The sequence below is a fragment of the Rhodanobacter sp. MP7CTX1 genome (genome assembly GCF_014205795.1).
Lineage (GTDB): Bacteria > Pseudomonadota > Gammaproteobacteria > Xanthomonadales > Rhodanobacteraceae > Rhodanobacter.
The window spans coordinates 1-57671 of the sequence record NZ_JACHCN010000007.1; the positions used below are offsets into that span (position 1 = coordinate 1).

52 protein-coding genes and 1 pseudogene (1 of these 53 running past the window's edge) are annotated in these 57671 nt (G+C 61.9%); 40 read left to right on the plus strand and 13 right to left on the minus strand.

The features are described 5' to 3' along the window. Window positions 1-161: 161 nt before the first annotated feature. On the minus strand, window positions 162-1196 hold the full coding sequence (locus HDE77_RS10435; protein ID WP_184417273.1) for an agmatine deiminase family protein: 1035 nt from the start codon (window positions 1194-1196) through the stop codon (window positions 162-164). 140 nt (window positions 1197-1336) lie between these two features. Further along, the gene (locus tag HDE77_RS10440) at window positions 1337-1687 is read right to left on the minus strand and encodes a hypothetical protein (protein ID WP_184417274.1); all 351 of its coding nucleotides are present in this window, start codon (window positions 1685-1687) and stop codon (window positions 1337-1339) included. Window positions 1688-1924: 237 nt separating this feature from the next. Between HDE77_RS10440 and HDE77_RS10445 the strand changes: the two genes are divergently transcribed. The 13 genes and pseudogenes from HDE77_RS10445 to zipA all read left to right on the plus strand — a co-directional run bounded on the left by HDE77_RS10445 (window position 1925) and on the right by zipA (window position 16183). Further along, entirely contained in the window at window positions 1925-3856 is a 1932-nt protein-coding gene (locus tag HDE77_RS10445; protein ID WP_184417275.1) for an ATP-binding cassette domain-containing protein, read from the plus strand. Between the two features lie 8 nt (window positions 3857-3864). After that, window positions 3865-4788 carry a phosphoglycerate mutase gene (locus HDE77_RS10450; RefSeq protein ID WP_184417276.1) on the plus strand — a complete coding sequence of 308 codons (924 nt, stop codon included), beginning with the start codon at window positions 3865-3867 and terminating at the stop codon, window positions 4786-4788. Next, on the plus strand, window positions 4785-6578 hold the full coding sequence (gene recJ, locus HDE77_RS10455; RefSeq protein WP_184417277.1) for a single-stranded-DNA-specific exonuclease RecJ: 1794 nt from the start codon (window positions 4785-4787) through the stop codon (window positions 6576-6578). Before HDE77_RS10450 ends, recJ begins: the two co-directional genes overlap by 4 nt. A gap of 178 nt (window positions 6579-6756) precedes the next feature. Then, window positions 6757-7128 (plus strand): STAS/SEC14 domain-containing protein, encoded by a 372-nt coding sequence (locus HDE77_RS10460; protein WP_184417278.1) that lies wholly within the window; start codon window positions 6757-6759, stop codon window positions 7126-7128. Between the two features lie 65 nt (window positions 7129-7193). Next, window positions 7194-7322 (plus strand): hypothetical protein, encoded by a 129-nt coding sequence (locus HDE77_RS20505; RefSeq protein ID WP_255482649.1) that lies wholly within the window; start codon window positions 7194-7196, stop codon window positions 7320-7322. A 97-nt stretch (window positions 7323-7419) separates the two neighbouring features. After that, complete coding sequence (locus tag HDE77_RS10465) at window positions 7420-7770, plus strand: hypothetical protein (protein ID WP_184417279.1); 351 nt, start codon at window positions 7420-7422, stop codon at window positions 7768-7770. After that, window positions 7661-8008: pseudogene (locus HDE77_RS10470) on the plus strand (asparagine synthase-related protein); the annotation flags it as partial. The gene HDE77_RS10465 and the pseudogene HDE77_RS10470, both read left to right, overlap by 110 nt. Window positions 8009-8079: 71 nt before the next feature. After that, a protein-coding gene (gene prfB, locus HDE77_RS10475; RefSeq protein WP_184417280.1) for a peptide chain release factor 2 occupies window positions 8080-9205 on the plus strand; the annotation gives its coding sequence in 2 pieces (ribosomal slippage) (window positions 8080-8154 and window positions 8156-9205; 1125 coding nt in all). A 188-nt stretch (window positions 9206-9393) separates the two neighbouring features. After that, entirely contained in the window at window positions 9394-10932 is a 1539-nt protein-coding gene (gene lysS / locus HDE77_RS10480; protein WP_184417281.1) for a lysine--tRNA ligase, read from the plus strand. Window positions 10933-10935: 3 nt separating this feature from the next. After that, complete coding sequence (locus tag HDE77_RS10485) at window positions 10936-11241, plus strand: YciI family protein (protein ID WP_184417282.1); 306 nt, start codon at window positions 10936-10938, stop codon at window positions 11239-11241. Between the two features lie 23 nt (window positions 11242-11264). Next, entirely contained in the window at window positions 11265-11513 is a 249-nt protein-coding gene (locus HDE77_RS10490) for a BolA family protein (protein WP_184417434.1), read from the plus strand. A 151-nt stretch (window positions 11514-11664) separates the two neighbouring features. Next, a complete protein-coding gene (smc, locus tag HDE77_RS10495; RefSeq protein WP_184417283.1) occupies window positions 11665-15174 on the plus strand; it encodes a chromosome segregation protein SMC in 3510 nt (1169 codons plus the stop codon). A 13-nt stretch (window positions 15175-15187) separates the two neighbouring features. Then, window positions 15188-16183, plus strand: coding sequence for a cell division protein ZipA (gene zipA / locus HDE77_RS10500; RefSeq protein ID WP_184417284.1), 996 nt, complete (start codon window positions 15188-15190; stop codon window positions 16181-16183). A gap of 57 nt (window positions 16184-16240) precedes the next feature. On the opposite strand, the gene HDE77_RS10505 is transcribed toward zipA, so the two are convergent. Beyond that, window positions 16241-17071, minus strand: coding sequence for a universal stress protein (locus tag HDE77_RS10505; RefSeq protein WP_184417285.1), 831 nt, complete (start codon window positions 17069-17071; stop codon window positions 16241-16243). Between the two features lie 384 nt (window positions 17072-17455). On the opposite strand from HDE77_RS10505, the gene HDE77_RS10510 reads away from it, so the two are divergent. The 25 genes from HDE77_RS10510 (at window position 17456) to HDE77_RS10630 (ending at window position 46726) form a co-directional block, all read left to right on the plus strand. Further along, window positions 17456-18466 (plus strand): sigma-54 dependent transcriptional regulator, encoded by a 1011-nt coding sequence (locus HDE77_RS10510; RefSeq protein ID WP_184417286.1) that lies wholly within the window; start codon window positions 17456-17458, stop codon window positions 18464-18466. A 214-nt stretch (window positions 18467-18680) separates the two neighbouring features. Beyond that, window positions 18681-18947 carry a hypothetical protein gene (locus HDE77_RS10515; RefSeq protein ID WP_184417287.1) on the plus strand — a complete coding sequence of 89 codons (267 nt, stop codon included), beginning with the start codon at window positions 18681-18683 and terminating at the stop codon, window positions 18945-18947. Window positions 18948-18977: 30 nt separating this feature from the next. Beyond that, the gene (locus HDE77_RS10520; protein ID WP_184417288.1) at window positions 18978-20609 is read left to right on the plus strand and encodes a phage tail sheath C-terminal domain-containing protein; all 1632 of its coding nucleotides are present in this window, start codon (window positions 18978-18980) and stop codon (window positions 20607-20609) included. 10 nt (window positions 20610-20619) lie between these two features. Beyond that, window positions 20620-21147, plus strand: a complete 528-nt coding sequence (locus HDE77_RS10525) for a phage tail protein (RefSeq protein ID WP_184417289.1) — start codon at window positions 20620-20622, stop codon at window positions 21145-21147. A 3-nt stretch (window positions 21148-21150) separates the two neighbouring features. Continuing rightward, a complete protein-coding gene (locus HDE77_RS10530) occupies window positions 21151-21897 on the plus strand; it encodes a hypothetical protein (protein WP_184417290.1) in 747 nt (248 codons plus the stop codon). Then, the gene (locus HDE77_RS10535; RefSeq protein ID WP_184417291.1) at window positions 21894-22649 is read left to right on the plus strand and encodes a hypothetical protein; all 756 of its coding nucleotides are present in this window, start codon (window positions 21894-21896) and stop codon (window positions 22647-22649) included. The genes HDE77_RS10530 and HDE77_RS10535 overlap by 4 nt, the downstream gene beginning before the upstream one ends. Beyond that, window positions 22646-23890: a DUF4255 domain-containing protein gene (locus tag HDE77_RS10540; protein WP_184417292.1), complete on the plus strand. Its 1245-nt coding sequence runs from the start codon at window positions 22646-22648 to the stop codon at window positions 23888-23890. Before HDE77_RS10535 ends, HDE77_RS10540 begins: the two co-directional genes overlap by 4 nt. Next, window positions 23887-26118, plus strand: a complete 2232-nt coding sequence (locus tag HDE77_RS10545; RefSeq protein ID WP_184417293.1) for an ATP-binding protein — start codon at window positions 23887-23889, stop codon at window positions 26116-26118. Before HDE77_RS10540 ends, HDE77_RS10545 begins: the two co-directional genes overlap by 4 nt. Further along, entirely contained in the window at window positions 26115-26420 is a 306-nt protein-coding gene (locus HDE77_RS10550) for a hypothetical protein (protein ID WP_184417294.1), read from the plus strand. Before HDE77_RS10545 ends, HDE77_RS10550 begins: the two co-directional genes overlap by 4 nt. A gap of 187 nt (window positions 26421-26607) precedes the next feature. After that, window positions 26608-28563, plus strand: coding sequence for a DUF4157 domain-containing protein (locus tag HDE77_RS10555; RefSeq protein WP_255482650.1), 1956 nt, complete (start codon window positions 26608-26610; stop codon window positions 28561-28563). A 273-nt stretch (window positions 28564-28836) separates the two neighbouring features. Further along, complete coding sequence (locus HDE77_RS10560; RefSeq protein WP_255482651.1) at window positions 28837-30807, plus strand: DUF4157 domain-containing protein; 1971 nt, start codon at window positions 28837-28839, stop codon at window positions 30805-30807. 191 nt (window positions 30808-30998) lie between these two features. After that, a complete protein-coding gene (locus HDE77_RS10565; protein ID WP_184417296.1) occupies window positions 30999-31217 on the plus strand; it encodes a hypothetical protein in 219 nt (72 codons plus the stop codon). A gap of 2 nt (window positions 31218-31219) precedes the next feature. After that, complete coding sequence (locus HDE77_RS10570; RefSeq protein ID WP_184417297.1) at window positions 31220-31975, plus strand: CHAP domain-containing protein; 756 nt, start codon at window positions 31220-31222, stop codon at window positions 31973-31975. 164 nt (window positions 31976-32139) lie between these two features. Continuing rightward, window positions 32140-32916 carry a hypothetical protein gene (locus HDE77_RS10575; protein ID WP_184417298.1) on the plus strand — a complete coding sequence of 259 codons (777 nt, stop codon included), beginning with the start codon at window positions 32140-32142 and terminating at the stop codon, window positions 32914-32916. Further along, the gene (locus HDE77_RS10580; protein ID WP_184417299.1) at window positions 32913-33572 is read left to right on the plus strand and encodes a hypothetical protein; all 660 of its coding nucleotides are present in this window, start codon (window positions 32913-32915) and stop codon (window positions 33570-33572) included. The genes HDE77_RS10575 and HDE77_RS10580 overlap by 4 nt, the downstream gene beginning before the upstream one ends. Further along, window positions 33572-33892, plus strand: a complete 321-nt coding sequence (locus tag HDE77_RS10585; protein WP_184417300.1) for a LysM domain-containing protein — start codon at window positions 33572-33574, stop codon at window positions 33890-33892. The genes HDE77_RS10580 and HDE77_RS10585 overlap by 1 nt, the downstream gene beginning before the upstream one ends. Further along, window positions 33885-35021: a hypothetical protein gene (locus HDE77_RS10590; protein WP_184417301.1), complete on the plus strand. Its 1137-nt coding sequence runs from the start codon at window positions 33885-33887 to the stop codon at window positions 35019-35021. The genes HDE77_RS10585 and HDE77_RS10590 overlap by 8 nt, the downstream gene beginning before the upstream one ends. Further along, entirely contained in the window at window positions 35018-35524 is a 507-nt protein-coding gene (locus HDE77_RS10595; RefSeq protein WP_184417302.1) for a phage baseplate assembly protein V, read from the plus strand. Before HDE77_RS10590 ends, HDE77_RS10595 begins: the two co-directional genes overlap by 4 nt. A gap of 9 nt (window positions 35525-35533) precedes the next feature. After that, window positions 35534-35857 (plus strand): hypothetical protein, encoded by a 324-nt coding sequence (locus tag HDE77_RS10600; protein ID WP_184417303.1) that lies wholly within the window; start codon window positions 35534-35536, stop codon window positions 35855-35857. A 7-nt stretch (window positions 35858-35864) separates the two neighbouring features. Further along, the gene (locus HDE77_RS10605; RefSeq protein WP_221444225.1) at window positions 35865-36236 is read left to right on the plus strand and encodes a GPW/gp25 family protein; all 372 of its coding nucleotides are present in this window, start codon (window positions 35865-35867) and stop codon (window positions 36234-36236) included. Beyond that, on the plus strand, window positions 36233-39163 hold the full coding sequence (locus tag HDE77_RS20510) for a putative baseplate assembly protein (RefSeq protein ID WP_255482652.1): 2931 nt from the start codon (window positions 36233-36235) through the stop codon (window positions 39161-39163). Before HDE77_RS10605 ends, HDE77_RS20510 begins: the two co-directional genes overlap by 4 nt. Window positions 39164-39252: 89 nt before the next feature. Continuing rightward, window positions 39253-42297, plus strand: coding sequence for a putative baseplate assembly protein (locus HDE77_RS10615; protein ID WP_255482653.1), 3045 nt, complete (start codon window positions 39253-39255; stop codon window positions 42295-42297). Continuing rightward, window positions 42294-44537 (plus strand): hypothetical protein, encoded by a 2244-nt coding sequence (locus tag HDE77_RS10620; protein WP_184417305.1) that lies wholly within the window; start codon window positions 42294-42296, stop codon window positions 44535-44537. Before HDE77_RS10615 ends, HDE77_RS10620 begins: the two co-directional genes overlap by 4 nt. A 10-nt stretch (window positions 44538-44547) precedes the next feature. Next, window positions 44548-46272 carry a DUF6519 domain-containing protein gene (locus HDE77_RS10625; RefSeq protein WP_184417306.1) on the plus strand — a complete coding sequence of 575 codons (1725 nt, stop codon included), beginning with the start codon at window positions 44548-44550 and terminating at the stop codon, window positions 46270-46272. A gap of 88 nt (window positions 46273-46360) precedes the next feature. Further along, the gene (locus HDE77_RS10630; RefSeq protein WP_184417307.1) at window positions 46361-46726 is read left to right on the plus strand and encodes a hypothetical protein; all 366 of its coding nucleotides are present in this window, start codon (window positions 46361-46363) and stop codon (window positions 46724-46726) included. Between the two features lie 319 nt (window positions 46727-47045). On the opposite strand, the gene HDE77_RS10635 is transcribed toward HDE77_RS10630, so the two are convergent. From HDE77_RS10635 to HDE77_RS10675, 8 genes are all read right to left on the minus strand, one after another. Next, complete coding sequence (locus tag HDE77_RS10635; protein ID WP_184417438.1) at window positions 47046-47471, minus strand: organic hydroperoxide resistance protein; 426 nt, start codon at window positions 47469-47471, stop codon at window positions 47046-47048. Window positions 47472-47555: 84 nt separating this feature from the next. Beyond that, window positions 47556-48830, minus strand: a complete 1275-nt coding sequence (locus HDE77_RS10640) for an MFS transporter (RefSeq protein WP_184417308.1) — start codon at window positions 48828-48830, stop codon at window positions 47556-47558. Between the two features lie 128 nt (window positions 48831-48958). After that, window positions 48959-49195 (minus strand): 4-oxalocrotonate tautomerase family protein, encoded by a 237-nt coding sequence (locus tag HDE77_RS10645; RefSeq protein ID WP_184417309.1) that lies wholly within the window; start codon window positions 49193-49195, stop codon window positions 48959-48961. 53 nt (window positions 49196-49248) lie between these two features. Beyond that, on the minus strand, window positions 49249-49959 hold the full coding sequence (locus HDE77_RS10650) for an SDR family NAD(P)-dependent oxidoreductase (protein ID WP_184417310.1): 711 nt from the start codon (window positions 49957-49959) through the stop codon (window positions 49249-49251). A 373-nt stretch (window positions 49960-50332) separates the two neighbouring features. Next, the gene (locus HDE77_RS10655) at window positions 50333-50761 is read right to left on the minus strand and encodes a VOC family protein (RefSeq protein WP_184417311.1); all 429 of its coding nucleotides are present in this window, start codon (window positions 50759-50761) and stop codon (window positions 50333-50335) included. Between the two features lie 359 nt (window positions 50762-51120). Further along, window positions 51121-51315: a tautomerase family protein gene (locus tag HDE77_RS10665; RefSeq protein WP_184417313.1), complete on the minus strand. Its 195-nt coding sequence runs from the start codon at window positions 51313-51315 to the stop codon at window positions 51121-51123. Window positions 51316-51479: 164 nt separating this feature from the next. Further along, window positions 51480-52340: an oxidoreductase gene (locus tag HDE77_RS10670; protein ID WP_184417314.1), complete on the minus strand. Its 861-nt coding sequence runs from the start codon at window positions 52338-52340 to the stop codon at window positions 51480-51482. A gap of 265 nt (window positions 52341-52605) precedes the next feature. Next, window positions 52606-53304, minus strand: a complete 699-nt coding sequence (locus HDE77_RS10675; protein ID WP_184417315.1) for a hypothetical protein — start codon at window positions 53302-53304, stop codon at window positions 52606-52608. A gap of 393 nt (window positions 53305-53697) precedes the next feature. On the opposite strand from HDE77_RS10675, the gene HDE77_RS10680 reads away from it, so the two are divergent. After that, a complete protein-coding gene (locus HDE77_RS10680) occupies window positions 53698-55074 on the plus strand; it encodes an FAD-containing oxidoreductase (RefSeq protein WP_184417316.1) in 1377 nt (458 codons plus the stop codon). Window positions 55075-55150: 76 nt separating this feature from the next. After that, the gene (locus tag HDE77_RS10685) at window positions 55151-55792 is read left to right on the plus strand and encodes an HD domain-containing protein (protein WP_184417317.1); all 642 of its coding nucleotides are present in this window, start codon (window positions 55151-55153) and stop codon (window positions 55790-55792) included. Between the two features lie 69 nt (window positions 55793-55861). Here HDE77_RS10685 and HDE77_RS10690 read toward each other — a convergent pair whose 3' ends face one another. Both HDE77_RS10690 and HDE77_RS10695 read right to left on the minus strand, forming a co-directional pair. Then, window positions 55862-56863, minus strand: coding sequence for a zinc-dependent alcohol dehydrogenase family protein (locus tag HDE77_RS10690; protein ID WP_255482654.1), 1002 nt, complete (start codon window positions 56861-56863; stop codon window positions 55862-55864). Between the two features lie 85 nt (window positions 56864-56948). After that, a protein-coding gene (locus HDE77_RS10695) for an alpha/beta hydrolase (RefSeq protein WP_255482665.1) crosses the window boundary here: on the minus strand, window positions 56949-57671 show its 3' portion. 156 nt of this gene lie beyond the right edge of the window; 723 of the gene's 879 nt are visible here — the last part of the coding sequence; the start codon falls outside the window, past its right edge; its stop codon occupies window positions 56949-56951.

A 57671-nucleotide genomic window follows, 5' to 3' on the forward strand; every position in this document is an offset into this window, starting at 1 on the left:
GTCTGTGCCTACGGCCAGATGCGGCTAAGGTCCCTCCACCCCGGCAAGCCCTTTCTGACTCGCCGCCGTCAAACATACAAGCGACTTCAGTCGCGGTGCTTTTGGCTTGAGATCAAAAGCATCGCGACTGAAGTCGCTCCCACAAGTGGCTTAAACCGGTCTCAGGCCAGGCCGGCGGGCAGCTGCATGGTGATGCAATGCAGGCTGCCGTTCTGCCAGATCAGGGGGCGGCAGGGGACTTGCACGACTTCCCGGTCCGGGTGTGCGGTGCCGATAATCCGGGCGGCTTCGTCGTCGGCCTTGTCGCCATAGGCCGGTACCAGCACGGCACCGTTGACGATCAAATAGTTCGCGTATGAGGCGGCGAGGCGCCGGCCCTGGTCGAGGATGGGTTTCGCCCAGGGCAACGGATACAGCTGATAGGGCCGGCCATCGACGGTACGCAGCGCTGCCAGCTCCTGGCCCATGCGCTGCAGCTCATCGTGATGCGGATCGCTGACATCGTCGCAGGCCTGGAACACGATGCGCTCACCCGGTGCGAAGCGCGCCAGCGTGTCGATATGGGCGTCGGTGTCGTCGCCTTCGAGATAACCATAGTCCAGCCACAGCACACGTGAGGCGTGCAGGCTGTCGCGCAGGATGCGGCTCATCTCTTCACGTGACTGCTCGGGATGGCGCTGGACGAGGCAACGCCAAGTGGTGAGTACAGTGCCTTCGCCGTCGCTCTCGATGCCGCCGCCTTCCAGCGCCCAGTCGATGCGCTGATGGTCGGCGTGGCCAAACACGCCGGCTTCGACCAGCCCGGCAATCAGGGCATCATCCTGTTCGGCACCGAACTTGCCGCCCCAGCCGGTGAAGCGGAAATCGGTCAGCTGGAACTGGTTGTCGCCGGCCTTCAGCGTGATCGGGCCGGAGTCGCGCAGCCAGGTGTCGTCATACGGCAATTCGACGAAGCGGACTTTCGCCAGATCGACGGCGGCCTTGCTCAGCTGGGCCTCTGCATGCACCCGCAGCGCGCTGTCGGCTACCACGATGATCAGGCGCTGGAAACGCGTGACGGCAGCAGCCAGGGCCACATAGGTGGTCTCCACTTCGGCCAGGCGTTCGGCCCAGTCGGTGTCGGCGTGTGGCCAGGCGATCAGCACCGCGGCCTGCGGTTCCCATTCCGCCGGCAGGCGTAGAGAGTGGACGGTCATGGAATATCTCGGGGGGCACGAGGGCGCCAGGTCGGGCGCAGAACGGCGAATTGTACGACGAGGTTTTCGTTCCGCACACAAAAACGCGGCCTGTGTCGCCACAGGCCGCGCGGTCGGAAAATCGATTCAGCTCAAACCGGTCAGTTGACGGCTGTCGGATTCGTGTTGTTGCCAGCCGGCGTGTTGAGCACGGAGTGAATCACATGACTGTGCTCGAAATACACAATGAATGTGGAGTACTCCCAACGGTTGATCTGCGGATGCTTCGCCGTATCACCGCCAGCCGGCGACAATTTGCGCAAGGGTGCGCCGTAGGTTTTTTCGACCGCGGCCATGCTCTCGCCACGGCTGGGCAGGTTCATGCTGTTTTCTTCCTGCACGCGATGCACCAGCAGGGTGTCTCCGGTCGCGCTAGCCACCTGCGGCGCGACAAAACCAGCGGTAGCGACCAACATGACGATGATCGGCAAACTGCTTGTGAACTTAACCATGGCTCCCCTCTCCAGACAAGGCTGTGTGCGGTGTCGTTGTAGCAGAAGCACCCATGCTACGCCACAACGCGGCAAGCAGAGTGTCGATTACGTGGCGCCGGTTTACACCGATTGCGACGGAATGGACATTCGGCCTGACCCGGGCGCAACCATCCGGCTCATCGAGAATACCGCGATGACGGCTATCATGGGGGGCTGCGGGCGGCTGTTCGCCCGGTTTGGACACTTTTCCTCGTAATGATTGCTTTCAGACACTTTGCGTTGCGCCGTGGCACACGCCTGCTGCTTTCCGATATCGACCTGGTGATTCAGAGCGGCTGGCGCCTTGGCGTGATCGGCCGTAACGGCTGCGGAAAATCCAGCCTGTTTGCCGCCTTGCAGGGCAAGCTGGAGGGTGATGCCGGCGAGCTGGATATGCCGTCCAAGCTGCGGCTGGCCTCGGTGGCGCAGGAAACCCCGGCGCTGCCGGATGCCGCGATCGACTACGTGCTGGGCGGCGACGAAGAGCTTGCCGCCGTGCTGCTGGAAGAAAACGACGCCGATGCACGCGGCGATACCGAGGCGATGGCCCGCGCACATCACCGCATCGAGGAGTTGCACGGCTACGATGCCCGCGCCCGCGCCGGTCGGTTGCTGCACGGGCTGGGGTTTTCGCCCGAAACGCATGAGCGTGCAGTACACGAGTTCTCCGGCGGCTGGCGCGTGCGCTTGAACCTGGCGCGTGCCTTGATGGCGCCGTCCGAACTGCTGCTGCTGGATGAGCCCACCAACCATCTCGATCTGGATGCGGTGCTGTGGCTGGAAGAGTGGCTGCGTCGCTATCAGGGCACCTTGCTGATCATTTCGCACGATCGCGAGTTCCTCGATGGCGTGATCACGCACACCATGCACCTCAATGACGGCAAGGCGAAGATGTACACCGGCAACTACAGCGCGTTCGAGCGCCAACGTGCCGAGCATCTGCGTCAGCAACAGATTTCGCACGAGCGCGAGCAGGCCGAGCGGGCGCACCTGCAGTCCTTCGTCGATCGATTCAAGGCCAAGGCCAGCAAGGCCAAGCAGGCACAGTCGCGCATGAAGCGGCTGGAAAAGATGGCCGGTACCGAGGCGGTGCGCGCCGAGCGGCCCTTTAGTTTCCAGTTCCCGGTGCCGGGGCGTCTGCCCGATTCCATGCTGCAGCTGGAAGACATCACGGCCGGCTATCCGACGGACGGTGGTGAACCCAACATCATTCTGCGCGACGTTCGCTTCAGTCTCGAAGCGGGCGATCGGATCGGTCTACTTGGTCCCAATGGTGCCGGTAAATCCACCTTGGTGAAGACCCTGGTGGGGGAACTTGAACCGCTGGCCGGCATCCGCAAGTCGCACAAGGACCTGAAGATCGGCTACTTCGCCCAGCACACGGTGGAAAGCCTGCGCGAAGGCACCAGCCCGCTCGATCATTTGCAGGACAAGGCGCCGGGCGTGGCCATCCAGGTCATGCGCGATTTTCTCGGCACCTGGAATTTTGCCGGTGACCGCGCATTCGAATCGGTGGATGGTTTCTCCGGCGGCGAGCGGGCGCGGCTCGCGCTGGCGCTGATCGCCTGGGACAAGCCGAACCTGCTGCTGCTCGACGAACCGACCAACCATTTGGACCTCGACATGCGCGAGGCGCTGGCCGATGCCTTGGCCGACTTCGACGGTGCTCTGGTGCTGGTATCGCATGACCGCCATCTGCTCGGCATGGTCTGCGATAGTTTCTGGCGTGTGGCCGACGGTGTGGTGGAAAGTTTCGACGGCGACCTCGACGACTACGCGAAATGGCTGCGGACGCGCGGTGCGGCGAACAAGAAAGCCGCCAAGGCTGGGTCGGCCGCGGCGAAGCCCGCATTCAAGCCGCCGGTCAAGGTCGAGCCGGAAGTATCGCCTGAGGAACGCCGCCGCAATGCCGCCGCCCAGCGCGAGAACGAGAAAACCTCGCGCCAGCGAGTGAAACGGATCGAAACGCGCACCGCCACCATCGACGCCGAACTGGCAGCGCTGGAGGCCCAGCTGGCTGATCCAGCCACGTACAACGGGCCCACCCAGGAAATGATGCGGCTGGGGCAACGCCAGACCGAGCTGCGCCGCGAGAAAGAAGCGCTGGATGCAGAGTGGCTGGAATTGTACGAACGACTGGAAGCGTAGAGACAGCCATGAGCACCAAGCCGGAGCGATCGCTGCAACTGTGGCTGCCTGCGCTGGCGCATTTTGAAGCTGACCATCCGCTGCGTCAGTTGCTGGCTCGTGCCGATCGGCTTGCCTCGGGTACCGCCGGTTATCTGGCTGGATTGGGTGATTATTTCCAGGGTGTCGACGCGAATCTGCCGGCGGCCGCGCTCACTCGCGAATACATCGCCGCAGACGCTACCGGCTTCACCTGGCTGTCGGCCGATCCCGCCTGGGTGCAGCCGGATATGAACGGTGTGCGATTGCTGGCTTGTGGTCAGCTGCAGTTGGAGATGGCTGATGCCCATGCGTTGGCCGAACCGCTGCGGCCGGTATTCGACGAAGCTGGCCTGCAACTGGAAATTTCCACACCGGATCGCTGGCATCTGCGACTGCCGCTGAACAGTCCACTGCCGATCTTCGCTGCACCCGAACAGGCGTTGGGCGAGGATCTGTCGCAGCATCTGCCGCAGGGCGCGGAAGGGCGCAGGTGGCGCGTCCTGCTGAACGAAATCCAGGTGCTGCTGCATCAGCATCCGCTGAATGCCGAACGGCGGGCACGTGGTCTGGCGCCGATCAACAGTCTGTGGCTGTGGGGCGGTGGTAGCTTGCCCGACCGTGTCCACAGTGATCTGAGCGGTGTGGTCAGCGATGATCTGCTGCTGAGCGCTTTGGCCAAGCGCGCCGGTGTCACGCTGCAAGCGCGGACTCCTGAAGCGATCAACGCTGCGGTGGCAGGTTGGCTGATCGATCTGCAGGATCTTCCTGCCAGCGACATCGAATTTCGCTGGTGGCCGACGTTGAACGCGTTGCTGGCTCGACAATCGGTCGGCCTGCATTTCGCCAGCGGTGAGCGATGGCTGCGCAAGCCGTGGCATCGCTGGCGCTTCTGGCGTGAGGCGGGCCGTTGACTACGCCGCCATCGAGCACGCTGCAGTTGCGCAGGCGCGATTCCAGGGGCACACCCAGTGGCTGGCCCGACTCGGTGCATCCGGTGCTGCAGCAGGTGTACGCCGCGCGCGGCGTACTCGGTCCGGCGCAGATCGAACATCGGCTGGCGCGCATGTTGTCGCCGCAGACGTTGGGTGGAATGGCGCAGGCCGTCGCGCTGCTGATCGAAGCGATTCGAGATGACTGGACGATCCTCGTCGCCGGCGACTACGACTGTGATGGTGCTACCGGCACCGCCGTGGCCGTGCGTGGGTTGCGACTACTCGGAGCCAAGCGAGTCAGTTATGCGATACCCAATCGCTTCGTCCACGGCTACGGGCTCAGCCCGGCATTCGTCGAATCGATGCAGCCGAAGCCGCAGTTGATCGTCACTGTCGACAACGGTGTCGCCAGTGTGGCGGGCGTGGCTGCCGCCAAGGCGCACGGCATCCGCGTCATCGTTACCGACCATCACCTGCCTGGCGAGCAGTTGCCGGCATGCGATGCGATGGTCAACCCCAATCTGGTCGATCTTGAAAGCTGCGGGCATGCAAGCCCACCTTGCGATCTTTGCGCGTACGATGCGCGCTTGAATAAAGCGTTTCCCAGCAAGGCGCTGGCCGGCGTGGGCGTGATGTTCTACCTGCTGCTGGCGCTGCGCGCACAGTTGCGCGAGCAAGCTGCTTTTGCCAGCGGCAGCGAGCCGGATCTGTCTGTGCTGCTCGACCTGGTGGCGTTGGGCACGGTGGCCGATCTCGTCCCGCTGGATTTCAACAATCGCGTGCTGGTCGAAGCTGGGCTGCAACGTATCCGCAGCGGTCGTGCCTGTGCCGGCATCATTGCGCTGGTCGAAGCCGGCAAGCGCAGTGTGGCGACGTTATGCGCCAGCGATCTCGGCTACGCGGTCGGCCCACGTTTGAACGCGGCCGGACGGCTGGAAGACATGCGCCTGGGTGTCGAATGCCTGCTCACCGACGACGCGATGCGGGCACGCGGCTATGCCGGTGAGCTCAACGCGATCAACCTGGAACGCCGCGATATGCAAGCCTCGATGGTGGCCGAGGCGGAGTTGATCGTAGCCGGAGCGGCGTATACCGATGCCGTAGGCGTGGCGCTGTACGAGCCGTCCTGGCATGCCGGCATCGTGGGTCTGGTCGCGTCCAAGGTGAAGGATCGCCTGCATCGTCCGGTGATCGCGTTTGCACCGGCTAGCGAGGACAACCCCGACGACCTGCGCGGATCGGCGCGCTCGATCTCGGGTTTCCATATCCGCGATGCGCTGGCCACGATAGACGCGCGACAGCCCGGATTGATCGAGCGCTTTGGTGGCCATGCGATGGCAGCAGGACTGAGCCTGAAAACCCGTGACTATCCGCGTTTTGCCGCGGCGTTCGACGCGATCGCGCGCGAACTGATCGACGCAGAAAGATTGCAGGCGGTGCTCTACACCGACGGCGAGCTGCCACCGGGTGCCGCGTCGCTGGCACTGGCCCGGCAGCTGCGCCACGCCGGGCCGTGGGGGCAGGCGTTTCCCGAGCCACTGTTCGACAACCTGTTCGAGTGCACCAGCTGGAAGGTGATGGCCGAGCGCCATCTGCGTCTGCAACTGCGCGATCCGCGCGATGGCTCATTGCACGATGCGGTGATGTTCAACGCGTATCACGGTCAACCGCCGCCGCCCCGATTACGCGCCGTCTACGAACTGGGCATCAACGACTGGCAAGGACGTGAAAGCCCGCGCCTGCTGCTGCGGCACATCGAGCCGACCTGAGCCATCCCTTGTGGGAGCGACTTCAGTCGCGATGCTCTTGGCGGGTCTGGAGCAAAAGCTATCGCGACTGAAGTCGCTCCCACAGGTTTGAGGCTAGCTGCGCTTATGGGTGAGCTCGCATAGTGTTCACAGCGTCAGATTCAGACTGTGGCTCCACCTGTCCGCAAAGGAGATTGCCATGATCGAACAGATCGAAGGATTGCCAGCCGGCACGTTGGGTTTTCGTGCCCACGGCCAGGTCACCGCCGCTGACTACGAACGTGTGATCGTGCCGGATGTCGAGGCGGCATTTGCGCTCAATCGGAAGTTGCGTGTGCTCTATATCACCGCCGCGGATTTCACCGGGTTCGATCCCGGTGCCATGTGGGACGACGCCAAGATGGGCATGCGCCATTTCAGCGGCTGGGATCGGGTGGCGCTGGTGAGCGACGTGCCATGGTTGCGCGCGACCACCTCGGCGATGAGCTTCATGATCCCCGCTGAGATCCGGCTGTTCCATCTGAGTGAACAGGACGAAGCGAAGCGCTGGATCACCGAATCAGCGGCCTGACGGCGCATCCTTCCGGGCTACTTGCGGATGGACGTCCAATCTGTTCTAGTCGGCGCATGCATCCCATGATTGCCAGCTCACAGACCGTTACCGCGCTTTCCGCGCGGAGCCTTGTGCTGGCTGGCAATAACCTGGCTGGTAACAATAACAATCGCGCGAACAATAACGCCAACTTCTGGCGGGCCTACGCGTAGCTTCAAGTTTCCGAAACACGCGAAGAAGGCCCGCCCAGTGCGGGCCTTCTTCGTTTCTGCGTCACCGCTTTTTTATTCAACGACGAGGGGACAGGCCATGTGTTCGATTTTCGGGATATTCGATCTTCTGCCAGGCGACGACCTGGCCGCGTTGCGCCGACAGGCGCTGGAGCTGTCGCAACGCCAGCGTCATCGCGGGCCGGACTGGAGCGGCGTGTTCGTCGATGCCGGGGTGATCCTGGTGCACGAGCGGCTGGCCATCGTCGACCCGGCCAGCGGCGCGCAGCCGCTGCGCTCGCGCGATGGCGAACTGGCGCTGGCGGTAAACGGCGAGATCTATACCCGACGCCATCCTGTGGCGGCAGAAGGAGCAGTTCAGCGACGGTGTCGGCTATGGCTGGATCGATGGGCTGAAGGCGCATGCGGAGCAGGCGATCAGCGATCGTGAATTTTCCGCGGCTGCCGCGCGCTACCCGTTCAACACACCGGCGACCAAGGAGGCCTACCTGTACCGGCGCATCTTCGAAGAGCATTTTCCGGGCGAGGCCTGCGCGGCCACCGTGCCGGGCGGTAAGTCGATTGCCTGCTCTTCACCGGCCGCGCTGGCCTGGGATCCGGCGTTTGCGAACGCCGCCGACCCCTCCGGCCGGGCGGTGCGCGGGGTGCACAGCCACGCATTGACTTGACCTGTTTGCTATCCTGTATAGCTATTTACCGACGGTGCCTTGCGCCGCCCGCAACTTCAACTGGCTGAACCATGATCGAAATCAATCCGATCCTTGCGCAGATCGCGGACCTCAGGGGCCGCGTCGAGTCGCTTAGGGGGTATCTTTGACTACGCTACAAAAAGCGAACGTCTGGAAGAAGTAGGCCGCGAACTGGAAAGCCCCACCATCTGGGACGATCCGCCGCGCGCGCAGGAGCTGGGCCGTGAACGCGCCCGCCTGCATACCATCGTCAATGGCATCGAAACGCTGACCGCCGGGCTCACTGACGCTGGCGATCTGCTGGAAATGGCCGTCGCCGATGGCGATGAGGACACCGTCAACTCGGTGATCAGCGATCTGGCCAAGCTCGAAGCGCAGGTGGGCAAGCTGGAATTCCAGCGCATGTTCTCCGGCAAGATGGACGCCACCAACGCGTTCGTCGACATCCAGGCCGGTGCGGGCGGTACCGAGGCGCAGGACTGGGCGGAAATGTTGTTGCGCATGTACCTGCGCTGGTGCGAATCGCGCGGCTGGAAGACCGAGCTGATGGAAGTCAGCGGCGGCGAAGTGGCCGGGATCAAATCCGCCACATTCCGCGTCGAGGGCGACTACGCCTACGGCTGGCTGAAGACCGAGATCGGCGTGCACCGTTTGGTGCGCAAGAGCCCGTTCGATTCGGACAATCGCCGGCATACCAGCTTCACGTCGGTATTCGTGTCGCCGGAAGTCGATGACGACATCGATATCGAGATCAATCCGGCCGACCTGCGAACGGATGTATACCGTTCGTCCGGCGCCGGTGGCCAGCACGTCAACAAGACCGAATCCGCCGTACGCATCACGCACATCCCGACCAATACCGTCGTGGCCTGCCAGACTGGCCGCAGCCAGCACCAGAACCGCGATACCGCGATGAAGATGCTGGCAGCCAAGCTGTATGAGCTGGAAGTGCAGAAGCGCAATGTCGAGCGGGACGCACTGGAAGCGACCAAGTCCGACATTGGCTGGGGCAGCCAGATCCGCAATTACGTGCTTGATCAGAGCCGCATCAAGGATCTGCGCACCGGTATTGAACGCACGGATACACAGAAGGTGCTGGACGGTGATCTGGATGAATTCATTGAAGCCAGTTTGAAATCGGGCCTCGAAGCGGGTTCGAAACGCATCGACGCCTGATGAGCAACATCGCCACCTAAGCAAGATCGTCATCCCTGCGAACCCCGGAAAAAGGGGCGAGGGCAGGGATCCAGGCCCCTCTAGTCTGAGAACACTGGGTTCCTGCTTCCGCAGGAATGACGGGAAGGGGATTTGGCGCAGCCTGATCTGCGCGAGCTTTGCAACGCCACCGCTAACCGGAAATACGCATGACCAGTGATAACGCCACGCCCGCCATCGACACCAACGAACCGGTGCAAGACGAAAACAAACTGATCGCCGAGCGTCGTGAAAAATTGAACGCGTTGCGCGGGCAAGGCATCGCGTTTCCGAACGACTTCAAGGTGGACAGTTTTGCCGGTGATCTGCAAACCGAGTTTGCCGACAAGGACGTGCTGACGGCCGAAGCGATCGAAGCCGCTGCACGTCGCGTGAAAATGGCAGGCCGCATCGTGCTGAAGCGCGTGCAAGGCAAGGTCAGTTTCGTGCAACTTCAGGATTTCAGCGGGCGCATCCAGCTGTTCATCCATCAGGGCACGCTGGGCGAAGTCTACGAGGCGTTCAAAGGCTGGGATGTCGGCGACATCGTGGGCGCTGAAGGCGTGCTGATGCGCACCAAGACCGGTGAGCTTTCGGTGCGCGTCGATAACTTGCGCTTGCTGACCAAGAGCCTGCGTCCGCTGCCGGACAAATTCCATGGTCTGGCCGACGTGGAGCAGCGCTATCGCCAGCGCTATGTGGACCTGATCGTCACCGAGCCGGCGCGCCGCACGTTCGCGCTGCGTTCGAAGATCATCGGCTTCATGCGTCAGTGGCTGGAAGCACCGACGCGCCGCTTCATGGAAGTGGAAACGCCGATGATGCACGTCATCCCCGGTGGCGCCACCGCGCGACCGTTCGTGACGCATCACAACGCGCTGGATATGGATCTCTACCTGCGCGTGGCCCCAGAGCTGTATCTGAAGCGATTGGTGGTCGGCGGTTTCGATCGCGTCTACGAAATCAACCGCAACTTCCGCAACGAGGGTGTGTCGACCCGGCACAACCCTGAATTCACGATGCTGGAGCTGTATCAGGCCTATGCCACGTATCACGAGATCATGGATCTCACCGAGGCGGTGATTCGCGATACCGCGCAAAGCGTGCTGGGAACCACCGAACTGACCTGGGACGGTGCTGCAATCGACGTGGGTCCTGCGTTCCGGCGCTGGCGCATGGAAGACGCGGTGCTCGAGCACAACCCGGAGATCTGTCGCGAAGAATTGCGTGACCGTGAGGCGATGGCTGCGCACGCGCGACGTCTGCACGCGCAGGTCAAACCCGGTTATGGCTGGGGCAAGTTGCTGCTGGAAATCTTCGAGAAGACGGTCGAGCACACGCTGATCCAGCCGACCTTCATCACTGACCATCCGGTCGAGGTGTCGCCGCTCGCGCGTGAAAGCGATACCGACAAGGGCATCACCGATCGCTTCGAGTTGTTCGTCAACGGCAAGGAGATCGCCAATGGCTTCTCCGAATTGAACGATCCGGAAGATCAGGCCGCGCGTTTCCAGGCGCAGGTCGATGCGAAGGATGCTGGCGATGACGAGGCGATGCACTTCGACGCCGACTATATCCGTGCGCTGGAAGTCGGCCTGCCGCCGACTGGCGGCCTCGGCATCGGCATCGATCGTCTGGTGATGCTGCTGACTGACTCGGCATCGATCCGTGACGTGCTGCTGTTCCCCTACATGCGCCCGGAGGCCTGAGCCATGTGGTACACGATCATCGGCACCGACCACCCGAATTCGCTGGAAGCACGCAAAGCGGCGCGGCCAGCGCATGTGGCCCGCCTGCAGCAGTTGCAGGACGAAGGCCGCCTGCTTGTGGCCGGCCCGTTTCCTGCGATCGACGCCGAGGACCCGGGTCCGGCCGGTTTCACCGGCAGCCTGATCGTGGCCGAATTCGCGTCGCTGTCGGACGCAGAAAGCTGGGCCGCAACCGATCCCTATATCGACGCCGGCGTCTACCGTGAAACCACGGTCAAGCCATTCCGCAAAGTCCTGCCGACGGCATGAGCAAGGTTATGGCCGCACAACCGATGCTCGAGCAGATTCGTGAGCGCCTGCAGGCTGCGTTTGCACCGAGCGAGCTCGAAGTGCTGGACGAAGGCCACAAGCATGCTGGTCACGCGGGTGAGGGCAAGGGGCACTTCCACGTACGCATTGTCAGCGCCGCGTTTGCCGGGCAAACGCCGCTGAAACGCCACCGCATGGTGTACGCGGCGGTGGAAGGATTGATGGATAACGGCATCCATGCGCTGTCGATTGATGCCCGTTCCGGCGAATAATCAGTAATAACAGTTACATAAACTTCATTCTTGAAGTGATATCTTCATTCCGTAACGCATTGCAGCTGGGCCCCACGTTTGGCACAGTGCCGTGTCGCCCGAATGCACGGGCGTTACCCCCAACACCTCATCGAAACCCACTGATGTCCGCATGCGCCTAAGCACCATCAAACTCGCCGGTTTCAAGTCCTTCGTGGATCCGACCACCCTGCACCTGCCGAGCAACATGATCGGCGTGGTCGGGCCTAACGGTTGCGGCAAATCCAACATCATCGATGCGATCCGCTGGGTCATGGGCGAGAGCGCCGCCAGCCGCCTGCGCGGCGATTCGCTCACCGACGTGATCTTCTCCGGCTCCAATTCACGCAAGCCGGTGGGGCAGGCGACGGTCGAGCTGATCTTCGACAACAGCGACGGCACGATCCAGGGCGAGTACGGCCAGTACGCCGAAATTTCGGTGAAACGCCAGGTCACCCGCGACGGCCAGTCCGCGTATTTCCTGAATGGCGCGCGCTGCCGGCGCCGCGACATCACCGACCTGTTCCTCGGCACTGGTCTGGGTCCGCGCAGCTACTCGATCATCGAGCAGGGCATGATCAGCCAGATCATCGAGGCGCATCCGGAAGAACTGCGCACGCATCTGGAAGAAGCCGCCGGCATCTCCAAGTACAAGGAGCGCCGCAAGGAAACCGAAAGCCGCATCAAGGCGACCCGCGAAAACCTCGACCGCGTGCGCGACGTGCGCGACGAGGTGGACAAGCAGCTCGATCATCTCAACCGCCAGGCCCGCGCGGCCGAACGCTGGAAGGCACTGAAAGAAGAACAGACGCGCAAAGAAGCGGAACTTCGCGCATTGGAATACCGCGGCCTGAAGAGCCAGCAGGATGGCGAAGGTGCGGGCCTGTCCGCCGCCGAGATCGAGATCGAGAAGCAGCTGGCCAGTCAGCGCCAGACCGAGGCGCAGCTGGAGAGCATGCGCGAGCGCCACGTGGACGCCAGCGAACATCTGAACTCTGTGCAGGCCGAGGTCTACAAGGTCGGCGCCGAGATCGCCCGGGTCGAACAGCAGGTGCGCCACAACCGTGAGACGGCCGATCGTCTGCAGCGCGCCCACGGCGAAGCCGAGCGCGAGCATGCCGAACTGGCCGCGCACATCGCCACCGACAGTCAGCAGATCGAAACGTTGCGCATGGCGCTGGCCGAAGGCGAGCCGAAACTCGAAGCGCTGCAGCAGCTGCAGGACGATACCGCCGAAGCTCAACGCGACACCGAGACAAAGCTGGCTGACTGGCAGCAGCGCTGGGACAGCCACACCCGCAATGCCGGCGAATCCAGCCGTGCCGCGGAAGTGGAACGCACCAAGCTCAACTATCTGGATCGCCAGGGCATCGATCTGTCTCGCCGTCGCGAGGCGCTGGAAGCCGAACAGAAGACCACCGACGTGGCCGCGCTGGACGCCGCCGGCGAGCAACTGCATGGCGAACACGACACTCAGCGCGAGCGCGTCGAAACGCTCGGCGGCCTGCTCGACCAGCACAAGATCACCCACGAGAAAGTGCAGGACGAAGAGCGCCAGGTGCAGTCGGCGCTGAACGAAGCTCGTCAGCAGTTGCAGGCCGCACGCGGTCGGCATGCGTCACTGGAAGCGCTGCAGCACGCCGCGCTCGGCCAGGAAGAAAGCGCCGCCAGCGGCTGGCTGGCCCGACTCGGGCTGGACAAGTCGCGTCGCCTCGGTGAATCGCTGCAGGTGGAAGCCGGTTGGGAAACTTCAGTGGAAACGGCCTTGAGCGGTTTCCTGGACAGCGTGCTGGTAGACGGTTCGCATACCCTGGCGGCCGAATTCGGTGCGCTGGACAACGCCGATGTCGCGTTGCTCGATGCAGCCGACGGTGGCGCCAATACGGCCGGCACGCTGGCCGCGCATGTGCGCGGACCCGCCGCCGCGATGGCCATCCTCGGGCATGTGTTGACGGCTGAGTCGCTCGACGAAGCACATCAACGAGTGGCTTCGCTATCCGCGCTGGCGCCGTATCAGTCGGTGATCACTCGTAGCGGCGAATGGCTGGGCCCGGGTTGGGCGCGCGTGCGTCGTGCCCAGGGCAGCCAGGTTGGCGTGCTGGCGCGTGAGCGCGAGATCCGCATGCTGGCCGAACAGATCGACGCGCTGGAAGCACAACTGGAGGCATCCAGCGAGCAACTCGACACGCTGCGCACCGCCAAGTTCGAGGCCGAACGTGCGCGCGACGACGCCCAGCGCGAGCTGTACAACGCGCATCGTCGCCAGTCCGAACTGGCCGGCCAGCTGCAGAGTCATCGCGGCAAGCTGGAAACCGCCCGTGCCCGCGCCGAGAAAGTCACTGGCGAACTGAACGATCTGGCCACCCAGCTCGACGACATGCAGAGCCAGGCACGCGAGGCGCGTGCGCGGCTGGATGAATCGGTCGGCCTGATGGGCGATCTGGAAGATCAGCGCCGCGAACTCGAAAACGAACGCCGCGCGCTGCTCGAGGCGCGCGAGGAAGCGCGCATGAACGCGCGTGAGGCCGCCGATCAATCGCACTCACTGGCCTTGGGGCTGGAGTCAAAGCGTTCATCGCTCGCTTCGCTGGAGCAGGCGCTGGGCCGCATGGATGCGCAACTACGCCAGATCGAAGCGCGTCGCACGGAGATCGCCGAGCAGCTCGCGGCGGGCTCCGATCCGATCGCTGAACTGGAGAGTGAGCGCCAGACTTATCTGGATCAACGCCTGCTGATCGACAAACAGCTTGTCGAAGCGCGGCGTTCTCTGGAAGACTGCGATCTCGAATTCCGCAAGCTGGAGCAACAACGTCATCTGACGGAGCAGGGCCTGTCCGCGCTGCGCGAAAACCTGTCCGAGAAACGCCTTGCTGCACAAGCGCTGCAGCTTCGCGCCGAACAGCTGGCTCAGGCGATTGCCGCTTCAGGTCTCGAGCTGGAAACGCTGCTGGCCGAGCTGGCCGAGAACATCGACGCCGGGCAGTGGCGTCAACAGCTCGTCGATCTCGCGCAGAAGATCGCGCGGCTGGAGCCCGTCAATCTCGCCGCGATCCAGGAGCACGCCGAACAGAGCGAGCGCAAGACCTACCTGGACAACCAGCTGGCCGACTTGGTCAGCGCGATGGAGACGCTGGAAGGCGCGATCAAGAAGATCGATCGCGAGACCCGCCAGCGTTTCAAGGAAACCTTCGACAAGGTCAACGCCGGTGTGCAGGAGTTGTTCCCGCGGCTGTTCGGTGGCGGCCACGCCTATCTGGAACTGACCGGCGACGATCTGCTCAACACCGGCGTGTCGATCATGGCGCGCCCGCCGGGCAAGCGCATTTCTAATATCACGTTGCTGTCCGGCGGCGAGAAGGCGCTCACCGCGGTATCACTGGTGTTCGCCATCTTTGGCCTCAATCCCGCACCGTTCTGTCTGCTGGACGAGGTCGATGCGCCGCTGGACGAAGCGAACGTCGGACGCTTCTCCAGCCTGGTCAGGGAGATGAGCGAAAAAGTGCAATTCATCTTCATCAGCCACAACAAGGCCACGATGGAAGCGGCTACCCAGTTGTGCGGCGTGACCATGAACGAGCCAGGCGTATCGCGTCTGGTGCAGGTGGATCTGGCCGAAGCGGCTAAACTGGCAGGAGCTGCCTGAGGACCCCATGATGATGACGTCGCAACCTGTGCTCGCCTTCGCCTGGAATCCCAATGTGGGTATTCCTTTGCTCATTGTCGGTCTGATCGTGTTGGCACTGCTCTGGCTGTTTGGTCAGCCGAAGAAAGAACAGGGCAGGCGACGGCTGGTTCCCGATCAGCCGCATGGGGGCGAGCGTCCACATGGAGGCGAGCGCCGCGAGCCCACCCTCGGCGGGTCCAGCCTTGCCGATGATCCTGCCTTCAGCGTGTTTGATTCGCCGCCAGGCGAAAGCCATCCGGGCGCTGTGCAACCGCAGCAGGGCGAACTGGATGTTGGTTTGCGCGAAGAGCTTGAACGCCTGGGTGCCACGCTCTCCGGTGAACGTGCCCCCGCCAGGCCGGCACAGCCCAAGCTTGCCGGCCATGCGGCGTCCATTGTCGATGCCTTGCGTGCACCTGCGCATAGCGAACCGAGCACGCAGGCCGGCTCCTTCGAGACACCCGCTGCCACGGCTCCGGTCGCACCTCCAGCACCCAGGATCCCGCCACGCTCGGACCTGGGCCGGCGTCCGGCGCAGTTGCCGGTGGAGCGTATCGTCACGCTGTTTGTGGTGGCGCGCGAAGGCGTGCACTTCAATGGCCCGGACCTGGTGGTAGCCGCCGAAAAGGCCGGCCTCGAGTTCGGCGACATGGGTATCTATCACCGCCTGCTCGACGGCAAGCGCGAACTTGGCCCGATCTTCAGCGTGGCGAATATGTTGAAGCCCGGCAACTTCGATCTGGGCCGGCTGGACGCGCTGCGCACACCCGGAGTGAGTTTCTTCATGACCTTGCCCGGTCCGTTGCCGGCACTGGATGCATGGGATGCCATGCTGCCCACCGCGCAACGTCTGGCAGAGCTGCTCGACGGCCACGTACTCGACGAAGAGCGTAACGCGCTCGGCCGCCAGGGCATCGCACATATACGCGATCAATTGCGCGGCTGGGACCGCGACCACGAAGGCAAGGAAATCATCTTCGGTCGCTGAGTGCCTGCCGCCATGACACGGTGGATGTGGGTGACTGTTGTCGGCACATTCATTCACTCAATGTGAAACGAGCGCACAACGGGCTGGGTGCAACATGAGATCGCGCGTCACGCCGCCCAGCATCCATTCACGCAGACGACTGTGTCCGTAGGCCCCGGCCACCAGTAACCCCGCGCCTTTTTCCTGCGCGATAGCGTCAAGTTCTGCGGCATCGTCTCCCTGCGAAACGGCGGTCATGGGCTCGGCCGCAATACCGTGGCGCGCGAGCCAGTCGACAACGTCCTTGAGACGATTGTGGGCCTCGGTGATCTCCTCGGTTGCGGCAATCTCCAGCACGGTCACGTGCCCAGCCAGCTTCAGCAACGGCAATGCGTCGCTGATGGCGCGGCGCGATTCCCTGGTCGCCTTCCATCCCACCACGACATTTTCCAGGTTCAGTTGATTGATGCCTGGCGGCACCAGCAGCACGGGCCGCGCAACTTGCATGACCAGCTCGCCGACATTCACGCGTCGGGAAAAATCGCGTGTCAGCCCTTTCTCTTCGGGGCCGACGATGAGCAGATCGGCGGCGCCTGCCTGCTCAGCAACGTAGGTCGCCAACGAGGAGGGAAGCACGGTCGATCGCCATTCCAGACGAGAAGCGATGCCGTGCAACGCTGCGCGAAAATCGGCTTCAGCCTGGGTGGTCTCTCTGCTTATCTCGAGGCGATCCTGTTCGATCAGATCCCCGCACATATAGCCGTCGCCGTAGTTGACCTGCAACGGCTGGCAAGCAGCAATGCCGATGACATGTGCATTGAAACGCGCTGCAAGATCGGCAGCGATATGAAGAAGCCCATCATTGGAAACGCCAAGGTCCAGGTGAACCATCAAGGTGGAATAAGTCATCAGCAGGCATCCAGTTGAAATCGCCTCATGATGCGCTTCTCTGCCGGTGCGGTCGTGCAAATGGCCGGCTCGACGAGCGTGCGGCCGCTTTCCATTGAGAATCCGTGTAGTCGAGCGCGATCAGGCTGTCCCGCCGAAGTCGCAGACGCGGTACGTATTCACGCGAGGTTGTTAAAAGCGTATTACGCAACGTTAACCATGGACGTAGGAAATTGCCGCGGCATGGCCTCAACGTAAGTTTCCATGGTCAAATACGGATGGAATTGCAGGGCGCGGGCGCGCATACTTGCGACCGCCATCCGTCGCCTGCGTTGCAAGCGGGCGAGTCTGGATAGCCGGCGGTGACCTGCTCTGACCGCCCGACGGACTGATGGGGAAGGGACGATGCCGGTGATGCTCGGCCAGTCGACAACATTCCTGCTTGCGCGCACGCAGTTGCGACGCTACGCCAGTTGCGACGTGCAGGTGCTGATCGAAGGCGAGACCGGCACGGGCAAGGAGCTCGCCGCACGCGAGATCCACTATGTCAGCGCACGCCGAGAGCGTCCCTTCGTGCCAGTGAACTGCGGCGCCTTGCCGGACAATCTGATCGAGAACGAGTTATTTGGTCACGAGCGCGGCGCCTATACCGATGCCAAAAGCGCGCAACCGGGCCTGATCGATCATGCGCGGGGCGGCACCTTGTTTTTCGACGAGGTCGATGCGCTTTCCAGCAAGGCGCAGGTGACCTTGTTGCGTTTTCTCGAAAATAACGAATACCGGCCAGTGGGCTGCGGTACGGCGCGGGTGTCCAATGCGCGAGTGATCGCCGCCACCAATGCGCACTTGGAGACTCGGGTAGCCACGGGGCAGTTCCGTCGCGACCTGCAATACCGGCTCAACGCCTTGCACGTCCGCTTGCCACCGTTACGCGAACGCACCGGCGACGTGGAGCTTCTGGCTGAATATTTTCTCACCGCCACTGCCGAGCGCCTGGGTGGGCCCACCAAACATTGGTCGCCTGAGGCGTTGCACGCGATGGCTGCGCACGACTGGCCGGGCAACGTGCGTGAGCTGGAGAACGTGGTGCTGCGCGCTTATCTGCGCGCCGACAGCGACATGATTGATCTGGCGGCGTTGGGCGAGCTCGCTGACGCCGCGCCCGTCGCAAGTCACGGTGATTCGTCAGTAGAAGAATCCGTGAATGGTATTGTGGATGACGATACCGATCTGCGCTTTATCGTGGCAAAAAACCACGCCATTGTCGCCTTCGAACGTGGTTATCTGCTGAGCCTTATGCAGCGTGCCGGCGGCAATATCACCGAAGCCGCGAAGCTTTCCGGCACCGAGCGTCGTCAGCTCGGCAAGCTGTTGAAGAAGCACGGTATCGAGGCTCGGCACTTTCATTGCCGCTAGCCGTAGGTAGTTTGTAGTTGGCAGTGTGTAGTCGCCCGCTTGCCGGGTACGTCTGCCGGGTACCCATCTTCCCGCGGCGTTGAAGCAACCGGGTCAGGCTTGACCCGACCGTTCCTCCACCTTCCTGCACGAAGCCCGACCGGAAGCCCTTGCGCACGGCGGGGACGTGGCACGCGTATTGCCTGCAGCTTCCGCGTAGACGCGGAGGTGCCGCATGCATCGGCAAGGAAAAGAAGAGGCGCGCCTGCGCGAAGTGGAGACCGCTGTGCTCGCCTATTTGCAAAAGCACCCCGAAGCGGCCGATACGCTCGATGGAATCGTCAGCTGGTGGTTGCCCCAACAGCGTTACGAAACCGATCGCGAGCGGATCGAGCGCGTACTCGGCGAGTTGGTCACACACGGCAAGTTGCGCTGCGAGCACCTGCCCGGTGGCGCGGTGTTGTATGCGCTCAATCGTTCCGGCGGTCCGCTGCTGCATTGATTGCCTTTTGTCATCACCGAGGAAACAGCCATGCCAGTCACCCTCAGTTATCCGGGCGTCTATATCGAAGAAATTCCCAGCGGTGTTCGCACCATCACCGGCGTGGCGACGTCGATCACGGCCTTCATCGGCCGGGCGCTGATGGGGCCAATCGATTCCGATCCGGATGGTCCGCTGGTCATCAACAGCTACGGTGATTTCGAGCGCGCGTTCGGCGCGCTGGATGCGAACTACCCGATGGGCTATGCGGTGCGCGATTTCTATCTCAACGGCGGTGCGCAGGCAGTGATCGTTCGACTGTACGAGAGCGATGGCGTAAGTCTGGCGAACGCCGCCATCGCCATTCCCAATCTTCCGCTGGTGGCGGCTTCGGCGGGCAAGTGGGGCAACAATCTGCGAGCGCGCATCGACATCAATGTCGCACCTTTCTCACCCGATCTCGTCGATGTCGCCGCCAGCCTCGGCCCCACCCTCACACCGGCCGACCTATTCAACCTCACTGTGTGTGAGATGGTCAGTGGCACCCAGGAGACATTCCTGAATCTGACGGTGAAGGAGAGCCCCCGCCGCGTCGATCGTGTGCTGGCTGCCAGCTCCAACTTCGTGAGAGTCGCTTCCACGCTGACGCTTCCGGCAACCACCGTACCGGCGGCTTCAGGCGATGCGCCGGCAGGTAAAACGGTCTGGGACCAGGATGCGTCCTCGACCGGCGTGGTGACTGCAGGGCAGGCTTCGGACGGCGCAAAGCTGCTGGACTCCAACTACCTGGGAAACTCGGACGCGAAGACCGGCATGTATGCGCTGCTGAAGGTGGATTTGTTCAACCTGCTGTGCATACCGCCAGACACTCGTGCCGGGAACACAAGCGTCGCCGTGAACGTTGCCGCGATGGCGTTCTGCGTGGATCGGCGCGCCCTGTTGATCGTTGACGCGCCAGAGGACTGGGCCACCGCCAACGGAATCACCAACAACAACGCAGGGTTGACTGAGCTCGGTCTCTTCGGTGTCCCCGCGCGCAATGCGGCAGTGTTTTTCCCGCGCGTGATTGAATCCGATCCGGCGCGGCAGGGACAGCTCGATACCTTCGTGCCCTGCGGCATCGTGGCTGGCGTGATGGCTCGCACCGATACCCAGCGCGGCGTCTGGAAGGCGCCAGCGGGACTCGATGCGTCGTTGAACGGTGTGCAAGGTCTGGCCACGGTGCTCACCGATGCCGAAAACGGCATGCTCAATCCGATCGGCGTGAACTGCCTGCGCAACTTCCCGCTGAGCGGCCCGGTGGTGTGGGGTTCGCGCACCTTGCGCGGCTCCGACCTGTTGGCCGACGACTACAAATACATACCCGTGCGCAGGCTCGCGCTGTACATCGAAGAGAGCTTGTTCCGCGGCACGCAATGGGTGGTTTTCGAGCCGAATGACAACCCGTTGTGGGCGCAGATCCGCCTCAACGTCGGTGCCTTCATGCAGAACCTCTTCCGCCAGGGGGCGTTCCAGGGCAAGACACCGACGGATGCGTATTTCGTCAAGTGCGACAGCGAGACCACCACCCAGAACGATATCGATCTGGGCATTGTGAACATCGTGGTCGGCTTCGCGCCGCTCAAGCCCGCCGAATTCGTGGTCATCCAGCTGCAGCAGATGGCCGGCCAGATCCAGACCTGAGGACAATGACATGGCTCAGTTCAGCGTCAACGCGCAGCGCTTCGATCCGTACAAGAACTTCAAGTTCCGGTTGAAGTGGGATGGCCGCTATGTGGCCGGCGTCAGCAAGGTATCCGGGCTAAAGCGCACCACAGAGGTGGTAAAGCATCGCGAAGGCGGCGATCCCAGCAGCACTCGAAAATCGCCGGGGCGCACCGAGTACGACGCCGTTACCGTCGAGCGTGGCGTCACCAACGATACCGAGTTCGAGAAATGGGCGAACAAGGTCTGGAACTATGGTGCGGGTCTGGGCGCCGAAGTGTCACTCAAGGATTTCCGCAAGGACATCATCCTGGAGGTGTACAACGAGGCCGGTCAGCTCGCGCTCGCCTACAAGATCTATCGCTGCTGGGTATCGGAGTTCCAGGCGATGCCGGATCTCGACGCCAACGCCAACGCCGTGGCGATCCAGCATATCAAGCTGGAGAACGAGGGTTGGGAGCGCGACACCAGCGTGCAGGAACCCACCGAACCCAGCTTCACCGTGCCGGCCAACTAAGCCATGCACACGCCCACGGCCTCGCAGTTGTTGCAGGTTTGGGAGCGCGGCGCCGAACGCTCCGCTGCCGCGAGCTGCCTGTGGCTGCTCGGCATCAGTTGCGATGAGTGCCAGCCGGAAGTGTTGGCGAAGCTGCCACTCGGCCAGCGCGACAGGTTGCTCCTGAGGCTGCGTGCGCAGCTATTCGGCACACAGATGCAGACTGTCGCGTGGTGCCCGCAGTGCCAGGCCATGGTCGAGGCGGCGTTCGACTGCGGTGATCTGCTTGCTGTGCAGGAAATCAGCGAGGCGATGCCCTTGCTCGAACTTGCATCGGACGATCGGTCCAGCGTCGTGCGCTTCCGTCTACCCGACAGTACTGACCTGCTGGCGTTGGAAGGATGCAAGGATGCGTTGCAGGCGCGCGAGATGCTGCTCAAGCGCTGCGTCGTCGAGATCGAATCTCGACCATCCGGCAACGGGCAGGGCACACCGTTCCCCATCGAACTGCAGGCGCAGATCGCTCTGGCGATGGCCGCTGCCGATCCGCAAGCCGATGTGCAGCTCGCTTTCACGTGTCCAGATTGTTCGCATCGCTGGGAGCCCATGTTCGATATCGCACACTTCCTGTGGCAGGAGCTGCATGCCTGGGCGCTGCGCACGCTGCGCGATGTGGATCTGCTGGCGCGCGTCTACCACTGGTCTGAAGCCGACATCCTGGCGTTGAGCCCGCGACGCCGACAGGCCTACCTTGAGCAATGTGTGTCGTGAACGACTTTCTCGACCGCGTCACAGCGAAGGCGATTGGCAACGAGGCGATGCTGGCGCCACGGCTGCCGTCGCTGTTCGAGCCGCAGGCGGCCCCGATCATGCCGGCAACGTTTGAGACGAGTGCGTTCGAGGAGCAAAGGAATGCGCGAGCGACCCAGGACGCGGCGGAAGCGGGCCTTCGTGGCGCTGCCATCGAACGCAGCCCGACAGCGCCGGAGCCGCAGTTGAATGAAGCTGCGCGCAAGCACGAGCCATCGCAGCCCGATGCAAAGCAGCGACCGACGTCCAGCGTCGCGCCGCAGGCTGCCATCGAAACAACGTCGTCTTCGCCCGACATTGCGGTCGACAGAACGGCACAGCCCACGACGACGGAGCGCACGCGCCTCAATGCCACGCCACGCGAACCGGTGCAACCACGCGTGTCTCGCGTGGCTCGTGAATCGCTGACTGCTTCGGCCATGGCACGTCCCGCAGACACCGGCGTCCTGCTGCCACCGGCCAAGCCCGTTTTCGTTTCGACAAAGAACCTGGGCGACTTGCCCGCGCGCGCCGCTGAAGCGATGCACTTGCGCTCCGTCGGACCGACCCAGCATCGAGCCGAACAAAGCGAACCCATTGTTCACGTAAGCATTGGACGCCTGGAAGTACGCGCGGCTCCGAACAACGCGACGACGCCGACCCGTCGCAACGATGCACCACGTCCCAGCAGCTTGGATGACTATCTGCGTGAGCGCGGCAAGGCGGTGCCATGAGCAACACGCTTGCCATTGCCGCCGCGACCTGCACGCTGCGCAACCTTCTGCTGGCGCAGATGCCGGTGCTCGACAGTAACCTCAGCGATCTGGAGGTGACGCTGCAGCCGCTCGACATCGCCCGCAAAGGCATCAGCAAGGCGCAACTCAACCTGTACCTGTACCAGGTCATCTATAACGCCGCCTGGCGCAATATGGACATGCCGGGACGCACGCGCTCCGGCGAGACCGCGACGCCGGCATTGGCTCTCAACCTGCACTATCTGATCACTGCCTACGGTCGCGGCGACACGGATACCGACGCGCTGAGTCACCGGGTGCTCGCCGCTGCGATGAGCACGCTGCACGATCGTTCGGTGCTGGACAGCAACGACATTCGCAACGCCCTGCCGAACAATGATCTGGCCACCCAGATCGAACGTATCCGGCTCACCCCATTACCGCAAAACGTGGACGAACTCTCCAAGCTGTGGACGGCGTTTCAAACCAACTATCGCGTGTCTTCAGCGTACGAGGCCACCGTGGTGCTGATCGACAGCCAGGCTGCAGCACGTGCGAACCTGCCCGTGCTCAAGCGTGGTTCGCAGGATCAAGGCACGATCATCATTGCTTCCGCTGCACCGGTGCTTGATTCACTCAGCCTGCCGCACTCGCAATCCGCGGCGCGGCTGGGTGATGACATCGTGCTCAGCGGTAGTCAGCTTGCTGCCGCAAACATGCTTGCGCGCTTCAGCAGTCTGCGGCTGGATGCGCCGATCGACATCGCGCCCACGGCGGGTGCTGCAACAGGCACCTTGACGGTGCATCTGGCCGACAGCAGCACTGACCCTGATGCACCATCGCGCTGGGCTCCCGGCATTTACACCATCGCGCTGCTGCAGCAGCAAACCGGCCTGCCGGCACTTCTCAGCAACGAGTTGCCGCTGGCGCTCGCGCCCGTCATCACAGTGAGCCCGCTTACCGCTGCGGTGGGAACGCTCAACTTGAACATCACCAGTACGCCACGCATTCGCGACGGCCAGCGCGTATTCCTGCTGTTTGGCGATCAGCTGGTGACACCGCAGAGCATCACCAACCCGGCTGATACGCATCAGCCGACGGCACTCGTGTTCCAGATACCGAATGTCGCAAAGGGTACTTACACCGTGCGTTTGCGCGTCGATGGCGCCGACAGCATCCCGGTCGATTTCAGCGGCAACACGCCGGTGTTCGCCAGCAACCAGCAGGTGGTCGTGTCATGAGCGATCAAACGCAGTGGCAGGCCGCCAACGATCAATACCTGGCTGACGCGCTGGCGGACATGCGTGCGCGCTTGCAACGCCTGGCCGCACAGCAGGGCACCGAGGTGCCGCCGGTCACCGCTCAAAACACCGCAGCGGCGAATGCCGCAGCGACGGCGCCCGTCGTCAATGCGCCGCCTTCCGTACCAAGCGGCAACGTGAAGCACGCGTCATGGCTGATGTGGATGTTCGGCGAGCATGCCACGCAAAAAGCGTCGGCACCGCCAGCACCACCTGTCGAGACCGCGCAACCCGCACAGCTCTCGATCGCCCTCGAAGTGGCGGCACCCGGCAGCGCTGGGACCAGCGCTGCGACATCCGATACAAAGCCCTCGCCGTCATCACCTGCGGCGCCATCGCCACCGACGGCATTCACTCCCGCACTCGTATTACTTGCCCAGCGCCTTGGTCTCTCCGATTTCGAGCGCGACGTGCTGTTGCTGTGTATCTGCATGGAGCTGGATACCCGCATGCCCACGCTGTGCGCACAAGCGCAGCACGATCCGAGCAAGCCATGGCCGACCTTCGCGCTGGCCTTTGCCGTGCTTGATCGGCCGAGCTGGGATGCGCTGTCGCCAGAGCGCCCGCTGCGCTACTGGCGCCTGCTCGATATTCACCAGCCTGGCCCACAACCTTTGAGTGGTGCTGCGCTCAGTGCTGACGAACGCGTGGTGAACTTCGTCAAAGGCATGAACTATCTGGATGATCGGCTCACACCGCTGCTCACCGTTCTAAGTGCGGCGGGGCTCCCGCCTTCACAACAGGCCGTGGCCGATCGAATCATCGATAGCCTGCGCCACGTGCCCATGGGCGAACCGCTACCGGCAGTGCAGCTGATCGGCACTGACAGCATCAGCAAGCAGGCCGTCGCATTCGCGGTGGCGAGCGCATTCGGAGCACAGGCGTACAAGCTTTCGGCCGAGCTTTTGCCGAGCGCGATCGCAGAACAGGAAACACTGATCCGCCTGTGGCAACGCGAGAGCCAGTTGCTGCCGATTGCACTCTACATGGACGCGACCGATCTCGATCGCGGCGATGCCGGGACCGCGCTGGCCAAGCGCTTTCTCGCCCGCACCGGCGGGCTCACTTTCGTCGACACGCGCGAACCATGGGGCGGCACGGCGACGAACACCCTTTGCACCGACGTGGCCAAGCCCACGGCGGTCGAGCAGCGCACGATCTGGCAGCGACTGCTCGGTGAAGGCGCGGGTGATCATCCGCAACAGCTCGCCGGACACTTTGATTTCAATCTCGGCAAGATCGAACAGATCGCGCATAGTGCACTCGGCACAGCGGAACAAAAGGCCGACACGCTCGGCCATGCACTTTGGGAAGGCGCGCTGGCACGCACGCGACCGGCGCTGGACCAACTCGCTCAACGCATCGAACCCAAGGCGAGCTGGGAAGACATCAAGCTGCCAGACGACGAAACGAACCTGCTGCACCAGATCGCCGATCAAGTTGACCAGCGCAGCACGGTATACGACGACTGGGGCTTCCGCGAGCGTATGAATCGCGGCCTGTCGATCAGTGCGTTGTTCGCAGGCGAGAGTGGCACAGGCAAAACCATGGCAGCGGAAGTCATCGCGAAGGCATTGGGTTTGTCGCTCTATCGCATCGACCTTTCTGCGGTGGTGAGCAAGTACATCGGCGAAACGGAAAAAAACCTGCGCAAGCTGTTCGATGCGGCAGAGGAGGGCGGCACAATCCTGTTCTTCGATGAGGCCGATGCATTGTTCGGCCGCCGCAGCGAAGTCAAAGACAGTCACGACCGCTACGCGAATATCGAAGTGAACTATCTGTTGCAGCGGCTGGAATCATTCCACGGCCTGGCCATTCTCGCGACGAACATGAAGAGTGCGCTCGACACCGCATTCCTGCGGCGCATCCGTTTCGTAGTCAACTTCCCGTTCCCCGGCTTGCCCGAGCGCAAAGCCATGTGGGCATCGGTATTTCCGGCCAAAGCGGCGACGACGGTGCTGGATGTGGACCGCCTCGCCAAGCTCCCGCTGACCGGCGGCAGCATCCAGGGTATCGCCCTCAACGCGGCCTTTACGGCAGCGCAGCGTGGCGTGCAGATCAGCATGCCGCTCGTGCTGGATGCCGCGCGCGGCGAACTGCGCAAGCTCGACAAGCCGGTCAACGAAGCCGACTTCCGCTGGCTCGAAAGCGCTGGAGGCAAGGCATGAGCATTGTGCTGCACATCGAGCGGTTGGTGCTGGACGAGGCGTTGCTCGGTGGCGAGCTCGCTGGCACCGTGCGCAGCGGTCTTGAGCGCGAGTTGACCCTACTGCTGGCGCAGCCCGACTCCATCGACATGCTGCGGCGTCTAGGTGCGGTTGATACTCTCCCGCCAGCATCGTTGCCTTCGGCCAGTCGTCGACAGGGACGTCTTGGCCCGCGGATCGCGGCGGCCGTGAAGCATGGTCTCAGCACCCCCGCTACGACAATTGCGCGTCGGCAGGACATGCAACGAGGCGGTCATGACTGAGCGCAGCGCCAGCGTCGCCGCTGTTCCAAGCGTTCCGGCAGCTGCCTTTGTGTTGCAGCGAAAATGTAGCTGTGGCCGGCATACATCCGGCGGTGAAACGTGCAGCGAATGCGGCAAGAAGAAGCATGCTTTGCAGCGCAGGGCGGAGTCTGGCAGCTCTTTTGATGGGCCAGTACCAGACTCCGTGATGGATGTGTTGCGTTCAACTGGCACGCCACTCGACCCTGTTGTCCGGCAGTACATGGAGCCTCGATTTGGCCATGATTTCTCCGGGGTACGCGTGCATTCCGATAGCAGCGCAGCGAACTCCGCAAGGGCGGTCGGTGCGTTCGCCTACACCGTGGGGCAACACATTGTCTTCGCCGAGGGACAGCATGCCCCGCATTCCGCGGTAGGCCAGCACTTGCTGGCCCACGAATTGACGCATTCCATCCAGCAACGTACATCCCCGATATCGTTGAATCCCCGTCTTGTCGTGGGCGCAGTGGACACGGCCGCCGAGATCGAGGCGGATCGCGTCGCTGACCGCGTCGTTGCAGGTGACGTCGCCCCCGCGGTCCATGTCGCGCCTGCTCCTGTCCTGCAAAGAGCGCCGGGGCCAACGCTGGTCGACAAGCCCGTCGGCACCGACAGCGACGACGCCAAAGCCGAGCCTGATTTCACTTCACCGCAGCAGCGAGGCGGTCAGGGAAGGGCAGCAACCGTCGACGGCGGAAAGCGCGGGGACGACGAGGTCAAGATCCACGTCGTGCGCTACCTGTGCGCCTGCGCCGGACACAACGAGCTACGTCCAAAGGCATCGGGGCACCTGAAACCCAATCCGGGTGGAACGCTCGAGCTCTGCGATGGCGACGTTACCGTGGGTGTCTTTGGCGACATTGTTCCCCGAACCGCCACGAAGGGTACGGTGAAAGTCGGCGTGGACCTCAATGTCGCAAACCGTGTGAATGTCGATGTTCATGGTAAAGCGCAGAACACCGGGACGGAGCCGCAGGTCGGCCCCGGAGTCGAGGGCCGGGTCAAACTGCCTGGCGGAGGACAGGTGGGGGTCGGTGGCGATGCCCTGAAGGGAACCCAGTCGGGAAAGTGGAACATCGAAGGGGATGTCGGCTACGAGACGCCTGGCGGGACGAAGATCGGCGTCAAGGTCACCGACACACCGGGTGGCCCATACACCATCACGCCTGTCGTGGGTGGAAATCTTCCTGGCCAAAACGTGAGCAACCAGACGTGCCGCTCATGCAAGTGTCCGCTGTTCTATCAGTGCTATGAGGACATTCCGCCGCGCCCCTACGAGACGCCCACCAGCTACGACGTCGAGCAGCGTGGTCGCCTGCGGTACTACTTCAGTCTCGACAAAGCTGATGACACGACGGATGCGCAGCTCAAAAATGAGTCGAAGCAAACGCTTGACCTGGCTGCGCAACAGGTCGCGGCGGGCAGTCAGATCAGTTCGATTACTGGCTACGCCTCGCCCGAGGACAATCGCGAGAAGCCCGAACCCAATCAGAAACTTTCACTGGCACGCGCGCAGCGCCTACGCGACCTACTGGCGAAGCGGCTCGGGTCGGGTGTTTCGTTGCCGGCACCCATTGCTGGCGGTGAACTGCTGGGACGTGTGCCAGCAATTACGCCGGGAAGCGCCCTGGCCGACGCGATGCTCAGCGTGGGTTTCGGCGATGCAGAAGACGTCACGCAGTTCCTGATCGGCAGCGACATCCCGAACACCAAGCTAGCCGATCAGTTCCTTGGCTTGCTCGACCGTGTGACCGACCCGGCAGATCGGCTGAAGCTGTTCGGGGTGGACGCCAGCTCGCCGGCGGCGCCCAAGCTGCTGGCGGCCATCGAAGAATTCCGCAAGAACCGCGGCAGGGGACGCCGGCCGTGGGAAGGCATCTTTGGATACCTGCGCTATGCGACGGTCGAGATCAGCAGCAAGCACAAGGAAGCGGGCACGGAGCAGCACACCACCGAGGGATCGTTCACTCCCATGAGCGATGACGCGTGCAAACCCTATGCGCGCCATGCGGAAGGCGAGGACAGTTTTGGGCCGGCTCAGGAAAAGCCAGCCGAACACTCCGACTGCCCACTGGGTGAGCCGGCCAACCAGCCGAAGACGGCAAGCGTATGCAAATACAACTGATCAACCCGATCGGCTGGTGGGGCAGGCCTTATTCCTGCTTCGGTGATCGCGATTGGCGGCGTTATGGCGGAGTTGCGGATGAGCCTTGAAGTCTCCAGGTACGCTCATGCACGGGTCGCATCGCATGTGGCTGGGACAGCGATGCAGCGCAGTGTCGCGCGCGCAACCGAAAAAAGCACAGATCTGCCGCGGGGCATGATGCGCAAGTGTGCCTGCGGCAATCACACGCCAGCAGGAAGCACCTGCCAGGCGTGTCAAGACGGGCAGGCCAGGTTGCAACGACGTGCGGCTGTCAATCACGACGTACCGACGCCGGTCCCCTCCATCGTTCACGAGGTGCTGCGTTCGAGTGGACAGGCGCTTGATGCCGAAACTCGCGCGTTTTTTGAGCCGCGCTTTGGGCACAATTTCAGTAGCGTCCGGGTCCACGTCGATGCCAGGGCGGCGCAGTCTGCACGGGCGGTGCAGGCGCTGGCATACACGGTGGGAAGCAACATCGTGTTCGGCGCCAATCAATTCGCGCCGGGCAGTCGTGACGGACGTGGGCTGCTGGGGCATGAACTTGCGCACACCCTCCAGCAGCGTCAGTCCAGCGGCGGCCTGTCGCTGAACTGCGGCGAGCGTTCGCTGGAAGAAGGCGCCGAGGTCGCGGGCCGCGAGCTTGCTGATGGCAGGGCGGTCTCGGGGAGATTTTCGACGGGCGCGCTGCGGGTGTCGCGCCAACCGGATGCGGCCGCGGAGCGGGCCAAGGCTGTCGCCGAAGCGAACACAGCACTCGCCGAGATGGACGCGGAGGATAAGGCGGACGATGCAGCGTCCGACCCGCCCGCTACCGCCAAGAAAAAGCCGTCGCAATTTTCGCCGGGAGGATTTTCGGACGAGGATGCACAAAAGCTGTTGAACGACGCTCAATCGCGAATGGTGTTTCTGGAAAAGGCCATGGACCTTGCCGAAAAGCAGGCGCGCCGGTCGCAGTTCTTCGAAAAGCACGGAAATCTCAGCGGAACACGGCTGAAGCGTGCGTTGGGCGACGCCGAGTTCCGCAAGGAGATGGCTGAGCTGGATATTTCGTGGGATCCAAAGACCGAGGATTTCATCCGCAACGCCTACGTCGACAAGCTGGAGGCGCCGATCAATGCCGACAAGGAGGCCAAACGGACCTACGACGATTATCTTTGGGGCATGACCCACAATCAGCCGGAAGAGGAGTCACGGTTCCATGCCGCCGTAGGTTTCATCTGCCGGCATACGAACCCCTGCGCCAGCAACATGGAGCAGTTTCACCACGATATGGAAAGTGGCATGAGTCGCGACGAGGCATTGAATCGCGGGATGGCCCGGGTCGCCGTATTTGCCGAAACGGCAGCACTACCCGGCGGTCCGAGTGGGCCCATCGCCGTCGGACCCGTGGAGCCTCCGGCCGGTCCGGTGGAAATGTCGCCGTCGGAGCCGGTCGAATCGGGTGACCTGTCATCGACCAAGAAGGCCTCGCCACCCCCACCGCCGCCGCCTGGGCGACCACCGGCCGAAACATTGAAGGCTTCACCACCGCCACCGCCGGTCAACACCAGCGCGAGCCGGCCTACAGCCACACCAGTCGCGGGCAAGGCGCCGGCGTCGGTGAGCGAAGCGGAAGTTGTCGCCGCCTACGAGCGCGATCCGTCCACGATTTCGACCCATTCCAGTTCCAGATATCACCAGCAGGTGTGGCGGGAAAATGGTGGTGGCTCGGCACGACCGCCTATGGCGTACCGTATCGGCGATCGCATCGTAGTGGACGTCGAGCAGTGGCTCTCCACGTCGCGGCCTTACATCGGGATCAAGCTTCGGCCCGGAGCTTCGGCGCCACCGTGGAAAAGCGGTCCAGGTGCTCAACCTGACGCAGTTACCCCACCGGCCAAACGCCCGCCCGATCCCGGAGTTGGAACCGCCGATACGGGCAAAGCTTCGGTGCCGGAAAAGCCAAAGGGCGGTGTCCAGACGGGTGCCGCATCGGACGAATCCAAACAGCCGATGGCGCCGGCGCAGCGACGTGGGGGCCGGATGATGCCGAAGGATCCACCTCAGGCCGCCAGTCCCGAGGTCGTCGCCCGGCTTGGTTCGCGGGCCAGATATTCGGTGGACCACGACCACCATCAACAGGCCTGGGAATTATTGGGTGGGCGTGGAACAGCCCCGCCGGCGTTCTATTCCGAAGGCAACGCTTATCTCGATCCGTCGCGTTGGCCACCCACCATGAAATGAAACATGGAGTGCCTTTGTCGGGGAATAGGATTCGAGTCGAAATATTTGATTCAAGCAGTGAGTGAAGGATCGAGAAGATGAACATGCGATTGAAAACACTGATAGAGGCCGCGTTTCCAGTGAGCAAGTCATGAACATCATCAACAGCATCTTCGACGGTCTGCTCGGTTATGAGTGCCTGATGTTGATCTGTGGTTTCACTTATCGCCAAACAGTTGCAGGACACGAGTACGCCACTGCTGGCGGAGTCGCATATCGCGCTGGCCAAGGCGTATGTCGTGTTGGACGAACCGCACAACGCGCAAACCAACGTCGAGGCGGCAATGAAGATGAACCCGCAGCTCCTGGTCAATCCCGCGCTTCTGCATGCGGTTCAAGCCAACAACACCCAGCAATCACCGGAGCACTGAGCATGGATACCTTGCGCAAGGGCGATCAAGGTCAGCAGGTTGACCAGCTGCAACAGTTGCTGGTGCAACGCGGCTATCAGGCCAACGTGAATGGCACGTTCGACACGAAGACGTGGCAGGCGGTACGTGCGTTCCAGACGCAGAACCTCGACCAGCATGGTCAGCCTTTGGTTGTTGATGGCGCGGTCGGTCCGTTGACGTGGTGGAGCCTGCAAAACCCGAAGCCCTCCATCGACACACCGACGGCAGTCGACTACGCCACGATGCCGACAAGCGGTGGCAGCACCATCGGACGCGCAGCACTTGCGGCAGCGATCGGTGAACTGAAGGCGGGGGCGTGCGAGGTCGGCGGCGACAACTGCGGTCCGTTCGTCAGCAAGTATCTTGCGCCCGCCGGTGTGGCCCAAGGTAACGCATGGTGCGCCAGCTTCGTCAGTTGGTGCTTCCTGCAGGCAAGCGGCGGCAACAAGTCGGCCATGCCGTTTGCCTATGTGCCCGGTGCGCGCGACATGCTGGCGGAATTCAAGCAGAAGGGTTGGTCGTCCGCGCCGGGCAGCGGCTACGTGCCGCAACCGGGTGACATCGTGGTGTGGTGGCGGGTGAGCCTGCAGGGCTGGCTGGGTCACGTTGGTCTTGTGCATTGTGTGCAGGACGGCATGCTCTATACCATCGAGGGCAATCGCAGTCCTCGTGTTCAGGGCTTTTCTTATGTGCTGAGCCGCATGGAGCAGCTGCTCGGTTTTGGGCACGTGCCATGAGCGCATTCGCACAAGAGCGGTCATCGCCTGCACGGGCCCTGCCTGCGCCAGCGGTCGCGCTGAAGCGCAAGTGCGGCTGCGGTGCGCATGGTGCGAGCTGTCCCAGATGCCGTGAGCAAACTCGCGCAGTGGTACCGATGACGGCGCCGCAACGAGCCAGATTCATGCTCGAAAGCGATGGCAGTATCCATGCCATGTCGGCACCGGTCGCACAGGACTTCGCACGTCTTCCGGTCAACGGCGCACACGACAACCTTGACGGTAACGACGACGATGAAGGCCTGGAGTCGGTCAACGCGCCGCCGCAGGGTGGAAAGGCTGCGGGCACACCACCACCGGCGCTGCGCCCGACCGGCACTCACGTCGATGCCACCACAGACTTCACCGCAGATGCGTTGAAAGCGGGCTTTCTGTCCGGCATGGGCATCATCGCGCGCATGCAGGTGCTGCCCAACAGCACGGCATGGGACGGCAAAGAAGTGGTGGAGTCCCTCTCGCAAACCTCGTCCAGCTGTCCCGATACCTTGACCAGGCCTGGCCCATGCAACGGTCATTCGCACTTCCCTATCGGTGCGCAAATGCGCGGTCGTGGCGTGCGCCCTGTGCAGCCGGCTTTGTCCAGTCATTTCTACGATGTGCACACCTCGCAGTCCGAAAGTGTGAGCTTTCTGCACGATGCCACGCGCAACCCGAAGAACCTCAGCTCGTGCCAGTCGGTGTGCCGCCAGGACTACGCTTTCGATGGCGTGGTGATTGGTTCGCACAGCATTACCCGGCAGTTTCGCAAGGGCACGTATGGAGGACATGACGTCACCATCGTCGACGTCACCAAGGCTGACATTGCCACCACGCCGCCTGGCAGCACGACGCCGGCCGGTGGGCAGGGCAGCGGAAGTGGGAGCGGGAGCCCATCAGCAACCCCTGGAGCAAAGAAGCCATGAGTAGCTTCCCCGGCTCGCCGCGCATTCTCAAAGCAGGGTTGGTGCTGATCGACCCGGACAGCGCCGCCGTGCTGCGGGTGATCGCGCTGCAATACAACCCTGATTCGCTCACGCGCTCGCTGGCGGTACAGGCGATCAGCGCGGATGGCGGCGATCGCTCCGAAGTGCTGCGTCTGAAGGGGCCTCCGGTGGAGACGATCAAGCTGGAAGCGGAAATCGATGCTACCGACCAGCTGGAGTTTCCGGATCAGAACACGGTGACGACGCAGTCGGGCATCTTCGCCCAGCTCGCCACGCTGGAGACGATGATCTATCCCACCAGTGCGCAATTGAATATGAACGACGCGCTCGCGCAGATCGGCACGCTGGAAATCATCCCGATGGAAACGCCGCTGGCACTGTTCGTGTGGAGCCAGACGCGCATCCTGCCGGTGCGCGTGACCGAGCTGAGTATCACCGAGGAAGCGTTCGATACATCGCTCAATCCGATTCGCGCGAAGGTGAGCCTGGGGTTGCGCGTGCTGTCGGTAAACGACGTACCGACCGGCCACAAGGCGGCAAGCCTGTTCATGAGTTATCTGCAGCAGAAGGAGCGGCTTGCCGGTGCCAGCCCGGTGGTGCCGCTGTCCGCGTTGGGGATTACCGGAGTGCCGTGATGACTGCCAACTTCCCTGCCACCAGTCGCTATGCCTTGACCCCGACGGGCACGTTCGTGCGCGCAGACGGCACACCGGTCACTTACCTGTGTCGACGCTTCGTGCCTGCGCCGGAGAGCTTCGCGCTGTTGCAGTGGCACCGCGTGGTGCAGAACGAGCGGCTGGATAATATCGCGGCGCAATATCTCGGCGACCCCGAACAGTTCTGGCGTCTGTGCGATGCCAATCGCGCGCTGTGTCCCGACGAACTCACCGCAACGATTGGCCGCAAGCTGGCTATCACCTTGCCCGAAGGCATTCCGGGGGTGCCGCATGCTTAAAGGCGTGCACCTGACCTTGCTGGTCGGACCTGTGGTGCCGGTGCCGGTGCCGCAAGTGGTGCTCGATGCGTTGACCCAGATCGAGGTGGTGACGCCGGACGAAGCAGCGGGTGCGTTCACGCTCAACTTCACGCTGAGCGTTCAATCGCCGCTGCAGACTTTGTTCCTGCTCAGCGGTGGCAGCGTTGTCCCACTATTGCGAGTGATCGTGGTAGTGACGGTGAACGGCACACCGCAAGTGCTGATCGATGGCGTGGTGACCAAGACCGAAATTACTCCGGGCGCAGATCAACGGCATACCAACCTGCAGGTGACCGGCGACGATCTCACTGCGGTAATGCAGAAGCTGGAGTTTTCCGGGTTGCCTGGTCTGCCTTATCCGGCGATGCCGGCGGAAGCCATCGTCGCGCTGCTGGTGGCGAAGTATGCCTTCCTCGGCATCGTGCCGCTGGTGATTCCGAGCATCGCGATCGATGTACCGATTCCCACGGATCGCATTCCCACACAGCAGGGCAGCGATCTGGAGTATGTGCGTACGCTGGCTGAGCGCGTGGGTTATGTGTTCTATCTCGATCCCGGCCCCGCACCGGGCATGAGCACGGCCTATTGGGGGCCGAAGATCAAGGTGGGCGTGCCGCAACCAGCGTTGAACGCGGACATGGACGCGGCCAGCAATGTCGACAGCCTCAGCTTCAGCTACGACGGCAATGCGCGCAGCCTGCCGATCGTCTACATCCAGAACGAGCAGACCAAGATACCGCTGCCGATGCCGATACCGGATATCAGTCCACTCAATCCACAGCTCGGCCTGATCGACCCGCCGCCGCAGAAATTCCGCGTGCTGCCGGAGACGGCCAAGTACACGCCGATACGCGCGATGTTGCTTGGCATGGCCGAGGCATCGAAATCTGCCGATACGGTTACCGGCAAGGGCACCCTCGATGTCACGCGCTATGGCCAGGTACTGAAGGCGCGTCAGCTGGTGGGCGTGCGCGGAGTTGGCCCGGCGTTCGACGGCCTGCACTACGTGAGCGAGGTGCGCCATACGATCAAGCGGGGCGAGTACAAACAGAGCTTCAACCTTTCGCGCAAAGGCCTCATTTCGACCGTGCCGGTGGTGCCGCCATGAGCAAGTTCTACGGCAAATATCGTGGCACAGTCACCGAGAACGTGGATCCCATGCAGCTCGGTCGCATCCAGGCGATGGTGCCGGATGTGTCGGGCCTGTTGCCGTCGAGCTGGGCCATGCCGTGCGTGCCGGTGGCGAGCAAGATGAGTGGTGTGTATGTGGTGCCGCAGATCGGCGCGGGTGTGTGGATCGAGTTCGAGCAGGGTGACCCGGATTATCCGATCTGGAGCGGCGGTTTCTGGGGCATTGCCGCCGAAGTGCCTTCGCTTGCGCTGCTCGGCAATCCGGCCAGCCCGAGCATCGTGTTGCAAACCGGTCTGCAAAACACCCTGGCTATCAGCGATGTGCCCGGGCCCACCGGCGGCATCATGCTGAAGAGCACCAGCGGCGCGATGATCGTCGTCAACGATATCGGCATCACCATCTCCAATGGTCAGGGCGCCACCATCGTGCTCGCTGGCCCGACGGTGACCATCAACAACGGCGCGCTGGTGGTGACCTAGGAGACGATGATGCCGGGTTTCATTATCCATGTCGGTGCCAGCGTGCTTTGCGCACATGCAGGGCAGGCGCAGGCCACGATGCCCAATCCGCGGGTCACCGTGAGCGGTCAGCCGACCGTGGCGATATCGGGGCCGTGGCTGATCGCCGGCTGCGTGCTGCCGCCGCCGATCGCTGCGAATGGACCCTGCGTAAGCGCGCAATTCGTCACCGCCGCCACACGGGTGACCTCGAACGGACAACCTTTACTGCTGTTCGACAGCCAGGCGATATGTGTGCCCACCGGCACGCCGTTGCTGATCGTCGCCAGCCAAACCCGCGTCACCGCGATGTGAGGACGTGATGATTACCGCGATCAACATCGACTTCCCGTTCGCGTTCGACCTGCACGGCCGCACCGCGACGACCGATGACGACGACCATGTGCGCGACATGATCGAGCAGTTGTTGTTCACCAGCCCCGGCGAGCGCGTGAACCGGCCGGACTTTGGCAGTGGTCTGCTGCAGATGGTGTTCGCGGCAAACAGCCCGGAGCTCGCTGCCGCACTGCAATTCAACATGCAGGCGTCGTTGCAGCGTTATCTGAGCGATGTGATCAGCATCGGCACACTGGAAGTCACCGCCGACGACTCCACCCTGCAGGTGGATCTCAGTTACGTCGTACTCGCCACCGGCGACGCCCGCAGCGATACGTTTACGCGGAGTGCATCATGAGCGCTGTGACCACCAACTCCACGGCGGCACTTAACCCGGGTGGGATCGGTTGCTCGCTGATGCCGGCTTGCAGCAATGAAGCAAGGCGCGAAAAGCTGCGCACGACCGGTACGCTCAACGGCATCGACTACGTGGAAGTGGGCGACGACGGCGTGACGCTGTGTGTGCATTTGTTTGGCGACATCCCCACGGATATCCAGGTCGCGAACGTGCGCGTCAGTGGCGGCGACCGCATTACCGGCTTGCGTGTGCTCAGCGTCAACGAAGAACGCGAGCCCGAACTGCACGACGACGTGTGTCTGCGCGTCGTGCTGGATCGCGAGGGCGATCACACAGCGTATTGCCTGTGCATCGTTGACGCGTCCTCCGGCAACGACCCTGCCAGCTGGATCGCCTATGCGGGGTTCGATCCACGTTATGCCTGCGCCACGTTGCGCTTCCGGCTTGACTGCGGCAAGAACCTCGATTGCGCGGCCAGCACGCCCTGCGTGCCGACACCGCAGCCGCTGCTCGAGATCAACTATCTGGCCAAGGACTATGCGAGCTTCCGCCAGCTGCTTTTCGACCGCATGGCGCTGAATCTCCCGGCGTGGCAGGAGCGGCATGTGCCAGACATCGGCGTAGCACTGGTCGAAGTGCTGGCTTATACCGCCGACTACTTGAGCTACTACCAGGATGCGGTTGCCACCGAAGCTTATCTCGGCACGGCGCGTCGGCGCATTTCGGTGCGTCGACATGCGCGGTTGGTCGATTACCGCATGCACGAGGGCTGCAACGCGCGTGCGCTGGTGGCGCTGTCACTCGCCGTGGGCGAGGCAACGCTGGCACTGGACAATCTGCTGTTGCTCGCGCCACCAGTGGCACAGCTCAATGTCACGCCAGGTTTTATCGATGCTTCCCAGCTTGCCGCCGCGCGAGTGCAGGGCGCGCTGATCTTTGAGCCGATGCCGCTGGAAGGCGCCACGTCCATCACCGTTGTTGCCGCACAGAGCGCGATACGCTTCTACACCTGGGGCGATGAGTTGTGCTGTCTGCCGCGCGGAAGCACGCAGGCCGTGTTGATCGATGCTCCGTTGACGACTCCGCCATCGCCAGCACCACCAGCGCCTCCTCCTTCGACTTCGACGGTGAATCCGCCAACGACACCACCCGCGTCTTCCGCGCCGCCCGGGGCGACACCGAGCAATCCCAATGATCCAACCGGCACGGTAGGTATCGCAGCGATAGGTGCGCCGACCGCATCGGTGCCAGTCACGCCGACAGCTTCGAGCAAAGCCGCCGTCGCCGCACCGCAACGTGCATTGAAATTGCAGGTGGGCGACATCCTGATCTTCGAAGAAGTGCTGGGCCCCGCCACGGGAAATCCGGCCGATGCCGACCCCACCCATCGGCAAGCGGTGCGCCTGACCGAAGTAGTGGAACTTGTCGACCCACTCGATGGCACCTTATTGCTGGAGATCAGCTGGGACGCCTGCGATGCACTGTTGTTCGACCTGTGTCTATCGGTGCGCATGCCATCGCCGGATTGTTCGTGGGTGCAGGACGTGAGCCTTGCGCGTGGCAACGTGCTCTTGGTGGATCATGGCGATCACCTGTCGGGTCAGTGCAGTTGTGCCGCCATCTGCATGCCCAGCGGAAGCGATGATGTTGGCAATGATGTCTATCCGGGCCTGACCAGCGCACTCGCCGACATGCCCGATGCCTGCCAGCGCTGCAACGCGCTCGCCGAGGATTGCTGGCTTGTGCCTGGCTCCACGGACTACGGCTGCTGCCAATGCGAGGGCGCGGTGCAGGACGTCACCTATCCGCCTGATGACACTGGTCACGCGTTGCCGGGCACGCCGCTCACCTGGGCTGAGCCTCTGCCGAGCCAGCCACAGGCGCCGATTTGCAAATTGATCGCACGTGATCCGCGAGCTGCGCTGCCGCAGCTCACGGTGTACGGCGGTGCGTTGGCCGATGTGCTGATTGACAGCACGCCCGCTGAATCGTGCCTGTGGCAGTCGTGTCAGGATTTGTTGGAAAGCGGCCCCAACGATCGCCAGTTCGTGGTGGAGATTGACGATGACGGAGCAGCCCATCTTCGCTTCGGCGATGGCGTACTAGGGCAACAGCCACAGGCTGGCGATTTCTTCCGAGCCTTGTCGCGCCTGGGTAACGGCACAGCCGGCAATGTGGGACGCGATAGTATCGTGTGGCTTGCACTGAAGTCCGACGTGCCGCCGGCAGACGTGCAAGCGCGCAATCCATTACCGGCGAGCGGCGGCACCGCCGCGGAAACGCTGGCAGAAGTCAAGCTCTACGCGCCCGGTGCGTTCAGTGCACGATCGCTGCGCGCCATCATTGCCGATGACTACGCGATGTTCGCCGAACAGTCTCCGAAGCTGCAGGGCGCTGCTTGTGCGATGGCCTGGAACGGCAGCAACTACGAGGCAGACGTCGTGGTCGATCCGCTGGGTCGCGAAAGCCTGTCTCGCTCGCTTGCCCACAGCATCAAGCGCGATCTCTATCGCTATCGGCGCATCGGTCACGACGTGGCTGTGTTGGGTGCGAACTATGTGCCGTTGTTGATTGAATTGTTCGTCTGCGTGCTGCCCGACTTCCTCACGGCGCAGGTGCAGGCGCAGCTGGTTGACTGCTTTACGGCAGGCTCACGCAGCGATGGCACGCCAGGCTTTTTCAACCCCGACCGATTGCAGTTGGGTGAGCCGGTTTTCCTCAGCGCCTTGATGGCACAGGCACAGGCGATCACGGGTGTGGCGCATGTGGAAGTGCGCACACTGACACGCATGGAGGTCGGCGAGTCAGGCGATGTACCAGCTGATGGTGTGCTGCATCTGGCAGCGAGTGAGATCGCCCAGGTCGACAACGACCCGGATCATCCCGATCACGGCAGCATCAGCTTCAGCATGGGAGGTGGGCGATGAGCTGCTGCAGCGCTTGTGGCCAGCATGCCTGCGCCTGTGGTTGTGGCGCCCCTGCTCGCACGCCACTGTCTTTGTACAACCGGCCCGGCTTGAACAGTTTGGCGTATCGGGTCGGCACCTATGCGGATTTCCGCGCCACCATGCAGATGGACCTGAGCAGCGCCGCGCTGCCTGCACTTGCCGGCCTGCGCACGCGCGAGCTCGACGACCCGTCGATGGCCTTGCTCGATGCATGGGCGGTAGGCGCCGATGTGTTGAGTTTCTATCAGGAGCGCATTGCCAATGAAGGGTACTTGCGCACCGCCACGGAACGGCGCTCGGTACTCGAGCTGGGCAAACTACTCGACTATCGCCTGCGTCCTGGCGTGGCCGCCAGCGTCTACCTCGCCTACACCATCGACCCCAACTCGGGGCCCGTGACTATTCCGGCCGGTTCGCGTGCGCAATCGGTGCCCGCGCCAGGCCAGCAGATGCAGACGTTCGAGACCTCCGATGATCTCGACGCGCAGAGCGAATGGAATGCCTTGCAGCCGCGGTTGACGCAGCCGCAGAACATTTCGCTCGACACCATTGCCGGGCTCGGCGAGGTGTGGGTGGCGAGCATCAGTACGAATCTGAAGCAGAACGATCGGCTGCTGTTCCAGTTCGGTAACCTGCAGACCGGCGTATCGGCAATTCGCCTCGTGCAGTCGGTGGACGTGCAGCAGACGGATCAGCGCAGCCACGTGGTGTTGCACGCGTTCGATCCGGCCATCGTGCAGTCGGTCGCAGCGGCGAACACGGCGATTGCAGCGCTTGCCGTCAGCGGTGGCTTGGTGTTGACGGCGTTGGAAGTGGTGCGGCAGAACCTGCTATTGGGTAAGCGCTACAGCAACGCCAGCGACGTCCTGAGTGACTTCATCGAGAGCGGCGGCGGTCGTGCGGCGCCTCCCGCGCCGGTGGCGGCCTTCACGCAGGCGGTGCAGCAGGCTTTTACGGCTGAGGGAGTGGTCACTTCGCCCGCCGCGGGTGGATTTACTGCGCTATTCGGTGCGCTGACTTTGCCTCTGTCGCTGCAGCCAGCCAATAGTCTGCGCTTGCAACGCAGCGTAAGCACGGCGCTGGGTATCGCCAGTGACACGCGGCCGCAGCTGCTACTCAATTTTGCGACACCGTTGATTGATACGTTCTATCGCGCGTGGACCAACGTGCCGCACGGGGATCCGTCACCTACGCTCAGTGGTGTGTTTGCCATGCGTGTCACGGCTTCGCTGTTCGGCTACAACGCACCGTCGCCGATGACGATCGTGCAGACGTGGAATTCAGCCAATGATCAATCGGTCTCCACTCCTACGCCAGGTACGCTCACGCTAGACGAGATCGCCAACCGGCTGTCGCTGGACAACGTATATGACGGCGTGGCGGCGGGCAGCTACGTGGTGATCCAGCCCCCTGACAATCAAGCACAGATGGCTACGCCAGTAGTGGTACAGGTGGCCAGCGCACGTACCGTCCCGCGCACCGACTACGGTATCAGTGGCAAGACGACGCAGCTCACCTTGGTCGATACGTCGGGCGAAGGCACGGGTGGGTGGACAGTGCCGGATGTCAATGCACTGAGGGGTACGCAGGTTTACGCGCAAAGCGAAGCGTTGCCGCTGGCCGAACGGGTACTCGCCGACGACGTCGGTGAGGTCGCGTCCAGCAGCGCCGGCATCGCGGGTGACGGTGCGAATCGTCTTACGCTTGACACTGCCGTCGACGGATTGAAAGCAGGGCGCTGGGTGATCGTGCAAGGTCAGCGCACCGACGTTCCAGGTACAGAAGCGGTCACTGCGGCGGAACCGGTGATGTTGCTTGCCGTGGAGCAGGGCGTCGCGGCGGATCTTCCCGGCGATACCATTCACAGCACCCTGGTCTTTGCAAACAGTGGCCTCGCCTACACCTACCTGCGCAGCAGCGTCACGATCTACGCCAACGTGGTGGACGCCACCCACGGCCAGACGCGCGACGAGGTGCTGGGTAATGGTAGCGGTGCCACTGCCATGCAGACATTCCAGCTGAAGCAGTCGCCGCTGACCTATGTTTCGGCCGCGACGGTCGACGGCGTCCAAAGTACCCTGAGCGCCAGCGTCAATGGCGTGCTGTGGCACGAAGCGCGCAACCTGGCCTTCGTCGGTGCGCGCGACCGCAACTTCGTCACTGCCATCGACAATGCAGGCAATACCAACGTCACTTTTGGAGACGGTATACACGGCGCGCGGTTGCCCACCGGAGTTGAAAATATCACCGCGGTGTACCGCAACGGCATCGGCACACCAGGCAATGTCGATGCACAGCAGATCAGCTTGCTGGCAACCAAGCCGCTCGGCGTGACGCAGGTGATCAATCCATTGGGTGCATCCGGTGGCGCCGATCCCGAAACGCGCGACCAGGCGCGCCGCAACGTGCCGCTGGCCGTGCTTGCTCTGGATCGCCTGGTATCGGTGGCCGACTATGCGGACTTCGCGCGCACCTTTGGCGGCGTTGGCAAGGCCTCTTCAGTAAAACTTGGCAACCAGGTGCGGGTGACCATCGCGGGCGCCGATGATGCACCGATCGACACGACCTCCGACCTCTACCGTAACCTGCTGCAGGCGATGCAGAAGTATGGCGATCTGTCGCTGTCGCTCGGTCTGGATGTGCGCGAGTTGCTCGTACTAACGCTGAGTGCCAAAGTTGGCCTTGCGCCGGACTACGTGTGGGAAAACGTCGAGCCGCTGGTGCGCGCTGCGCTACTCAATGCGTTTGGGTTTGAGTCGCGCGATCTCGCACAGAATATCTATCTCAGCGAGGTTGTCGCCTGCATCCAGGCCGTAGCTGGCGTGGCGTGGGTTGACGTGGATGCGTTCGGCAGCTTCGACGAAGCCACCTTGCTCGCCGATTTCAGCGGCGACAGCGGTGACGGCGACGGCGACGGCAGTGGCAATGGAAGCGGCAGTCCGGGCAGCATCGCCACCGCGCCGGCGATGACGGCATCCGCATCCGCACAGCCACCGCAGCGCGTGGTAGCCCTGCCTGCACGCTACGAAGACGGCACAGTGCAAGCGGCGCAGCTGCTCTATCTGCTCGCTGATGTGCCCGACACATTGCTGCTGCAGGAGGCGACGTCATGAGCGTGAATCCGGACCGCCTGTATGACCTGATGCCCGTCGTCTATCGCATGCGCGATGCAGATCAGGGCTATCCGCTGCGTGATCTGCTGCGTGTGCTGGCTACCCAAGCCAACGTGTTGGAGCAGGACATCACGCGGCTCTACAACAATTGGTTCATCGAGACATGCGACGACTGGGTGGTGCCGTATATTGGCGACCTGCTTGGCTACACCTTGCTGCCAGAAGCGGCCACCCTGGGCGAAGATGGCAGCAACGCAGTACGCCTCGGACGCGTGCTGGCACCGCGTGCCGACGTGGCGAACACGATCGACGCGCGTCGCCGCAAGGGCACCCTGTCGTTGCTGGAAGACCTTGCCCGCGACTCGGCCGGATGGCCGGCGCGCGCGGTGGAGTTCTACAAGTTGCTTGGCTGGATGCAGCATTTGGATCACCAGCATCCGCATCGCGGCGGTAATGCCGACTTGCACGATCCGGGCGTCATGCAGCGCATAGGCTGGGCGAACGGCGCGTTCGATCCACTGGCCCACAGCGCGGACGTGCGACGCATGGGCAGCGCACGTCGACGTGGGCGATACGGCATCCCGGATGTCGCGGATTTCGCGTTTCGGCTGCGCAACTATCCGGTTACGGAGTCGCCGGCTTATTGCCTGGAGGAACGCGGGCCGCACTGCTTCACGTTCAGCGTGCTGGGCAACGACACCGCGCTGTTCCAGTTGCCGATCGAGGAGAGCGTGCCCACGCATATCGCGCAGGAGTGCAATCTGCCCGTGCCCCTGCGCCGCTATCGCTTCGCCGAGCGTGGCCCGCAGGCCGACTACGCCGCGGTATCGACAGCGCTGTATGGCGTGGATAAAAGCGTGCTGATCTACGCGCCCGACTGGCCGAGCAAGGGGCAGGGCTTGCCGATACCAGCCGACGCAGTGATTCCGGCGGATCTCGACGCGTGGCGCTATCAGATACCGCGTGGCCAGGTGGCGGTGGACCCCGAGCGCGGACGCATCATGTTTCCGGCCAATTATCGTCCGAAGCGCGGCGTGTGGGTCAGCTATCAATACGGCTTTGCTGCCAATCTTGGCGGTGGCGAATACGCCCGCGTAACGCCCGAGCTCGAGAACGCCGCACGCTATATCGTGCACACCGCGTTGCCGGACAGCGATCCAACCAAGGTTACCTGGCCGGCAGGCCACTACGCCAGTATCGCCGACGCACTCGCGGCGTGGACGACGGCCAAGACAGCCACGCCGACATTGCGCGCGTTGATCATCGAGCTGGCCGAGAGCGGTGTCTACGAAGGCAGCATCGATCTGCAGCTCGCCGCCGGCGAAGCGATTCAGCTACGCGCAGCCGATCGCACACGCCCCGTGTTGCGCTTGCTGGACGTTCGCGCCAGCCAGCCGGATGCGCTATCGGTCAGCGGCGCCCCCGGCAGTCGTCTGCTACTCGACGGCCTGATGATTGTCGGGCGTGGCGTGGAAGTGCAGCTGTCTGGCGACAACGATGGTGACGTCTCGCAGGAGGATCTGTGCGAGTTGCTGATCCGCCACTGCACCCTGGTGCCGGGCTGGGCGCTGCACTGCAATTGCGACCCCAAGCGCCCGGGCGAGCCGAGCATAACCCTGGACAATTCGCGCGCGTCGCTGCGTGTGGAGCACAGCATCATCGGTGCCATCTCGGTGATCAGTCCGGCGCGACGCGGTGAGCCGCCGAGTCTGCAAGTCTGCGACAGCATTGTGGACGCAACGGGCATTGAACGCGTGGCCCTGGGTGCACCGGATGAAGCAGTGGCCTATGTGCAAGCGAGCTTCGTGCGCTGCACGGTGATCGGCGAGGTGCAGGCGCACAGCGTAGCGTTGGCCGAAAACTCAATCTTCGCCAGTGCATTGCGCGTTCTGCGCCGGCAGTTTGGCTGCGTGCGCTTCTGCTATGTGCCGGTTGGCTCGCGTACACCACAACGTTTTCATTGTCAGCCCGATCTTGCGCTCGCCGCAGCGGACAGTACGCAGCAGGCGCAGGAAACACTGCGCGTGGTGCCCGAGTTCCGCAGCTTGCGTTATACCTCAGCCAACTATGCACGACTTGCCGACATCTGTTGCGACGAGATTCGCAGCGGCGCGTCCGACCTCTCGGCGATGGGCGTGTACCACGACCTCTACGAACCGCAGCGCGAGGCGAACCTCAACGCGCGGCTCGCCGAATATGTGCCAGCGGACACCGACGCCGGCATTCTCTACGCGAGTTAGGAGATCGACCATGAAAGGCGACTTCGCACGTGTCACGTTCGATCCGACCTTGCATTACAGCCAGGTTTTGCAGCAGCAGGGAAGGGTCCTGCTTGAGGCAGACTGGAACGAGCAGGCGAGTATCCAGCTGCATCTGTTGCGCACGATGGTGCGGGATCTGGTGGGGCCGTGTTGGGCGGTCGGGCAGGGCTTTACCATCGCCACGCAACCCCACGTGACTGACTGGCAGTTATCGGCAGGGCATTTTTACGCCGACGGTATACTGTGCGTAAACGATGCGATGTCTACGCTCTCCACGCAGCCGTATGCGCCGACGCCGGACGACACTGTCTACGGTGGCAATCTGGTCGATCCACCCGACAGTTTTGCGCTTTGGCTCGACGTATGGGAACGCCATCTCTGTGCCGTGGAAGCGCCGGAGATCAGTGATACCGCGCTTAACGGCGTCGATACAGCCTCGCGTGTGCAAGTGGTGTGGCAGGCTCGCATGCTGGCATTGGATGCGAGCCACGAAGGCGCGCCGCTCGATGACGCCACGGCTGCGCTGAACGTCCGGCTGCAGGCGGCGACCAACGCCACCGACCAGGCGCTGATCAACCAGCAGATCGCTGCTATCGCGCAGTTGCGCAACAATTTGGGCACGCCGACAGCGGCGAACGGCATCAACATCGATCCCTGTACGACTTTGCGACAGATCTTTGGTGCACGCGCCACGTACGCATGGCCCGCCATGAGTGCGCAACTCGGGCCCGTGGAATCGGACAGCGATCCCTGCATCATCGCCGCCGACGCACGCTATCGCGGCTGCGAGAACCAGCTTTACCGGGTCGAAGTACATCAGGGTGGGCTTGCCAGCACCACGACCTTGGCGGCCGCCAGCATTAAATGGTCGCGCGAGGACGGCTCAGTGGTCTTTCCGATATTGAGTGCGCCCAGTACGGCACAAAGCGATGGAAGCACTCAGATTGCGGTAACGCTGGCGAACCTTGGCCGCGATCAACGACTCAGCCTTGCCGTCAACGATTGGGTCGAGCTGGTAGATGACGACTACACATTGGCGCAGCGTGCATTGCCACTGTTGCAGGTGATCGCCATCGATGTCGCCGATCGCATCGTCACGCTTACGGTGCCGAAGAATATTACGGCCTACGCCATCAACACGGCTGCGCAGAACCATCCGTTGCTTCGCCGCTGGGATCAAAGCGTTGCGGTGAATGCTCAGGGCACCGTTGCGCTGGTTGAAGGCGCGGTGATTGATCTCGAAGACGGCATTCAGATCAGCTTCGTCCCTGGGGGCCTGTACGCCACGGGCGACTATTGGCTGATTCCCGCGCGCGTCGCCGGCAATGGTACACTTGACTGGCCGCAGGTAGCAGGTGCCGCTGCGGCGCTCAAGTCGCGAGGCATGCACCATTACGCCGTGCTCGGCGTCTCCAACCCCAACGGCGGTTTCACCGAATGCTGCTGCCGTTTCGATTCGCTCTGCGCGCTGATCCGGCAAAACGCGAAGCAGACAGGAGCCACCAGCAACACTTCCGTTCTACAGCCGCTGGCGCCAGCCGTGAAGACAGCAGCAGCGGCGACGAATGCGACCAAGACAGCACCTGCTGTCAGAAAAACGGAAGCGACGGCAAAAACGGTGCCTCCGGCGAAGAAAGCGACAAAGACGGCGAAAGCGGCGCCAGTCGCAAAGAAGGCAGCAAAGACGACGAAGGGCGGGAAGGGTGGATCATGACCTTGCGGCGGGCGAAGGAGTCCTCCGGCTTCTGCGTACAGCAGCGATGCATTCGGCGGCAGATGAGCGCGTTCATTCCTGATGAGAAATGCGTCTGCGCCTTGAATTCCGTCGCAACGCAAAAACCGCGAGAAAACGATCAACGCTTGGCGTAACCTTGCGTTTATTGGGTCACGACGAGGACTGCATGATGACGACACGATTTTGTGCGGCGGCATGGAACGAGTCGGGGAACAAAGACGAGCTTTTCGGTCGCCCGCTGGACGTGGGCTTCTGGGGCGTTTTGCGATTGGCCAAGGGAATCGATCATGACGCAAAACGAGTACGCGACTGGTATCTAACGGAAAATATCCGTGAACTCGGCGGCAAGACGGCAAAGCAATTGGTCGAGAAGGGCGAGGCCGATCTCGTCATAGGCTTTTTGAGAGCCATACGGCGCGGCTATCGAGACTGAATCTTCCGGGGCGCAACGTGAAGGCGCAATCCAATGCAGTGAACGTGCGGCTTGAAGAGGCTTATTCGATCAGGGAAGGGAGCATCTCTGCGACCCTTTAAGCCGTCCAGGAGCTCTCAATTTTTCCAGAATGCTGACAAGCGGTCTCGATTAAATCGACGACTACGACTCATCAGCGACGACTTGCGCTCGCCCAGTGACCGAGCGAGCGGCTACGGCTAACCACCATTCTGACATCGAGAAAATGAGGATCCCTGGGCCGTGCATGACCTCCACGCACGAACATCTCGAACCGCCATCCGTGCAGGTCAGCGTGTGATCAAGCGATCACGAGTTCGACATCGATGTTGCCGCGTGTTGCGTTCGAGTACGGGCAAACCTGGTGAGCGGCGTCGACCAACTGCTTCCTTTGGCCATCATCGAGGCCGGGCAGGCTGATGGAAAGCTTGACCGCGATACCATAAGCGGCACCGCCGTCCGTCGGGCCGAGCAAGACGTTGGCATCGATCGCGACGTCGTCCGGCACTTTGAGGCTCAGCTTGGGTGCCACAGCCCGCATCGCGCCGATGAAGCAGGCCGAGTAACCGATAGCGAACAACTGCTCAGGGTTGGTGCCCGGTTTGCCTGAGCCCGGTGAGCTGAGCGTAACGTCGAGTGCGCCGTCGCTGGTCCGGCCCGCACCGTCGCGGCCGCCCGTGGTGTGGGCTTCTGCGGTGTACAACACTTTGTCGAGTTTCTTGAGCATGGTCATTCCCTCAGATTGATGCAGATGGATTGAGTAAGTGCTTCGACTTTCAGGACTACGCCATCCTGGCCTCATTCGCGCTTCTCACACAGCTTGCTGCGGATTGCGGGATCGGGCCCACTGATTGAGTCCGGCACACAGGATCAATAACGATCCGGTCACAAAAAATACTTCATGCAGCCCGATTCTTGCGCCAATCAGGCCGCCGATCAACGGGCCGACGACCTGTCCGGTGAACTGGGCCGACTGCAGATATCCCAGAGTTTTTCCAGAATGGTGTTCATCGACCGAATGGCGAACAAGCCTTGCGATAGAGGGAAGCAATCCTGCGATCGTCATTCCCATAAGCCCACGCAAAAGAGCCAGTTGCCACCATTGCGTCACAAACGCCTGCGGCACCATCACCAGTCCTGTCGCCAGGAGGCAACCTATGATGACGTTCCAGCTGCCCACGCGATCGGCAAGTGCACCGAGGCGCGCGGCGGTCAGCATACTACCCAGAGCAGACGATGCCATGACAATGCCCGCGATACGTGCGAGATGATCGGTAGGTACTCCGAGCTGTCCGATATACACCGTAATGATGGGCTCGATCGACATGTTGGCGAGAAGAACCATCATCGCGGTGAGCAGTAGCGTAACGATGAGGAAATGATGGGATGTCGCCGACGATCCAGCTTTAGCGGCAGCTCGATCCTTTGCGTCAGACTCGCGGTCAAAATCCTCGCGTACCAGCAGAATGGTCGCGACGGCGGCTACGGCGATCATCGCGCCACCGACAAAAAACGTGCCGCGAATGCCAACCCATGCTGGTAGAAATCCGCCCACCAGCGGGCCGACGAGGTTGCCGGTTAGCGCGCCAGTGGACAGCAAGCCGAGCGCCCAGCCGGCACGCATGCGCGGCGCCTGCGTGCCGATCATGACAATAGACGCTGACGCATACCCGCCGATCAACCCCGCTGTCAGGCGCAGCGCAACGAGTTCGACGACGCTGTGGGCGATCCCGATGAGAGACATCACAATGGCCATGCCGATCGCCGCGCGCACCAGCATGGGTTTGCGCCCATAGCGGTCAGCAAGATGCCCCCAGATCGGCGCAGTCACGGCCGTGCCCAGGAAGGTCGCGCCGAACGCGACGCCCGACCACTGTATGACCGCGGATGAAGACGAGATGCCCAGTTGCTGCACATACAGCGGCAGAAAGGGCAGCAACATGCTGAGACTGACCAGCGTCGTGAATGACCCGAATACGCAGACGGCGAGGTTACGCCGCCAGTACGGGGCGTTGCGCTCCGCATAACTGAGCCTGTTGGATTCCAGGTCTGGCGATTGCGTGCTTACGGTGACTTGAGCTGACATACACCAAGCCTTAATTGGAAAGGGTCATGCCTCAGTGAATATGAGAAGCCTGAGGAGCCAATGGCGGCGTTTGGCTATATAGCGGCTGCGCAGCGGGGCTGCGCAGCGGGGCTGCGCAGCCGGAAGGTCTACTTCTTTTTCAATTGCTGCTGTTTTCGGAATTCCGCAACGGGCAAGCCGCCCCATCCGAAGTTCTCCATCTCGACCTCTTCTATGACGACGAACGTCGCCTCGAGCGGTTTGTTCAAGACATCCAACAACAACTGGCTGGTCCCTTTGATGAGGGCCGCTTTCTCTTCTGCCGTTGCGGCATCGCGGCCCGGACCCGAACCTTCACGGGTGATCTGAATGTTGACGATAGGCATGATCGCGTTCCTGGTTGGCTTTGGGGCGGGCAGTGCGCCCGCCCCAGGGATCATTAGTGACCGGCGCTCTGGCCGCCGTCGACATGAAGGATCTCGCCAGTCACAAAACCGGCGGACTCGAGGTAGAGGACCGCCTCGACGATGTCGCTGGTCTCGCCCATGCGATTGACCGGGTGCAGTGCGGCCAAGGCACCGTGTGTCTCTGGCGCGTGCATCGGGGTCTTGATGATGCCCGGCGACACGGCATTTACACGGATGCCACGCTTGGCGTACTCGATCGCCAACGACTTGGTGGCGGCATTGAGACCGCCCTTGGTGAGTGAGGCCAGCACAGACGGGACACCGTCGATCGCATGGTCGACCAAGCTTGTGGTGATGTTGACCACATGGCCGCTACCTTGCTTTTCCATCTCCGCGACCGCGAATTGCGTGGCATGAAAGAAGCCGTTGAGATTGACGGCAAGCGTGCTCGCGTAATCTTCAGTGGTGTAAGCGGTAAATGGCTTTGCGATGAAGATGCCGGCATTGTTGATCAAGGTATCGATACGACCGAAGCGGGACATACCTTCCTTGATCATGCGCTCGGCAACCGCGCGATCCGAAATGTCGCCGGCAATGGTCAAAACATCGGGATCGCTTGACGGCTTGATCGAGCGCGAGTTGGCAATGACCCGATAGTCGCGGTCACGAAATGCCTTGACCAGACCGCCGCCGATACCTTGCGAGGCACCAGTGATAACGACAACTTTGCGTTGATTGTTCATGATTTTCATCTCTAAAAGTAAGGGGAGGGAACCGGCTTGATGCCAGTCGGGGCAGCCGCTCCGACAGCCGCTAATTTAGGCGCGTAGAGCGGATTAGCGAATCCCTGTCAATCGGCAGACACTCTTCCGCGCCGCAGAGGAATCGCAGGATCTGGCTATGCCTCGGCTGTCTTGGTCAGTCGCGAAATGGCGCGCGAAGAGGGCGCGATGTCAGCTTGCCAAAGGCACGGATGGCGCAGCGCAATTCAGATTGGAAAGATTTCCCCGCACAGGCCAAAAAAAAACGGCTGCGTAGGCAGCCGTATTTTTCCGTGTTGCGTCAGGTATGCCGCGTAAGGCAGCGATTGGATCTGTTCTTATTGTCCTGGTGACGTCAAGTGCGGTTTAGTGAAATACGTGGATCGAAATCGAACTCGAGTCTGATGCCGCCGGGTTCGTACATCATCGTATGCCGCTTGGGTCCATCGCCCTGGTTCTCCGGTGCAAACTCAACCACGACGCCAGGCCATGAAGAGATCCGCGCGAACAACTCCTGCAGCGCTTCCTCGCTGCCTACTCGCAAGGCGAGGTGGTGCAATCCGACGCCTGTCTTGCGGTCGAACTTCACATAGTTGGCTGGATCCGTGACTTGCCACAGCGTCAAGGTGATGCGTCCATCGGACACGAAGGCCGCGGGGTAGCTGGGGCGCTCTCCGACCTGGGTCCAGCCGAGACCATTGATAAAGAAATCTCGCGTGATGTTCAAGTCGCGAACGGTCAGCCCGATATGGTCAACGCCGCTCGTTAAAGGTTGGCCGGTCATGGTCATGGTTTCCTTGCAGGTTCAATCAAGGGTGCGGGCGCAGCTGAGATCTCTATCCTCATCCTCGGCACGAGGATTCGACGATCGTGCGGTGCCTCCGATGTCGGGTGATTTAGGAGCATTGGTTCCTAGATGGGTCCTGGATAGGGAGAGATGTAGTCGATCTCCTTGATGTTTGACGCGTCATGTTCGTGTATGACGACGGTGACAAACTTGGGGTCGGATCCGAGCGTTACTTGCGTGGCCTCGGTGAGCTCACGCATGAGCGAGTGCTTTTGCTCAGGCGACAAGCCTCGCTTGATATGGCACTGGATGAGTGGCATGGCATGTTCTCCGGCTAGTGGGGAATCAGGTGTCGGTCAGGATTTGACGTAGTCCGGCAGGTGATGACCGTTCTCCACGAAATCGATACCGCGGCTTTCATGAATAACCAGGAATACGTTGTCGCGCGATTCGCCGGTAGCCTTGCTGACGACGTCGAGTAGAGCGGACGCCAGGCTGCGCTTCTGATCGTCAGTCCGTCCGTTGCGCATATCTATGGTGAGTATCGCCATGGTGGTCTCCAATAGAGGATGGGGTGAGCGATTGCCTCGAGCGCATTTCCTCAACAACACAGCACAAGCTGCACCTTGTCGAAGTTCTTCTCAAGGGGATAATTGCTGGCTGCGGCCGGCTCGGGAAAAAGCTTGACCTCGCTTTTCTGCGCCTGAGCTATGCGCTATGCCTCCTGTGGCGGTGAAATAGAGGAAGTAAAGTCAGTTGATCGGGTGAGGGGCTCCCAGCTGTCGATCTGTGCTTCCAGCTCGGCAAGGTGTCCTCGAACAAGGGTCAGAGCGTCGTTGCCAAGCAGCAAGTGCACCGGTGGATGCTCGGCATCAATCAACGTCAACAGCGCCTGCGCAGCGCGAACGGGGTCCCCGGCCTGCTTGCCGCTTTTTTCTTCGCGTGCCTTTCGGATGGGATCGAACGAGGCGTCGTAGTCGGCAATAGAGCGCGCACTGCGGATCATCGAGCGACCCGCCCAATCCGTACGGAATGAACCTGGCGCCACTGCCGTGACTTTGATGCCAAAAGGCTCTACTTCCTTGGCCAGCGCACCGGAAATACCCTCCAGCGCGAACTTGCTGCCTGCGTAGTAAGCGATGCCGGGAAGTGCGACATAGCCAGCCATCGACGACATATTGATGATATGGCCGGATCGGCGCTCACGCATGCCGGGCAATACGGCTTTCGTCATGGCGACTGCGCCAAAGACGTTGACCTCGAATTGATGGCGCATCGCCTCCAGTGGAGATTCCTCCAGTACCCCTTCGTGACCATAGCCAGCATTGTTGACAAGCGCATCGATTCGACCGAACTCCGAAACAATCGAGGCGACCACGCCGTCGATGGAACCGAAATCCGTGACATCGAGTACAACAGCGCGGGCCTGCTTGGGGTCGATTGCCTCGAACGAGATACGGTCGCTATCGCGACGCACCGTGCCGATAACCGTATGGCCTGCAGCGATCGCAGCTTCGCAGATGGCACGCCCGAAGCCCGAACTCGCGCCAGTGATGAGCAAGACCTTTCTTTTCATGCTGGTTCAGTCCGAATCGATGGGGCTCGCTGCCTGCCCGACGTTGCTTGGGGCGGACAAACCACTTTAGGCGCGTGGTCCGCGACGGCAAAGACGTGCCAGCGGCAATCAGTCTTCCGCCAAGTGAAAGAATGATAAAAAAAATAGGAGCGAACGGCGCGTCCAGCGGGGCCTGCTCGGGCACCGTCTGTTTGCGCAAACAGCACCACCATCACCTGGCCGTATACCGTCTGCCGATCCGCGCGAACTTACGTTAGGTCATGACCTAACGAGCAGACGATGTTCGCGCAGGGGGAGCGGATTCGCGGGGCAAGGCGTCATTCAGTTGTTTTTCCAACAAAGCCAGATTGTTCTGGGTTTCGTTCAACATGGCCGCCATCTGTCCAACAACGTGCAAGAAGCTGCGTGGCTCTACGCTGCCCGTTCGAAGGTCGGTGAGTGTGTCGGTCAGGCGAGGACCATCCAGCACGAGGGTTATATCCGTGTTCATATTGATGATGGCATCGCGCTGACCTGCATAGGCGGCCGAGTAGCGATGCATGCGGCTGCCTTCGATCCAACTGGCTGACTGGTCAGCTACAGCAACGTCCCAGGCTTCATGGCGCAGAGTCGGCCATTTCAGATTGAGATTGAAGCGGCCCGAGGACGTTCTGGCGAGGATATGCTGGACAACCTCAGAATTCGGAGCCTCTGTTTTGAGGTCGTGTACGAGATCGTCACGTAGTTCGTCGAGAGCCGCGGCCTGGGCGATATCCTGCAGACGCGCATTGTGGATGCTTGCAAGATTCATGCGAATTTCGTCTTCGATCTGAGCGCTTGCTGCACTGGCCGCGTGGTGTTGGTGCAGGCTTACAATCAATTGCTCCAGACCCAGCGCAGTGAGAATGCTGAGCACGATCATCAAATAGTGCGTCATGAACTCTTTGACTGAGTGTATGTTCGGTTTTGGAAGTTCGATGTGCATAGCGTGCTCCGATGTCAGAGGGTCACTAAGCGGATCGGCTCTGATCATGCGTTGATTGATCAGACGTAGACGCATCGGGCGGCATGCTGTTGGCGCATGCAATGGCTCAACCACAGCATGCTGCGTTCGCCCAGAGATGGAGCTACTCGAAGGCGTTGGTTGCTGCGCTCACTCGCAAGGATGCTACACCGCAGCGCCGACCTATGGCATCCCAGACCACGAGGATGAGCGTAGTATGCGAGGACTCCCCAGCAGCGTATGCAGGCTGCTTGCCGGACCACGAATACCCATCAGGTGGACGTCCGAGGCGGTTTGTTCAAACCCACACGAGAGATGGATAACTAAGGGTGCCGTCATCGTCTGCCTGGCCGCGGCAAAGCCCCAGGAGGTTCCATGAATCGTCATTTTGATGCTGTAGTGATCGGCGCCGGGCAGGCTGGGCCAACGCTGGCCTACCGTCTGAGCAAGGCAGGACGTAGCGTTGCCGTGATCGAGCGAAAGCTGGTCGGGGGAACCTGCGTCAACACCGGATGTATCCCGACCAAGGCCATGGTGGCTAGCGCTTATGTGGCACATATGACGCGGCGGGCTCAAGAGTACGGCGTCCTGACTGCAGAACCCCGGGTTGACATGCAGAAGGTCTGGCAGCGCACCAGAGGCATCTCCGGCCAGTCTCATGACAATCTTGAGGCGTGGTTGCGAGGACTCGATAATGTGACGCTACTGAAAGGGGCTGCCCGGTTTGAATCTGCGACGACGCTGCGGCTGGGCGATGAGGTCATCGAAGCGGAGTCGATCTACATCAACGTTGGCGGTCGTGCGACCGTCCCTGCGATGCCAGGGGTCGAGTCGGTGCCGTTTCTCACCAACTCCGGAATGATGGATCTCAAGGAGCTGCCGGAACATCTGATCATTATTGGCGGAAGCTATATCGGTCTGGAGTTTGGCCAGATGTTTCGTCGTTTTGGATCGAAGGTAACGATCGTGGAACGGGGAGATCGCTTGCTACCGCGAGAAGACGAAGATGTCTCGACGGCAATCCTGGAATTAATGCGCGACGAAGGCATCAAGGTGCATCTGGGAGCCGAGTGCATCGCTCTTGGCGGAGCCGCTGGAGCTATCAGTGTAAAGGCCGAAGGTGATCGGTCGTGCGAGAAAGCGATCGGTTCACATCTGCTTCTCGCGGTGGGACGCCGGCCCAATACAGACGACCTTGGCCTGGACAAGGCAGGCGTTGCCGTCAATGAACACGGCTACATTCAAGTGGATGATTTTTGCCGGACCAGCGCGTCGAACATATGGGCACTGGGTGACTGCAATGGTCGGGGAGCTTTTACACATACCGCCTACAATGATTTTGAGATTGTCGCTGCGAATCTTCTGGATGGAGACAGCCGACGCATTTCCGACCGCATCCTGGCATACAGCTTGTTCACCGACCCGCCCTTGGCGCGTATCGGCATGACTGAAACAGAGGCAAAGAAATCGGGACACAACGTCATGGTGGGTATAAGACCCATGACGAGGGTCGGCCGCGCAGTGGAGCGGGGCGAGACCACAGGTTTCATGAAGGTCGTTGTCGACGGCGCAAACCAGATGTTGCTCGGGGCGGCTATCTTCGGGGTGAACGGTGACGAGGCGATTCATTGTCTGCTCGACGTGATGTACGCCAAAGTGCCTTACACCGTGGTTTCCCGTGCCGTGCACATCCACCCAACGGTAGCCGAGCTGTTGCCGACCGTGCTTCAGAGTTTACGGCCCGCTCAATGACGGGCGGCCATCGCCTGGCATCCCAGTCATGGGTGCCGGAGTGGCATCCACGATCCAACCAGAGAGGTTTCCGATCATGAGTACGACCATTGCGGGTGTCCCGATTCCCGACAGTCAGCTGGCCCGTGAGGCCACCGACCTGGTTCGCGACACTGAAACACCTCTTCTCTATCACCACTCCCGGCGCGTTTTCCTGTTCGGTGCGTTGACAGGGAAGCAACGGGGCCTTATGTTCGATCCTGAGCTTCTCTATGTCGGCGCCATGTTTCACGATATGGGACTGGTGCCGCCGTACAGCACTGCCACCGAGCGCTTCGAAGTTGACAGTGCAAACGCAGCGCGCGACTTTTTACGTCGTCACGGCATCTCCGACGCATCCGCCGACCTGGTCTGGACAGCGATTGCCTTGCACACCACTCCAAATATTCCGCCGCTGATGAAGCCCGAGATCGCTTTGGTGACCGCGGGAGTAGAGATGGACGTGCTTGGCCTTGGCTTCCCGGTGGTTTCCGCAGAGGACAGGAAGCTTGTGGTGGACGCGCATCCTCGGGGCACGCAATTCAAGAAGGACATCGTCGAAGCGTTTTATCAGGGAAACAAGCACAAACCCGACACGACTTTCGGCAACGTCAATGCCGACGTGTTGGCATTGAAAGATCCACACTTTCATCGGACAAATTTTTGCGATGTGATCCACGACTCGGCGTGGCCAAGCTGACTGGCGCGCCGCGATTCGCGTACCAGGCATTTCTCGTTTATCTGCCGATCCAGGACAAAACCGCCTGCATCAGTTGTTGATGTCGATCACGACTTTTCCCAGAGCTTGCCGGCTCTGTAGAACCTCGTAGGCGTCGTCGACAGAGGTCAAGTCGAAGCGTCGGGCATCGACCAGCGGCGAGATTTTTCCAGACTCGGCTAGCCGAGTCGCCTCGCGCAGGATTTCGCCGTGATGTGCCCGGCCCTCGCCAGTCAACAAGGGAAGCAGGGTGAAGACACCCGAATACGTGGCGGCACGAAATGAAAGCGGCGCGAGTACATGCGTTCCCCAGCCCAGGGCACTGACCACATGACCGAATCGCTTCACCGCTTTGAATGAAGCGTCCAGGCTCGTCCCACCGGCGGTGTCATAGACAAGGTCGAAACCGTGGCCACCGGTATGCATCGCCACATAGTCATCGACCGTCACTTGTGCATAGTCAATCGGCGTTGCACCCAAGCCCTCAATGGCATTGGCACTGGCTGCCGAGCCGGTTGCGAACACGGTAGCACCGTAAGCGCGAGCAATCTGGATGACAATGCGCCCGACGCCACCCGCGCCTCCCTGAACCAGAACGGTTTGGCCAGCATGTACTTTTGCGCGGTCGACCAAACCTTCCCATGCCGTGATGAAGACCAGCGGAAGAGAGGCGGCCTCGCGCATGCTGAAGTTGGACGGCTTGAGGGCAAGCAGATCCGCATCGACAGCAGCGTATTCGGCGAGCGATCCCTGCACACGGCCCACTCCACCTGTCATTCCATAGACCTCATCGCCCGGTCGAAATGTGGTGACTCCCGGGCCCACGGTCTCAACGACGCCGGCAAGATCGATGCCCAGAATGGCAGGCAACGGATGTCTGGCGTGATCTGCGCCACCGCTGCGAATCTTCAGGTCCAGCGGGTTGACGCCGCTTGCGGCGATACGCACCAGCACCTGTCCGGGACCTGCCATCGGGCGGGTCACGGTGGTATGGCGAAACCTGGCGCCAGGTTTCTCTAGAACTGCGGCGTGCATGGAGTCGGTCTTGTTCATGCTTGGGTTCTCAGTGTTTGAACGATCCAAAGGCTGGTAAAAAGTTCTCAGTATCCATCTGAGGAAGTCAGGATGATCGGTATCGCTATGCCGCTACACGCGCAAGTTTTCGGCTCAGAAAATCACGCATGTATGACGCGATTTCGGGCGCATGGGTTTCCAGCGCAAAGTGACCTGTATCCAGCAGATGCACTTCGGCATCCGGGATATCGCGGCGATACGCTAGCGCACCGGCCGGAATGAACGCCGGGTCGTTCTTGCCCCAAACAGCGAGTAGCGGCGGGCGATGGGTGCGGAAATATTGCTGGAATTCCGGATAGTGAGCCAGGTTGGTTCTGTAATCGAGAATCAGGTCGAGCTGGTTTTCTTCCGCGCCGGGGCGGGCCATGTAGGCGATGTCCAGCGTGTACCCATCGGGCGACACCAACTTACGATCCGCGCCATGGAAATACTGGAAGTTGCGGATCGTCTCGGCACTGAGCGAGTCGCGACAAGCTTCACGATGCTCAGGCGTGGGTGATCGCCAGTACGTCTGCCAGGCACCCCATTGGTCGCTGAGGCCTTCGACATAGGCATTGCCGTTTTGACTGATGATGGCGGTGACGCGTTCCGGATGCGCGGCCGCCAGACGGTAACCGGTGGGGGCGCCATAATCGAACGCATAGATCGCGTAGTGCTTTAGGCCCAATGAAACCGTGAACTCATCGATCACGCGGGCGAGGTTGTCGAAGGTGTAGTCGAAGGTGCCTCGCGGCGGTGCTTTTGTATTTCCGAAGCCGGGGAGATCCGGCGCAATCACGCGATAGTC

What these genes read in the sequence shown, in the direction of transcription:
- HDE77_RS10595 (WP_184417302.1), top strand. Translation starts at nt 35,018, where the DNA reads ATGAGCAAGTTCTACGGCAAATATCGTGGCACAGTCACCGAGAACGTG.
- HDE77_RS10540 (WP_184417292.1), top strand. Translation starts at nt 22,646, where the DNA reads ATGAGCAACACGCTTGCCATTGCCGCCGCGACCTGCACGCTGCGCAAC.
- HDE77_RS10600 (WP_184417303.1), top strand. Translation starts at nt 35,534, where the DNA reads ATGCCGGGTTTCATTATCCATGTCGGTGCCAGCGTGCTTTGCGCACAT.
- HDE77_RS20505 (WP_255482649.1), top strand. Translation starts at nt 7,194, where the DNA reads ATGATTGCCAGCTCACAGACCGTTACCGCGCTTTCCGCGCGGAGCCTT.
- HDE77_RS10575 (WP_184417298.1), top strand. Translation starts at nt 32,140, where the DNA reads ATGCTCGAAAGCGATGGCAGTATCCATGCCATGTCGGCACCGGTCGCA.
- HDE77_RS10680 (WP_184417316.1), top strand. Translation starts at nt 53,698, where the DNA reads ATGAATCGTCATTTTGATGCTGTAGTGATCGGCGCCGGGCAGGCTGGG.
- HDE77_RS10665 (WP_184417313.1), bottom strand. Translation starts at nt 51,315, where the DNA reads ATGGCGATACTCACCATAGATATGCGCAACGGACGGACTGACGATCAG.
- HDE77_RS10555 (WP_255482650.1), top strand. Translation starts at nt 26,608, where the DNA reads ATGGATGTGTTGCGTTCAACTGGCACGCCACTCGACCCTGTTGTCCGG.
- HDE77_RS10435 (WP_184417273.1), bottom strand. Translation starts at nt 1,196, where the DNA reads ATGACCGTCCACTCTCTACGCCTGCCGGCGGAATGGGAACCGCAGGCC.
- HDE77_RS10510 (WP_184417286.1), top strand. Translation starts at nt 17,456, where the DNA reads ATGCCGGTGATGCTCGGCCAGTCGACAACATTCCTGCTTGCGCGCACG.
- HDE77_RS10545 (WP_184417293.1), top strand. Translation starts at nt 23,887, where the DNA reads ATGAGCGATCAAACGCAGTGGCAGGCCGCCAACGATCAATACCTGGCT.
- HDE77_RS10670 (WP_184417314.1), bottom strand. Translation starts at nt 52,340, where the DNA reads ATGAAAAGAAAGGTCTTGCTCATCACTGGCGCGAGTTCGGGCTTCGGG.
- HDE77_RS10440 (WP_184417274.1), bottom strand. Translation starts at nt 1,687, where the DNA reads ATGGTTAAGTTCACAAGCAGTTTGCCGATCATCGTCATGTTGGTCGCT.
- HDE77_RS10530 (WP_184417290.1), top strand. Translation starts at nt 21,151, where the DNA reads ATGCACACGCCCACGGCCTCGCAGTTGTTGCAGGTTTGGGAGCGCGGC.
- HDE77_RS10465 (WP_184417279.1), top strand. Translation starts at nt 7,420, where the DNA reads ATGTGTTCGATTTTCGGGATATTCGATCTTCTGCCAGGCGACGACCTG.
- HDE77_RS10585 (WP_184417300.1), top strand. Translation starts at nt 33,572, where the DNA reads ATGACTGCCAACTTCCCTGCCACCAGTCGCTATGCCTTGACCCCGACG.
- HDE77_RS10655 (WP_184417311.1), bottom strand. Translation starts at nt 50,761, where the DNA reads ATGACCGGCCAACCTTTAACGAGCGGCGTTGACCATATCGGGCTGACC.
- HDE77_RS10675 (WP_184417315.1), bottom strand. Translation starts at nt 53,304, where the DNA reads ATGCACATCGAACTTCCAAAACCGAACATACACTCAGTCAAAGAGTTC.
- HDE77_RS10590 (WP_184417301.1), top strand. Translation starts at nt 33,885, where the DNA reads ATGCTTAAAGGCGTGCACCTGACCTTGCTGGTCGGACCTGTGGTGCCG.
- HDE77_RS10485 (WP_184417282.1), top strand. Translation starts at nt 10,936, where the DNA reads ATGTGGTACACGATCATCGGCACCGACCACCCGAATTCGCTGGAAGCA.
- HDE77_RS10650 (WP_184417310.1), bottom strand. Translation starts at nt 49,959, where the DNA reads ATGAACAATCAACGCAAAGTTGTCGTTATCACTGGTGCCTCGCAAGGT.
- HDE77_RS10580 (WP_184417299.1), top strand. Translation starts at nt 32,913, where the DNA reads ATGAGTAGCTTCCCCGGCTCGCCGCGCATTCTCAAAGCAGGGTTGGTG.
- smc (WP_184417283.1), top strand. Translation starts at nt 11,665, where the DNA reads ATGCGCCTAAGCACCATCAAACTCGCCGGTTTCAAGTCCTTCGTGGAT.
- HDE77_RS10505 (WP_184417285.1), bottom strand. Translation starts at nt 17,071, where the DNA reads ATGACTTATTCCACCTTGATGGTTCACCTGGACCTTGGCGTTTCCAAT.
- HDE77_RS10445 (WP_184417275.1), top strand. Translation starts at nt 1,925, where the DNA reads ATGATTGCTTTCAGACACTTTGCGTTGCGCCGTGGCACACGCCTGCTG.
- HDE77_RS10520 (WP_184417288.1), top strand. Translation starts at nt 18,978, where the DNA reads ATGCCAGTCACCCTCAGTTATCCGGGCGTCTATATCGAAGAAATTCCC.
- HDE77_RS10640 (WP_184417308.1), bottom strand. Translation starts at nt 48,830, where the DNA reads ATGTCAGCTCAAGTCACCGTAAGCACGCAATCGCCAGACCTGGAATCC.
- HDE77_RS10460 (WP_184417278.1), top strand. Translation starts at nt 6,757, where the DNA reads ATGATCGAACAGATCGAAGGATTGCCAGCCGGCACGTTGGGTTTTCGT.
- HDE77_RS10450 (WP_184417276.1), top strand. Translation starts at nt 3,865, where the DNA reads ATGAGCACCAAGCCGGAGCGATCGCTGCAACTGTGGCTGCCTGCGCTG.
- HDE77_RS10570 (WP_184417297.1), top strand. Translation starts at nt 31,220, where the DNA reads ATGGATACCTTGCGCAAGGGCGATCAAGGTCAGCAGGTTGACCAGCTG.
- HDE77_RS10635 (WP_184417438.1), bottom strand. Translation starts at nt 47,471, where the DNA reads ATGCTCAAGAAACTCGACAAAGTGTTGTACACCGCAGAAGCCCACACC.
- HDE77_RS20510 (WP_255482652.1), top strand. Translation starts at nt 36,233, where the DNA reads ATGAGCGCTGTGACCACCAACTCCACGGCGGCACTTAACCCGGGTGGG.
- HDE77_RS10490 (WP_184417434.1), top strand. Translation starts at nt 11,265, where the DNA reads ATGCTCGAGCAGATTCGTGAGCGCCTGCAGGCTGCGTTTGCACCGAGC.
- HDE77_RS10685 (WP_184417317.1), top strand. Translation starts at nt 55,151, where the DNA reads ATGAGTACGACCATTGCGGGTGTCCCGATTCCCGACAGTCAGCTGGCC.
- HDE77_RS10645 (WP_184417309.1), bottom strand. Translation starts at nt 49,195, where the DNA reads ATGCCTATCGTCAACATTCAGATCACCCGTGAAGGTTCGGGTCCGGGC.
- HDE77_RS10550 (WP_184417294.1), top strand. Translation starts at nt 26,115, where the DNA reads ATGAGCATTGTGCTGCACATCGAGCGGTTGGTGCTGGACGAGGCGTTG.
- HDE77_RS10515 (WP_184417287.1), top strand. Translation starts at nt 18,681, where the DNA reads ATGCATCGGCAAGGAAAAGAAGAGGCGCGCCTGCGCGAAGTGGAGACC.
- HDE77_RS10525 (WP_184417289.1), top strand. Translation starts at nt 20,620, where the DNA reads ATGGCTCAGTTCAGCGTCAACGCGCAGCGCTTCGATCCGTACAAGAAC.
- HDE77_RS10620 (WP_184417305.1), top strand. Translation starts at nt 42,294, where the DNA reads ATGAGCGTGAATCCGGACCGCCTGTATGACCTGATGCCCGTCGTCTAT.
- HDE77_RS10630 (WP_184417307.1), top strand. Translation starts at nt 46,361, where the DNA reads ATGCGTCTGCGCCTTGAATTCCGTCGCAACGCAAAAACCGCGAGAAAA.
- lysS (WP_184417281.1), top strand. Translation starts at nt 9,394, where the DNA reads ATGACCAGTGATAACGCCACGCCCGCCATCGACACCAACGAACCGGTG.
- HDE77_RS10625 (WP_184417306.1), top strand. Translation starts at nt 44,548, where the DNA reads ATGAAAGGCGACTTCGCACGTGTCACGTTCGATCCGACCTTGCATTAC.
- zipA (WP_184417284.1), top strand. Translation starts at nt 15,188, where the DNA reads ATGACGTCGCAACCTGTGCTCGCCTTCGCCTGGAATCCCAATGTGGGT.
- HDE77_RS10605 (WP_221444225.1), top strand. Translation starts at nt 35,865, where the DNA reads ATGATTACCGCGATCAACATCGACTTCCCGTTCGCGTTCGACCTGCAC.
- HDE77_RS10690 (WP_255482654.1), bottom strand. Translation starts at nt 56,863, where the DNA reads ATGAACAAGACCGACTCCATGCACGCCGCAGTTCTAGAGAAACCTGGC.